Origin of the sequence: Hydrotalea sandarakina (assembly GCF_003254115.1) — a bacterium.
Classification (GTDB): Bacteria; Bacteroidota; Bacteroidia; order Chitinophagales; family Chitinophagaceae; genus Hydrotalea; species Hydrotalea sandarakina.
This window is the reverse complement of sequence record NZ_QKZV01000007.1, coordinates 115,343-173,013: the sequence shown is the minus strand read 5'-3', so window position 1 is coordinate 173,013 and position 57,671 is coordinate 115,343. Positions and strand designations below refer to the sequence as shown.

48 protein-coding genes (2 of these 48 running past the window's edge) are annotated in these 57,671 nt (G+C 36.4%); 18 read left to right on the top strand and 30 right to left on the bottom strand.

The annotated features are described in order from the left end of the window. The 5 genes from lnt to LX80_RS11305 form a co-directional block, all read left to right on the top strand. Positions 1–568: the 3' portion of an apolipoprotein N-acyltransferase gene (gene lnt / locus LX80_RS11325; RefSeq protein WP_146250485.1), read on the top strand. It extends 1,004 nt beyond the left edge of the window; only the last 568 of its 1,572 coding nucleotides appear in the window; the start codon falls outside the window, past its left edge; it ends in the stop codon at positions 566–568. 6 nt (positions 569–574) lie between these two features. Then, a complete protein-coding gene (locus tag LX80_RS11320; protein ID WP_111296510.1) occupies positions 575–1,387 on the top strand; it encodes an alpha/beta fold hydrolase in 813 nt (270 codons plus the stop codon). Positions 1,388–1,406: 19 nt separating this feature from the next. Continuing rightward, positions 1,407–4,061 (top strand): PKD domain-containing protein, encoded by a 2,655-nt coding sequence (locus LX80_RS11315; protein WP_111296508.1) that lies wholly within the window; start codon positions 1,407–1,409, stop codon positions 4,059–4,061. Between the two features lie 87 nt (positions 4,062–4,148). After that, positions 4,149–6,821, top strand: coding sequence for a PKD domain-containing protein (locus LX80_RS11310; protein ID WP_111296506.1), 2,673 nt, complete (start codon positions 4,149–4,151; stop codon positions 6,819–6,821). A 35-nt stretch (positions 6,822–6,856) separates the two neighbouring features. Further along, positions 6,857–7,612: an SDR family NAD(P)-dependent oxidoreductase gene (locus LX80_RS11305; RefSeq protein ID WP_111296504.1), complete on the top strand. Its 756-nt coding sequence runs from the start codon at positions 6,857–6,859 to the stop codon at positions 7,610–7,612. 2 nt (positions 7,613–7,614) lie between these two features. On the opposite strand, the gene LX80_RS11300 is transcribed toward LX80_RS11305, so the two are convergent. The 6 genes from LX80_RS11300 to ruvA all read right to left on the bottom strand — a co-directional run bounded on the left by LX80_RS11300 (position 7,615) and on the right by ruvA (position 22,216). Beyond that, on the bottom strand, positions 7,615–8,745 hold the full coding sequence (locus LX80_RS11300) for an efflux RND transporter periplasmic adaptor subunit (RefSeq protein ID WP_111296502.1): 1,131 nt from the start codon (positions 8,743–8,745) through the stop codon (positions 7,615–7,617). Then, a complete protein-coding gene (locus LX80_RS11295) occupies positions 8,729–12,025 on the bottom strand; it encodes an efflux RND transporter permease subunit (RefSeq protein WP_111296500.1) in 3,297 nt (1,098 codons plus the stop codon). Before LX80_RS11295 ends, LX80_RS11300 begins: the two co-directional genes overlap by 17 nt. Positions 12,026–12,045: 20 nt before the next feature. Continuing rightward, entirely contained in the window at positions 12,046–13,452 is a 1,407-nt protein-coding gene (locus LX80_RS11290) for a TolC family protein (RefSeq protein WP_111296498.1), read from the bottom strand. Positions 13,453–13,481: 29 nt separating this feature from the next. Next, positions 13,482–14,165 carry a FadR/GntR family transcriptional regulator gene (locus LX80_RS11285; protein WP_111296496.1) on the bottom strand — a complete coding sequence of 228 codons (684 nt, stop codon included), beginning with the start codon at positions 14,163–14,165 and terminating at the stop codon, positions 13,482–13,484. 111 nt (positions 14,166–14,276) lie between these two features. Beyond that, positions 14,277–21,590: a T9SS outer membrane translocon Sov/SprA gene (gene sov / locus LX80_RS11280; protein ID WP_111296494.1), complete on the bottom strand. Its 7,314-nt coding sequence runs from the start codon at positions 21,588–21,590 to the stop codon at positions 14,277–14,279. 38 nt (positions 21,591–21,628) lie between these two features. After that, positions 21,629–22,216, bottom strand: a complete 588-nt coding sequence (gene ruvA / locus LX80_RS11275) for a Holliday junction branch migration protein RuvA (protein WP_111296583.1) — start codon at positions 22,214–22,216, stop codon at positions 21,629–21,631. 129 nt (positions 22,217–22,345) lie between these two features. Between ruvA and LX80_RS11270 the strand changes: the two genes are divergently transcribed. After that, positions 22,346–23,335: a beta-ketoacyl-ACP synthase III gene (locus LX80_RS11270; RefSeq protein WP_111296492.1), complete on the top strand. Its 990-nt coding sequence runs from the start codon at positions 22,346–22,348 to the stop codon at positions 23,333–23,335. Between the two features lie 80 nt (positions 23,336–23,415). On the opposite strand, the gene LX80_RS11265 is transcribed toward LX80_RS11270, so the two are convergent. After that, positions 23,416–23,907 (bottom strand): DinB family protein, encoded by a 492-nt coding sequence (locus LX80_RS11265; protein ID WP_111296490.1) that lies wholly within the window; start codon positions 23,905–23,907, stop codon positions 23,416–23,418. Positions 23,908–24,047: 140 nt separating this feature from the next. Between LX80_RS11265 and LX80_RS11260 the strand changes: the two genes are divergently transcribed. Together LX80_RS11260 and LX80_RS11255 are read left to right on the top strand one after the other, a co-directional pair. Continuing rightward, a complete protein-coding gene (locus tag LX80_RS11260; protein ID WP_111296488.1) occupies positions 24,048–25,271 on the top strand; it encodes a trans-sulfuration enzyme family protein in 1,224 nt (407 codons plus the stop codon). A 4-nt stretch (positions 25,272–25,275) separates the two neighbouring features. Continuing rightward, positions 25,276–25,725 (top strand): GNAT family N-acetyltransferase, encoded by a 450-nt coding sequence (locus LX80_RS11255; protein ID WP_111296486.1) that lies wholly within the window; start codon positions 25,276–25,278, stop codon positions 25,723–25,725. A 56-nt stretch (positions 25,726–25,781) separates the two neighbouring features. Here the strand turns inward: LX80_RS11255 and fabD are convergent, their stop codons facing one another. The 3 genes from fabD to LX80_RS11240 all read right to left on the bottom strand — a co-directional run bounded on the left by fabD (position 25,782) and on the right by LX80_RS11240 (position 27,970). Then, positions 25,782–26,672 carry an ACP S-malonyltransferase gene (gene fabD, locus LX80_RS11250; RefSeq protein ID WP_111296484.1) on the bottom strand — a complete coding sequence of 297 codons (891 nt, stop codon included), beginning with the start codon at positions 26,670–26,672 and terminating at the stop codon, positions 25,782–25,784. 196 nt (positions 26,673–26,868) lie between these two features. Then, on the bottom strand, positions 26,869–27,588 hold the full coding sequence (gene folE / locus LX80_RS11245) for a GTP cyclohydrolase I FolE (RefSeq protein WP_111296482.1): 720 nt from the start codon (positions 27,586–27,588) through the stop codon (positions 26,869–26,871). Further along, a complete protein-coding gene (locus tag LX80_RS11240) occupies positions 27,551–27,970 on the bottom strand; it encodes a 6-pyruvoyl trahydropterin synthase family protein (RefSeq protein WP_245898047.1) in 420 nt (139 codons plus the stop codon). Before LX80_RS11240 ends, folE begins: the two co-directional genes overlap by 38 nt. 348 nt (positions 27,971–28,318) lie before the next feature. On the opposite strand from LX80_RS11240, the gene LX80_RS11235 reads away from it, so the two are divergent. The 4 genes from LX80_RS11235 to LX80_RS14500 all read left to right on the top strand — a co-directional run bounded on the left by LX80_RS11235 (position 28,319) and on the right by LX80_RS14500 (position 31,277). Then, the gene (locus LX80_RS11235; protein ID WP_111296480.1) at positions 28,319–29,014 is read left to right on the top strand and encodes a ClpP family protease; all 696 of its coding nucleotides are present in this window, start codon (positions 28,319–28,321) and stop codon (positions 29,012–29,014) included. Positions 29,015–29,056: 42 nt separating this feature from the next. After that, positions 29,057–29,695, top strand: a complete 639-nt coding sequence (locus LX80_RS11230; RefSeq protein WP_111296478.1) for a ClpP family protease — start codon at positions 29,057–29,059, stop codon at positions 29,693–29,695. Between the two features lie 159 nt (positions 29,696–29,854). Then, on the top strand, positions 29,855–31,096 hold the full coding sequence (clpX, locus tag LX80_RS11225; RefSeq protein WP_111296476.1) for an ATP-dependent Clp protease ATP-binding subunit ClpX: 1,242 nt from the start codon (positions 29,855–29,857) through the stop codon (positions 31,094–31,096). A gap of 37 nt (positions 31,097–31,133) precedes the next feature. Next, positions 31,134–31,277, top strand: coding sequence for a hypothetical protein (locus tag LX80_RS14500; RefSeq protein ID WP_170120448.1), 144 nt, complete (start codon positions 31,134–31,136; stop codon positions 31,275–31,277). A 52-nt stretch (positions 31,278–31,329) separates the two neighbouring features. Here the strand turns inward: LX80_RS14500 and LX80_RS11220 are convergent, their stop codons facing one another. The 18 genes from LX80_RS11220 to porX form a co-directional block, all read right to left on the bottom strand. Beyond that, complete coding sequence (locus LX80_RS11220) at positions 31,330–31,701, bottom strand: hypothetical protein (protein WP_111296474.1); 372 nt, start codon at positions 31,699–31,701, stop codon at positions 31,330–31,332. Between the two features lie 10 nt (positions 31,702–31,711). Continuing rightward, on the bottom strand, positions 31,712–33,139 hold the full coding sequence (locus tag LX80_RS11215; RefSeq protein WP_111296472.1) for an NADH-quinone oxidoreductase subunit N: 1,428 nt from the start codon (positions 33,137–33,139) through the stop codon (positions 31,712–31,714). Positions 33,140–33,172: 33 nt separating this feature from the next. Next, a complete protein-coding gene (locus tag LX80_RS11210) occupies positions 33,173–34,642 on the bottom strand; it encodes a complex I subunit 4 family protein (protein ID WP_111296470.1) in 1,470 nt (489 codons plus the stop codon). Positions 34,643–34,681: 39 nt separating this feature from the next. Continuing rightward, positions 34,682–36,592, bottom strand: a complete 1,911-nt coding sequence (gene nuoL / locus LX80_RS11205; RefSeq protein WP_111296468.1) for an NADH-quinone oxidoreductase subunit L — start codon at positions 36,590–36,592, stop codon at positions 34,682–34,684. 53 nt (positions 36,593–36,645) lie between these two features. Then, positions 36,646–36,957, bottom strand: coding sequence for an NADH-quinone oxidoreductase subunit NuoK (gene nuoK, locus LX80_RS11200; RefSeq protein WP_111296466.1), 312 nt, complete (start codon positions 36,955–36,957; stop codon positions 36,646–36,648). A gap of 5 nt (positions 36,958–36,962) precedes the next feature. Further along, positions 36,963–37,475 carry an NADH-quinone oxidoreductase subunit J family protein gene (locus tag LX80_RS11195; protein ID WP_111296464.1) on the bottom strand — a complete coding sequence of 171 codons (513 nt, stop codon included), beginning with the start codon at positions 37,473–37,475 and terminating at the stop codon, positions 36,963–36,965. Between the two features lie 2 nt (positions 37,476–37,477). After that, positions 37,478–37,954: a 4Fe-4S binding protein gene (locus tag LX80_RS11190; RefSeq protein ID WP_111296462.1), complete on the bottom strand. Its 477-nt coding sequence runs from the start codon at positions 37,952–37,954 to the stop codon at positions 37,478–37,480. A gap of 97 nt (positions 37,955–38,051) precedes the next feature. Beyond that, positions 38,052–39,137, bottom strand: coding sequence for an NADH-quinone oxidoreductase subunit NuoH (nuoH, locus tag LX80_RS11185; protein ID WP_211307752.1), 1,086 nt, complete (start codon positions 39,135–39,137; stop codon positions 38,052–38,054). A gap of 7 nt (positions 39,138–39,144) precedes the next feature. Further along, a complete protein-coding gene (locus tag LX80_RS11180) occupies positions 39,145–40,260 on the bottom strand; it encodes an NADH-quinone oxidoreductase subunit D (RefSeq protein WP_111296460.1) in 1,116 nt (371 codons plus the stop codon). A gap of 19 nt (positions 40,261–40,279) precedes the next feature. After that, positions 40,280–40,735 (bottom strand): NADH-quinone oxidoreductase subunit C, encoded by a 456-nt coding sequence (locus LX80_RS11175; protein WP_111296458.1) that lies wholly within the window; start codon positions 40,733–40,735, stop codon positions 40,280–40,282. A 6-nt stretch (positions 40,736–40,741) separates the two neighbouring features. Further along, positions 40,742–41,284: an NADH-quinone oxidoreductase subunit B gene (locus LX80_RS11170; RefSeq protein ID WP_111296456.1), complete on the bottom strand. Its 543-nt coding sequence runs from the start codon at positions 41,282–41,284 to the stop codon at positions 40,742–40,744. Next, positions 41,275–41,625: an NADH-quinone oxidoreductase subunit A gene (locus tag LX80_RS11165; RefSeq protein WP_111296454.1), complete on the bottom strand. Its 351-nt coding sequence runs from the start codon at positions 41,623–41,625 to the stop codon at positions 41,275–41,277. Before LX80_RS11165 ends, LX80_RS11170 begins: the two co-directional genes overlap by 10 nt. Before the next feature lie 231 nt (positions 41,626–41,856). Further along, complete coding sequence (locus LX80_RS11160) at positions 41,857–42,996, bottom strand: acyl-CoA dehydrogenase family protein (protein ID WP_111296452.1); 1,140 nt, start codon at positions 42,994–42,996, stop codon at positions 41,857–41,859. Positions 42,997–43,066: 70 nt separating this feature from the next. Continuing rightward, on the bottom strand, positions 43,067–43,930 hold the full coding sequence (locus tag LX80_RS11155; protein WP_170120447.1) for a helix-hairpin-helix domain-containing protein: 864 nt from the start codon (positions 43,928–43,930) through the stop codon (positions 43,067–43,069). A gap of 79 nt (positions 43,931–44,009) precedes the next feature. Next, positions 44,010–44,792: an MBL fold metallo-hydrolase gene (locus LX80_RS11150; RefSeq protein ID WP_245898045.1), complete on the bottom strand. Its 783-nt coding sequence runs from the start codon at positions 44,790–44,792 to the stop codon at positions 44,010–44,012. 69 nt (positions 44,793–44,861) lie between these two features. Beyond that, a complete protein-coding gene (locus tag LX80_RS11145; protein WP_111296449.1) occupies positions 44,862–45,140 on the bottom strand; it encodes a hypothetical protein in 279 nt (92 codons plus the stop codon). 72 nt (positions 45,141–45,212) lie between these two features. Further along, positions 45,213–47,678: a TonB-dependent receptor gene (locus LX80_RS11140; protein WP_170120446.1), complete on the bottom strand. Its 2,466-nt coding sequence runs from the start codon at positions 47,676–47,678 to the stop codon at positions 45,213–45,215. A gap of 101 nt (positions 47,679–47,779) precedes the next feature. After that, the gene (gene porX, locus LX80_RS11135) at positions 47,780–49,336 is read right to left on the bottom strand and encodes a T9SS response regulator signal transducer PorX (RefSeq protein ID WP_111296445.1); all 1,557 of its coding nucleotides are present in this window, start codon (positions 49,334–49,336) and stop codon (positions 47,780–47,782) included. Positions 49,337–49,476: 140 nt separating this feature from the next. Here porX and LX80_RS11130 point away from each other — a divergent pair, with 140 nt between their 5' ends. The 5 genes from LX80_RS11130 (at position 49,477) to LX80_RS11110 (ending at position 54,854) form a co-directional block, all read left to right on the top strand. Further along, the gene (locus LX80_RS11130; protein ID WP_111296443.1) at positions 49,477–50,688 is read left to right on the top strand and encodes an HD domain-containing protein; all 1,212 of its coding nucleotides are present in this window, start codon (positions 49,477–49,479) and stop codon (positions 50,686–50,688) included. 29 nt (positions 50,689–50,717) lie between these two features. Continuing rightward, positions 50,718–51,770, top strand: a complete 1,053-nt coding sequence (lpxD, locus tag LX80_RS11125) for a UDP-3-O-(3-hydroxymyristoyl)glucosamine N-acyltransferase (protein WP_111296441.1) — start codon at positions 50,718–50,720, stop codon at positions 51,768–51,770. A 113-nt stretch (positions 51,771–51,883) separates the two neighbouring features. Continuing rightward, positions 51,884–53,290, top strand: a complete 1,407-nt coding sequence (locus LX80_RS11120; RefSeq protein ID WP_111296439.1) for a bifunctional UDP-3-O-[3-hydroxymyristoyl] N-acetylglucosamine deacetylase/3-hydroxyacyl-ACP dehydratase — start codon at positions 51,884–51,886, stop codon at positions 53,288–53,290. A gap of 77 nt (positions 53,291–53,367) precedes the next feature. Then, positions 53,368–54,204: an acyl-ACP--UDP-N-acetylglucosamine O-acyltransferase gene (gene lpxA, locus LX80_RS11115; protein WP_245898044.1), complete on the top strand. Its 837-nt coding sequence runs from the start codon at positions 53,368–53,370 to the stop codon at positions 54,202–54,204. Between the two features lie 29 nt (positions 54,205–54,233). Further along, positions 54,234–54,854 (top strand): ABC transporter ATP-binding protein, encoded by a 621-nt coding sequence (locus tag LX80_RS11110; protein WP_111296437.1) that lies wholly within the window; start codon positions 54,234–54,236, stop codon positions 54,852–54,854. Between the two features lie 10 nt (positions 54,855–54,864). Here LX80_RS11110 and LX80_RS11105 read toward each other — a convergent pair whose 3' ends face one another. Together LX80_RS11105 and tsaE are read right to left on the bottom strand one after the other, a co-directional pair. Beyond that, positions 54,865–56,079 (bottom strand): alanine dehydrogenase, encoded by a 1,215-nt coding sequence (locus LX80_RS11105; protein WP_111296435.1) that lies wholly within the window; start codon positions 56,077–56,079, stop codon positions 54,865–54,867. 57 nt (positions 56,080–56,136) lie between these two features. Continuing rightward, positions 56,137–56,571, bottom strand: a complete 435-nt coding sequence (gene tsaE / locus LX80_RS11100; RefSeq protein WP_111296433.1) for a tRNA (adenosine(37)-N6)-threonylcarbamoyltransferase complex ATPase subunit type 1 TsaE — start codon at positions 56,569–56,571, stop codon at positions 56,137–56,139. A gap of 61 nt (positions 56,572–56,632) precedes the next feature. On the opposite strand from tsaE, the gene LX80_RS11095 reads away from it, so the two are divergent. Beyond that, positions 56,633–57,671: the start of a heavy metal translocating P-type ATPase gene (locus tag LX80_RS11095; RefSeq protein ID WP_111296431.1), read on the top strand. It continues 1,085 nt past the right edge of the window; only the first 1,039 of its 2,124 coding nucleotides appear in the window; its start codon is at positions 56,633–56,635; its stop codon lies off the right edge, out of view.

Sequence of the window (57,671 nt, the reverse complement as noted above, 5' to 3'; positions counted from 1 at the left end):
CCAATTTTACAACAAAAGCAAATTGGTACCCGGCGTGGAATCGTTGCCTACTTTTTTAAATTTTATGGCCCCTGTATTTGAGCAATTTGGGGGAACAACCGGCGGATATGGGCGTGATACAGGTGCGGTAGTATTTTCCGAGCCCGATAATCCCTACAAAATGGCACCCATTATTTGTTACGAAAGTATTTATGGAGGATATGTTGCTGATTATGTTCGTAAAGGTGCCAACCTGTTAACCATTATTACTAATGACGGGTGGTGGGGCAATACCCCGGGGCATTTACAACATTTGAATTACGCTCGCTTAAGAGCCATAGAAACCCGAAAATTTATTGCACGAAGTGCTAACACGGGAATTAGTGCCGTAATTAGTCCAACAGGGCAAATCATCACTTCAACAGGGTATAATGAGCCCGCTGTCATTCGTTACAATATTCCTACCGAAGCAACTACCACTTTGTATGTAAAATGGGGCGATTGGTTATACAAAATAACCGGCTTAATTGCCTTATTAGTAATTTTATATCAATTGTATGGATGGTTGGCTTTGCGCCTAAGAAAATAATGCGTTATGGAAAAAGTTTGTAAGTACAAAAATGGAACCATTGCTTATGGTATGGAAGGAAATGGCCCTGTGGTAATGTTAATCCATGGTTTTGGTGAAGATGCATCAATCTGGAATAATCAAGTACAATATTTACAATCGAATTATACTGTCATCACACCCTTTATTCCCGGAACGGGCAAATCAACTTTATTGCAATCGGAAAATAATAATTCAATTGAAATAAAAGATTATGCAATTGCCTTACATGCCATTGTTGAAGCAGAAAATATTACTTCATTAGTAATGCTTGGACACAGTTTAGGAGGCTATATTACATTAGCATTTGCAGAAATATACCCTTCCTTATTAAAAGGTTTTGGTTTAGTGCATTCAACCGCTTTTGCAGATAGCGAAGAAAAAAAAGCGAATCGATTGAAAGGCATTAGAATAATGCAAGACTATGGTGCCTTTGCATTCATTAAAACCACCATTCCCAATTTATTTGGGGCCAATTTTAAAGCAGCATTTCCCGAAAAAGTAGATCTACTAATTGCACAGGCCAATACGTTCAATACCACAGCCTGCCAACAGTATTATGAAGCTATGCGCATAAGACCCGATAGAACAAACGTTTTAAAAAATGCTGCTTGCCCGGTTTTATTTATTATTGGAACGGAAGACATTGCTGCCCCTATGAATGATGTTTTACAACAATCGCATCTACCTGATTGTTCTTATGTACATATTTTAGAAAATGTGGGGCATATGGGTATGTTAGAAGCAACTAACCAAGTAAACGAATATATTCAAGCTTTTTTAAAGTCTGTTTATTACTAAACATTACATTTTTTATTCAATGATTTTTCTTAACAACATAGCATGCAACAAAAAAACTACATTAGTGGTATTAGCTATGTTGTTTGTATTTGCAGCCCATGCAAGGCATGTTGCAGGTGGCGAATTATTTTATAAATATTTAGGCCCCGGTGCTACTCCCGGCACCAATAGCTATCATATAACTTTACGTTTATTTAGAGACTGCGCTTCAACAGGCCCTTTATTACAATCAGAAAATGTAGTAGTAGGCTTTTATGATGGCAATACTTTGGTTAGAACTTTGGGACTACCTTTAACCGGCGGTATTTCAACCATTCAGCTCAATACAGCCCTAATACCCTGTTTAGTGGGGAATGTAAGTGTATGTTATCAGATTGCTTTATTTACCAATACCATTGACTTGCCCATTAATCAAAATGGATATACACTGTCGCGTATGGGTTGTTGCCGTATTGACAATATTTCAAACCTAAGTTCAAACAATGTAGGCAGTAATTATGTAACTTTTTTACCCGGAACCAACACATTACCGGTAGGCAACAACAGTAGTCCTGAGTATAAGATTAAGGATACAACCTTAGTGTGTGCCAGTAAAAAATTCAACTTAGATTTTAGTGCAGTTGATCCTGATAATGATTCTTTAAGTTATTCGTTTTGTGAAGCTTATACAGCACCTAATACCGGCCAAAATCAGGCGCCACCGCAAATACTATCACTTACATCTGTACCCTATGCAGGTGGTTACAGCGGTACAATGCCTTTAGGCCCGGATGTAACTATTGACCCCGTTACAGGCATTATAAGTGGCACGGCACCACCTGCCGGACAATATGTTGTAAATGTTTGCATAGCTGAATTTAGAAATGGCAAGCAAATTGGTTATCACCGTAAAGATTTTATTTTAAAGGTGCAATCTTGCGACATCATTGAAGCAGATCTTCCTTCCAGCATTGTAAACTGCAAAGATTATACAGTTTATTTTGAAAATCAATCTACGTCCTCTTCCATCTTGTCATACAAATGGACAGTTGGCGATCCTGCCAATCCTACCTTTTCAGCAAATACGCCAACCTTGCAATATACTTACCCCGATACCGGCCGATTCGTTGCACATTTAACAGTTACAGGTCCCAATTCATGTGTAGGTACCGATAGCACTATTGTAATGGTTTATCCCGGATACAAAACCGCATTTAGTGTGCAGGGCGATTGTTATTTACGTCCATTTCAATTTACCGACCAAAGCACTGCCAAATATGGTACTGTTTCGAAATGGCAATGGAATTTTGGTGACCCTAATTCAAATGCAGCTACTTCAAAACAACAAAATCCATCTTACACTTATTCGGCACCGGGAACGGTAACAGTAACACTTATTTCGCAAAGTGATAAAGGTTGCATTGATTCTGCCAAACAATCTGTTGTAATTTACAGCAACCCACCACTTAATCTTCCATTTCGCGATACGCTTATTTGCAGTATAGATACCCTTCAATTACAATCAACAAGTAATGGTAGTTATAGTTGGACTCCCAATTATAACATCATTAATGCCAATACAGCCACTCCATTCGTTTTTCCCAAAACCACTACCACCTATCAGGTTACGGTAAATAATAATGGGTGCATTAGTAAAGATACGGTTAGAGTAAGGGTATTGGATTCAATTACGGTTAAAGTAGTACCCGATACAACAGTTTGTTTAACCGACACTTTTCGGTTATATCCTGTAAGTGAAGCATTGGGTTATGAATGGTCACCGGCAACAGGTATGGATAACCCTAAACTAAAAAGCCCATTGTTTAAACCAACTGCCTCAACTAATTATCGCTTAATTGCTAACTTAGGAAAGTGTCGCGATACTGCATATACCCGTATCATTGCCGATCCTTACCCTAATGCAAATGCGGGTGCCGATGTGGGTATTTGTTTTGGGGGCAGAACGCAACTAAATGCATCTACCAATGCCACCATTTTTTCCTGGAGTCCTAACAGCAATATGCTAAATAGTAACACGCTGCAACCAACTGTTGCACCAGGTAACACCACACCTTACCTGTTAACTGTAAGATATGATACCGGATGCATTAAACCTGTTATTGATACAGTTGTGGTAACGGTTTACACACCTGTAAAAGTAAAAGCAGGAAACGATACTGCAGTAGTTGTAAACCAACCTCTGCAATTACACGCAACAAGTAATTATGATGGTGATAGTACGGGCACAACCGTACAATATTTGTGGACGCCTGCCTCTTTTTTAAGTAGTGCTAACATTCCTAACCCCATTGCTACTTTTAATGGATTAAATGATTCCATACAATATACCGTAACTGCAACTACCAGCGCAGGCTGTATAGGTAGTGATAAAGTATGGGTACGAATATTCAAAACAGGTCCCGATATATTTATTCCTTCTGCATTTACCCCCAATAATGATAACAAAAATGACATACTGAAACCCATACCCGTTGGTATAACTTCTTTGCTTTATTTTAACATTTACAATAGATGGGGACAACTTATTTTTACTACACATCAAATTGGTGAAGGTTGGGATGGAACCTATAATGGCACTATGCAACCACCGGGTGCCTATGTTTTTACAGCCGAAGGAATTGACTTTACGGGGAAAAAAGTTTTTAAAAAAGGAACTGTTGTTTTAATACGATAAGCAGCAAATAACAACCTTCAACTATCTATAAATGCAATGGTTTTGTACATTTACTATTCACCTGTATTTGATATTCATTAACTAAGCATGCGAAAATTTTTATTCATTATATTTATTTTAATTTCATGTGTATTTAAAAGCTATGCAGTGCATATAGCAGCAGGTGAATTGAGTTATTTATACCAAGGCCCCGGTGCATCGCCAAATACGGCGCGCTATTTAATTACAATGCGTTTGTTTAGAGAATGCAATGCACCCGCAAATTCTGCACAATTGAATGGTGAAAATGTTACCATTGGTATTTATGATAAAGCAACGGGAAATTATATTTCACAATTAAAACTTGCTCAACAATTTGTAGGCAATCCGCCTACAATACAAAATACTCCTGGTATTAATCCTTGCTTAACCGGTAACCCTATTGCCTGCTATCAGGTAGGCACTTACAGCAGTACCATTGATTTACCCATTACTGCAAATGGATATACCCTTTCATGGGTGCGATACTCAAGAGCCGTAGTACAAAATGTTGCCGGCAATAGCGTAGGTGCTACTTTTACAGCTGAAATTCCCGGCACATTGCAACTGCCGAATGGTACCAATAGCAGTCCGATTTTTACCATTAGCGATACAACCATTGTTTGCAAAAACACCGGTTTTACTTTTAACTACTCGGCATCTGACCCCGATGGTGATTCGTTGGCCTATAAATTTGCACCTGCTTATGATGGCACACCCGGAAACTATGTAGGAACAACTACTCCTGATCCCGACCCATCGCTTATACCTGTTTTGCAACCTGTGTCAGTAAATTATATTGCACCCTATTCCGGTTTACAACCATTAGGAAGTGGTGTAACCATTAACGTAAATACAGGCTTAATTAGTGGGGTTGCACCGCCCGCCGGCAAATACATTGTTTGTGTTGTAGTGGAAGAATGGCGTAACAAAGTTTTATTGGATAGACACCGAAAAGATTTTATATTAACCATTGGTGATTGTTCTGTGAATGGTGCTGACCTGAATCCCAAGTACGTAAATTGTAACAATTTCACCTTTAACTTTTCCAATGAAAGTACCAACCCCAATATTATAGCCTATGCCTGGAAATTTGGCGATACTAAAAATTCAAATTATGACACATCCAGTAAACCAACTCCCACCTACACTTATTCAGATACGGGTACTTATACCATGAAGCTAAAAGTTACAGCCACCGGCGGTTGTACAGATTCTGCAACTGCACAAGTAGCCGTTTTTCCGGGTTTTAAAGCAAACTTTTCTGTGAATGGCAGTTGCATTTTAAACCCATACCAATTTAAAGACTTAAGCGTTGCACAATACGGAGTAATAAATAGCTGGCAATGGAATTTTGGTGATCCGAATACAACTTCTGACACTTCAACACAACAAAACCCCACTTACACCTATGCTTCAACGGGAACCAAAACGGTATTTTTTACCGTAACCAGCACTAAAGGATGCGTTGATACACTTTCTAAAATTATTAACGTGCCTGATAAACCCTATTTATTCTTGCCCTTTCACGACACGCTTATCTGTAGTATTGACACACTTCCTTTAATAGCCAACAGTCCTGGAAGTACCTTTCAATGGACCAGTGTACAATCGCCTAACAGCATTATTAATGCAACCTCGGCTAATCCTTTGGTACACCCTAAAGACACTGCAGTTTATGTAGTTACAGTTAATAACAATGGTTGCTTAAATAAAGATTCCATACAAGTAAATGTACTGCAATTCATTACCGTTAATGCAGGGCCGGATACTAGTATATGCCAAACCGATACAATACAATTTAATACAGTAAGCTATGCGTTAAGTTATCAGTGGAAAGGATCTAACGGTATACCCATTGCACAGGTTAAATATCCAAAGGTGGCACCACTAACCAATACAACGTACTACGTACAGGCTAATTTGGGAAAATGTCCCGCCTATGACACGGTAAACGTAAAGGTTTTTCCCTATCCATCTGTTTCAGCAAGCGGAAATGCCAATATTTGCTTTGGAAATACTACGCAACTGAGTGGCACTACTAATGCAGATAATTTCAGTTGGTCGCCCAACAACACTTTACTAAATGCCAATACACTTAATCCAACAGCCGGACCCAATAAAACCACTTACTATGTTTTAACCGGGAAAAATAATAGTGGATGTATAAAAGCAGTATCAGATAGCGTGTTAGTGAAAGTTATACAACCCATTACCATTGACGTAGGCACGGACACTTCAGTAGTACTTAATCAACCTTTACAACTAAAAGCAATATTGGCAGACAGTAGTAATTTCGCATATAGTTGGACCCCCGTTGAATATTTAAATAATCCATCCATCTCTCATCCAATTGCCATTATTAATACGCCGGTAAACGATGTAACATTCACAGTAAAAGCTACTGAATTATCATCCGGATGTACCGGCCAAAGTAGCATCGTAGTTAAAGTATATAATACAGGTCCTGACATTCTTGTTCCTAAAGCATTTACACCAAACGGAGATGGTAAAAATGATATTATGCGCCCCATTTTATTGGGTATTAGCAGATTAGACTATTTTAGTATATACAATCGTTGGGGGCAACTTATTTATTCAACCTCTCAACCTAATGCAGGATGGGATGGTACAGTAAATGGCACTGCACAACCAAGTGGTGCTTATATTTATACAGCCAAAGGCGTTGATTATTTGGGAAATACCATTACAAAAAATGGAACCATTGTTTTAATCAGGTAAATTTGCTGTTAACAAAACAATCAACTAAGTCTTCTATGGAAAATATTATACTCATAACAGGTGCTACTTCCGGTTTTGGTAAGGCAATTGCACAAACCTTCGCAGCAAACAAATGGAACTTAATTATTACAGGCAGAAGAAAAGATCGTTTGGATGAATTATGTAAAGAAATAGAAGAAATGGGCACAAAAGCCCTACCGTTAGTATTTGATGTGCAAGATAAAAATGCAGTTTTTAATGCCATAGATCACCTACCTGCTGAATGGAAAAAAATTGATATACTGGTAAATAATGCCGGTTTAGCATTAGGCAGAGACCCTTTTGATAAAGCCAATTTAGAAGATTGGGAAATAATGCTCAATACAAACGTTAAAGGTTTAATGTATGTTACCAAAGCAGTATTACCTTATATGATTCCACAAAAGAAAGGTCACATCATAAATATTGGTTCAATTGCAGGGAAAGAAGTTTATTTGAACGGCAATGGTTATTGCGCCAGTAAACATGCAGTAGATGCTTTTAGCAAAGCCATGCGCATGGATTTATTACCACACAAAATAAAAGTTACTGCCATACACCCCGGAGCGGCAGAAACCGAATTTTCAATTGTGCGGTTTAAAGGAAATGAAGCCACTGCCAAATCGGTTTATGAAGGGTATACACCTTTATACGCCAACGATATAGCCAATATTACTTATTACTGTGCCACTTTACCCGAGCATGTTTGTATTAATGAATTAATTGTAACCAGTACCGCACAGGCCAATTCAAACCTGTTTTATAAAGAATAACTTTATTGTTTATTTTTTGAATTGAAAATTAAATGCTGCAAAGTGCTGCCATCTCTGATTTCTTCATTTACCGTTTGCACTAAAGTATCACCGGGTAAAATATTCCCAAATATTTCTACTCGTGTGCTATCTTCATTGCCACGTTGAATTGGCACCCAGTTCACTTTATTATTATGTAGTGCTAAAACAAAAGTTCCCAAAGTAGAGTACAAAACAGCGGATTTTGGTACTACTAAATGGGGCTCTTTTGTAAACAATGGAATATTTACTTCAGCTATCATACCGGGCAATAATCGTTTGTCGGTATTATACACATCCATTTCAATACGTTGTGCACGTAATTTTGAATCTAAAGCACCTGCCATCCTATTAATGGATGCAGTAAAATCAACATCAGGATATGCTTTCACTTTAAAATGAATTTTACTTTCCGGAGTTAAATAACGCGAATATTGTTCGGGAATTAAAACAACCAATCTTAGTCTATCGCGTTGTTGCAAAACAAACATAGGAACATCTTGTCCTTTTCCCGAAGGACCAACATACGCACCGGGATTGACGTTACGAAGTGTAATCATTCCACTAAAAGGTGCCTGAATGGTTAAATATTTTTTGGTATCTAATATTTCTTTGTAAGCGGCTTTAGCTGCTTGCCATTGTGCAAAATCAGATTTCTGTTTGGCCAATGCCAAGTCTAAATCATTGGGCGAAATCGTACCCGGGGTTTTACTTGTATTTAAAAGTCGCTTATATGCAGCATCGCTGGCAATGTAGGTAGCTTCCAACGATTTTAATTTGGATTCAGCAGCAGATAGTTGCGCATTAATTTCAGGTGCTTCCGTAGTTGCCAATAATTGCCCTTGTCGTACCTGACTACCCACATCTACTAAAACATCTTTTACAAAACTGTTTACTTTGGCATAAATATTCACTTCTTGATAAGCTATTAACTCACCGGGTAATTTTAAATTACCTTGCAAATTTTCTTTTTGCACCACAAATACCGGTGTACTAACATTAGTTGCACTATCTGTTATAACTTTTTTGGTATCCTTGGTATTATTACAACTATATACCATTACAAAAAGTGGTACTCCCAAAAAATAAAGCCAGGGTTTAAAGTTCTTTTTCATGTTTAGTATTATCTAATTCAGGTATATAAAATTTACTATGTTTATCGTGTGGATCTAAAGAAACGGATTGTGTGGTAGTATTTTGTTGTACCCAAGAAAAGAGCAAAGGCAAAACTAACAATACTACTATGGTTGATGCAAGCAATCCACCAATTACTGCTCTACCGAGAGGGGCAGCTTGCGCACCGCCCTCACCCAATCCGGCTGCCATGGGCAACATACCCATAACCATAGCGGCTGTAGTCATTAAAATAGGACGCAACCTAATAGCAGCAGCTTCTTTTGCAGAAAGTAATGCATCGCCATTTTTTAATCGTAAAGCTTCAGCATTCGTAATTAACAATACCGTATTAGATATAGATACACCCACCGACATAATAATGCCCATGTATGATTGTAAGTTAAGTGTGGAATGAGTAAGCATTAACATAATTAATGCACCCACCAATACTGCCGGAACCGCAGCTAAAACCACCAAAGAAACCTTGAACGATTGAAAATTAGCAGCCAACATTAAAAAGATTACCACAATGGCAGTAATTAAACCACCTTGCAAACTACTCAATGTTTCTGTAAGCACTTGGCTTAATCCTCTGGTTTCAATAAATAAACCACGAGGCGGTTTACCAATACTTTTTATTGCATTTTCAACATCGTGTGTTGCAGTGCCTAAATCTTTTTTATAAATGTTAGCCGTTACAGATAAGTTGGGAATTGAACCAATATCATCATCTTGACCATAAACAGAATCCTCCTGTATGGTGGCCACATCTCCCAACATGGGACGATTAGTTCCGGGTACTAACGGTATCTGATTGATGTCGGAAACAGATGACATTTTAGCTTCAGGAATTTCTACTTGAACCAAGTAACTTAATTGTGATTTCGGATCAATCCAAACATTTTTTTCCGTAAATCGAGAGGAAGAAGTAGCTGCTACAAATGAACGGGAAATTTCTGCTACATTGGTTCCCAATTGCGCTGCCCTTACCCGATCAATGTTTACATTAACAGCCGGATAATGTATAGCTTCATCAAGCTGCACATCGCGCAAATAAGGTATTTGCTTTAATTTATCAATAACCTTCTGCGCCATTATTTCATTTTGCAACTTATTTTTTCCCATTATTTTCACTTCAATAGGTGTTGGTGAACCTTGACTTAAAATCTTATCGGTTAATTCAATAGGTTCAAACGATAACTTAATGTTAGGTAATACAACGGCCATGCGTTTGCGTATAGCATCTTTTAAGGTATCCATATCCGTTTTATAACCTTCTTTTAAAGCTACTTGTAAAACGGCTTCTTGTGGCCCGGCCATGAATAAATAAATGGGATTGGTTGAAAATTGAGAACCATGAATACCAATCATTGAAGAAGATATGGCTACGTTTTCCTTTCCCACTATGTCATACAAAACATTTAAAGTTTTCAATACATCTTGTTCTGTTTTTTCAATTCTGGTACCATCTGCATCTCTAATACGCAGTTGGAATTGTCCGGCATTTGTTTTAGGTAATACATCCCTGCCAATAATTGAAAATAAAAAAATGGCAACAATAATTGCACCAACTAAATAAATAACGGTAATTGGCTTTTTGTAGGGCACCAACTTATTCAACAATACAATAAACTTATATCGAAAACGGGTAAAACTTCCTGCATTTTTCAAATCATCGGCATTGGTATTCAGCAACATTTCTTTTTGTTGCCAAGTATTTTCTTCAGAATCTGCCGTAATACCACTTTTTGAAAATTGCTCTTGATCAGAAGATGCATGAACTTTCCCCTTTCCATGATTATATTCATTTTTCATTAACCAATTTGCCAACACCGGTACCAATGTTTGCGACATGATGTAAGAGGTAACCATGGAAAAAGTAATGGCCAATGCCAATGGTAAAAATAAAGAACCCGGTATTCCATTCATGGTGAATGCCGGAGCAAAAACTGCGAGTATACAAAATAGAATTAATAACTTTGGAAAAGCAATTTCACTACAAGCATCCCATACAGCCAAAGCTTTTGGCTTTCCCATGCTTAAATGTTGGTGAATATTTTCAATAGTTACCGTTGATTCATCAACCAAAATACCAATAGCCAGTGAAAGGCCACTGAGTGTCATTATATTAATGGTTTGATGAAATAATGAAAGGAATAAAATACCTGAAATAATACAGCTGGGTATGGTAAGAATTACAATTAATGCACCACGTGGATCGCCTAAAAAAATCAACACCATTAATCCTGTTAAAATTGCACCAATGGCGCCTTCACTTATTAAATTTTTAACCGCATTAATCACATAAGTTGACTGATCGAATTCATATGACAGATGAACATCTTCAGGTAACAATGATTGAAAACGAGGAATTGCTTTCTTTAAATTCTGTACAACCTCCCAAGTTGAAGCACTGGCAGATTTTGTTATGGGTAAATACACGGAACGTTTCCCATTCACTAAAACATATCCTACGGTTACATCAGCACCATCTTCTACGGTAGCAACATCTTTTACATATACATTGTTTGCAGAGCCCGTATAAATAGGAATATCTTCAAAGTCTTTTACAGTTCTTATAGTAGCATTAATGGGTGTAAAGTAATTCTTATCGCCAATACGAACGTTCCCCGATGGAATAGACTGATTATTTACACGAAGTGCAGCTACTAATTGATCGGGGGTAATATTATGTGCACGCATTAATGCAGGATCGGCTTTAATAACAACGGTACGGGCATTGCCACCAAAAGGTGCTGGAGATACCAAACCGGGTATAGAACTAAATCCGGAACGAATGTACACGTTTGCCAAATCTTGCAATTCATTATTGTTGCGTGTTTTACTACTTAATACTAGCTGACCTACCGGTAATGTAGATGCATCAAAACGTATAATGAATGGAGGTTGTGTACCCGGTGGAAAAATGGTTTGTGCTCTGTTACTAAATGCCGTTACCTCTGCTGCGGCTTGAGCCATATTGGTTCCCTCATAAAAAGTTAACTTAATTAGTGTTAAGCTTTGAATGTTTTTGGTTTCAATACTCTTTACACCGGACACATACAATAATAAATTCACATAGTTTTTCCCAAAGTATGCCTCCATTTGGTCAGGAGTAAAACCGCCGTAAGGATGTGAGATATAAATAACCGGCAAATCAATGTTTGGAAAAATATCTATTTTAATATTATTGACAGCTCTTATGCCAAAAAAGAACAGGCCGGCAACTAAAACCAGAATTGTTATTGGATTCCTTAATGCAGTTCTAATTAAATTCATTACACTAAATATTAATTCTTTTAGTTAATTTGTTGTATCAATAAATTCCAATCACCTGAAGCTGCAACTTTCAACAACAAAGCTTGCCAAACATTAATGCATGCCAATTTAGCTGAAGTTTCAGCACGGTTTACCAAATACAAAGCTTGTTGCAAATCAACTATGGTAGCCAAGCCATTTTCATATAAAACTTTTTTCTGCAAAAAAGCATCACTGGCTGCCTTTAATTGTACCGGCACTTCCTTGTAGCTTAATAATGTATTTTGAATACGTTGATCAGCTAATACTAAAGTATTTTGCAGCTGCACAGCTGTTTCATCATATTGTTGCTTATAAGCTTCGGTTATTTCCTTTTGAGCCAATACTTGCTGTTTTACCTTAGTAATACTCATAATATTAAATGCAAGCGATAAGCCGGCTACGTAATTTGACCGCAATGGTGTAATACCATCAAAATAACTTTTAGAATAATCGTTTGGGAAAGCAGCACTGTATTGTGTTCCAAAACCGGAGCCGCGAGTTTGAAAAATTCCAAACAGGTTTACACCCGGTAATATGCTTTTTTTAATAGCATCAGCTTGCATTTCACTTTGATGAATTTTATTCTCGAAAAACTTTAATTGCGGATTATCAGCAGTATTTAATGAGGTGGTATAATTGGAAGGAAGATGTGTGGCAAAAAAAGTATCAACTAAAAAACTTTCAGGACTTTGTCTTAGTAGTTGCGCCAATACATTTTCGGCCTGTTGTTTATTAGTAATAGCATCAATTAAAACCAATTTAGCATTAGCATACTCAGAATTGGCAATAGAAGAATCAACGCCCGGATTTAATCCATTTAAAGTTCTAACCAATACTGCATTTCTAAAAGTATCTGCTCGGCTTAAATTAGCCTCCGCCTCTGCCAAAAGTTCACGAGCTGTAATTAAATTAAAATAAGCACCGGCTATTTTTACACCCAGAATAAATTTTTCTTGCTCTACATCTGATGAGTCGGTTTTTACCTGAGCTTGAGCAGCTGCAATAGTTGATTGCTTTCTACCAAACGTAAAGGCCTCCCAGTTAGAAGATATTAAATATAGTGATCCAAACGCGGCATTCCATTGTTGGCTGTTAAAAACAGGGCCGGACGATGAAATTCCCAATGCCCCATATGGTGCACCGGGACCATAAAGACCATTGATACTTCCATAGTTTTGTTGCAAACTTGCTACAACATTTGGCAAATACTCATTCTTAGTATTCTGCAACAAATAATTTGAAGCATTGAGAATATGCTGCTTTGCTTTTATTGTTTGATAATTATTTAATCCGGTCTGTATGGCCTTACTCAATAATAAAGGCTGTTGTGCATTTAATGGACTATAATAAAATGTGAGCAACAGTAAAACAAACAGGGAATAATTTTTAAAAAAAGCAAACTTCATGTTATAAAAAATTAATGAATATCAACTATTTATTCGGATATATTTCCATTGTTTTCATGATAAGTAATTGCTGACACACATTTCCATGCCTTTTTAGCATCTTTTTCAATAATACTTTGTAATAACTGTTCATGCAATTCCTGCTTTTGAAGTAAAAGTTTTGTATCAACAAATACTTCAATGAAATACGTTTTTAACTGAGCAGCAATGGTTTTATACAAGTCACTCAAAATTTTATTATTACAAGCCTCAGCAATTTTTATATGAAAAGCAATATCAGCCTCAACAGCTTTTACAATATTATTTTCATGTGCAGCAGAATTACGATCATGCAAATACTTTTGCATACATTTTATTTGAGCGGGTGTTCTATGAATAGCAGCCTTCTCTGCAATTTTCAACTCCAGCAATTGGCGTACTTCATTCAAATCCTCACCTCGTGCTGATTGTAAGCGTTTATACCAGGGAACAGGCGTTCCATTTTGCAAAGCAACAAAAGTTCCTACACCCTGCTGCACTTTTAATATACCCGAGTAAGATAAAATGCGAATAGCTTCCCGAATGGTAGAGCGCCCTACACCAAAATATTCCATTAATTCAGGTTCAGTAGGTAATTGATCGCCAATTTTAAATTTACCTGATGCAATCAGCTTCTGCAATTTTTCGGCTACCACATCACTCAATGAATTTTTTTTGATAGGCTCAGTAAACATACATCATATCATCTGATGTATAAAAGTAGAGCTAAAAAAGAAATAACCCTGTTTTTCATAAAAAACTGAGCCAATTTTGATGTATTTTAATGAGATTTTAAAGTAAAAACTTTATTGAGCCAGTGAAACGCGAACCAATACTCCAGCTCTTGTTACAATAGTAGGTGCTGAAGTGGAGATATAAGGCGTTACTCTTCTTTGATCAAAGAATAATCGCAAATTAATTCTATTATTATACACATAATCAATAGCAGGTTGAATAATAACCACTCGCTGCCCACCCGTACCATAAGCAGTTGATTGGTCAATTCTGCTATTGCTGGTAGCATCATTTCTAAAAGATAAATCTAACTTAATAGTTAAATCGTTTTGAAGTTTAGCATTTTGCATGCCGGGTAATTTAAATGGCAAACGTAATCCTCGTTTACGCCAATTGAATCCCGTTGTCCATTGAGTACTATTTGTTTCGCTTAACTGATAATCAATTAAACTTAAACTCAACTGTCTGCTCTTTGCATATTCTAATTTTAAACTTAATTGTTTAATTGTTGTAACCTCAACACCTAATAATGGTGCAAATTGTTCCTGCATTGTTATATTAGGAACCAAATAATAAGGAATATAATTGCCACTTAAAGTATCAATAAAGCCGGGCGCACCATACCGTAAAGGGTCTTGATACAACAATGCACTTGCAAAGCTATTCATACTTAATGTGGCAGAATAAGCATGCGTAATATTAATGGCCGTGAATACTTTTGCCAATGCCGGAATTTTGCTTAAACCCGTATAACTTAAGCGCCAGTTGGGCTTAGGTAAAATACCACTAAATGGATTAGAACGAATTCCCGAACCGGATTGCTTCATTAAAGGGAATGAATTTGGATCTTTTTTAGTATATGCTGAAAGGAATGCAGGTATCAATACATCTTGCGAGTAACGTCCATAACCTGTTGCAAAACCATCAGAAGTAAAAGTAGGATTTTGCTTCCAATATGGATTTAAATTAGCGACACGCTTCGATATAATTTGTCGATTATTTTCAAATTGCAGAAATGTTGAAGACAATTCATTAGGATTCGTTTTTCGGAACAATGTACCAAATGCAATGTAAGAAACACTAAATCCACCGGCTGCATAAGGATTTAAGTGTTGCTGCGGCAATCCAAGCCCCGTTGTATCTTTAAATAGCTCACTATAATTTTTTGAAAATGCTTTATTTAAACTTACATCTACCCTAAACTCTCTTACCGGCTCCAACTGTGCAGTAAGTCCTAATTTTTGTTCAAAATTTTGCTGATATAAATAATTGAAAGTACTGTCTCTGGTTAATAAACCCTGTGCAGCTTTTCGGTTTAACCATCCACTATCAGGTTGTTTTCCAAAAACATAATCCAAACCCGGTTGCATGGTTCGCATGTCTTGGCCAAAAGCGGTTGTAGTACCCATCCACCCGGGCACACGACTATTATAATTTTCACTATAGTTTACGGAAACATTTTTTACCATTGTTATTAAATGACCCGCTGCTCTTACGGCACCATTCATTTGCGCAGGTTGATTAGCCTGTTGCAATCGCATGGCAGTGCGGTAATCACGTCGTTGTTGCCGCCATTTGCGCAAAGCAATTCTTTTCTTTTTGCCATGTAAACGATTACCGGCAGTATCGGTAATTGCTTCTTCGCGTGTTGGTAAAGTTATACCTAACGGATTAGGCTTTGCGCCTGATGGACTTTGAACCGGTTTACCGGTTTGATTGTTAAAAAATTGCTTGGGTGGTGGTGGCGGACGATAATCTAAATTGCGTAACCATTTTGATTTGGCATACAGTCTTGTAAAGTCGAACTGCGTATTAATATTATTTTGCTGACTATTCTCTAAAGTATTACCCAATGAAATAGCCAGTAAACTGGCTGCTATCCAATTATAAGTTGTAGCATAACTGTAACGTGCTGCTATCCAATTCGTGAAAGGGAACTTGGCTAAAGGTAAAGTATAAGTAGCAGTAGCTCGTTGTTGGTACAACGTAGTACGCCCACCGCTAATAAAATTCTGCCATACTGAATCTTTTTTAGCTTTGGTATTAATCATGCCATAAGGTTCATCTACGCGTCCGAAACTTGTAGCAGAAAAATCAAGATTTAATGAACGGGCAACATCCCAACGAAAATTATAATACTTATCAAAAGTAAAATATTTATTATACGTTGTATCAACTGTCAACACCTTACTTTGTTGTTGATCCGTATTAATAATCCGTGGAATATACTGTCCGAACTGCCTATTAATGTCAGCTCTAAAACTAAGCAATGAAGGGCGCAGGTTAATATTAAAATCGCGCAAGAATGCCGTCCATTGGCTATTTCCTTTAATAATTTTTTTGAAAGGCTCTTTGTATTTTGGAGGTGCATTATAAGTATAACCTAAACCCGCACGCCATTTTACTAAATTATTCAATAAAGTAGTGGGATTATTTTGCACGGTTTGTGTAAATGAATAACTGACATCAAAATTACTCAAGCTCCATAATCGAATGCGCCCTTTAGGCATTATACGAACATTGGTAAAGTTGATGGTTTTTATGGTTGTTTGATCAATGGCTGCATTCTTAATAGAATCGCGTTTGGCTTTGGTTTGAGCTACACTTAGTTTTTGAGAAAGGGTAATATCCAAATCAAATGGATCGTATTTGGGTGAACTTACGGTTCTATCGAAACTGGCAAATACGGGAATCGATAATCGGGCATTAGAAGGCAATAGTTTGCCTGCATCAATGGCCATAGAGGCATCGAACTGTGTAAAATTATCTAATGCTCGTTGGCCTATGTGTGATTCTAATGAACCCCAGCCGGCGGTATGCATACTTCCCGAAATAGACATTTTACCTAAGTCAGCCAAGCCAATATCTACTCTTCCCGTAGCAGCATAAGCTCCGGTTTCATTAATATTTGATAATCTTAATTCATCAACCCAAACTTCGGCACTTAACGGTGTGGTGTTTGTGATGGCACTCTCAACACCAATTAGGAAAGCATTTACTGCGCCTATATTTGGATTACCCAATACGGAAAAAGTTTTGTTACCAATTACTTGACGGTAAATGGTACTTACCGAAGCGCCGGAATTATTTCTTTGCAGTTTTAAATTAATCAGCGTTTGTATATCAAAGTCAAGATTATTTTGAGTTGGCCAAACAATGGTATCAGAGGCGGGAGAATAATTTCCGGGGGGTGTAACCTTTAAAGGCACTTTTATTTCATAGTAGTTATTCAAATAATCTTGTCCAATTCTAACAACCAAGTTTAACTGATTATCTTGCAATGCAGTATTCGGTGCAGCTTCTACGTGCGCAAACATTAACATTCGTCCATATAAACGCATATCGTAATTTGGCAATGTTTTGAATACAGCCCTTGCATTGCCCGGCGTTAAATGACCTACTTGCAAACTCAACGATTGCTCGTTTTGTAAAATATTAATACCATTATTACTCAATTGTTGTACCCTTTGAATACCCGGAGGAATAACATAGTTTACAGGAGTTCTGCTGCTATTTTCCTCGAGATTTACGGCCAATGTATTAAACGTAATTGTACTGGTATCTATTGGAGTGTATGAACCTGTAGTATCTAAATTATAAGTAAACTGGCGCCATTGATTACGTACCAGCTCTAATTTGGCAAAACGCAATACAACCGAATCTTGAAATCCGGTTAAATACATGCGCATGAATTGAATTGATTTAAAATCGGGAATTTGTCCGGTTTTACTGGCATAATCACTTAATGGAACGCGGAATAAATACCAATTTTCAGTTCCTGTTGTTCCATCGGCATACGTAACAGGTACTACTCTTTTGTCTGAAATATACTTTGTAACACCCACATCCATTCCCGGGGCAAGATTAATTTGATATTCAAAATATTCCTCATCTTCATTTAAAGTATTATCCCTATTCAAATCTTCATTATCTGGGTATAAGGTAGCTGCAGGAGAAAAAGGCGATGTACCCGTTGCAATGGGTGAGTTACCTTGCGGATTATTGAAGTTTTTATAGCGTTCCAAAATACCGGCGCCACTTGCATCGAAACTGGGGTCACGATACCATTTGTAATCATCATTCGAAGGATCTTGAATGGCTCTTTGATAAATGGCGGAAGCAGTTCCAAAGTTGGCAGCTAATTTGGACAAATAATCTGTGCGCTTTCTTCTTTCACCATCATTATCTAATCCATCAAAACCAACATCTTGATATACTCTGTCGCCGGGATTGTTACTAAATGCATTGGTTACTTGTATGGGATTAACCGGTACCCTTCCCCAAGTTGTACTACTATCAATTGCAGCCGGTGAAGTGGGCGTATTCAATCCGTTTTCATAAAAACGTTTGCCATCTTTTAAAATATCTTCACTTACATTACCAAAATCAATCATTAATTGCCCACCAGTGCTATTGGGAATTTTTATGAAAGGATCTTGAATCCAAAACTGAACATATTCAATATTATTGGTTTCAAAATCGGTTTGATCAATAGCCCGCATTAAACCACCCCAACGCTTTTGCGGATTTAATAATTTTCCATCGGCAGTAACTTGTGAAGGATCACTGTCATAATTGTAAGGACCAATTTCAGTGGGATAATAAGCTACATCGAAAGTAGAAGTTTGTGTATTAACAATGTTGGTTGTTAACTGTGGGAATAATTCATTGGTATATACTAACCTTACTCTCGGATCGCTCAATGCAGCCAGATTTCCTCTTAATGGATTGTTGGGGCTGTTCTTGTCTTGTAAATTAGGTTCAATATTATACCATGCAATTTTAGCACGGTTCTTATTGTAATCAATTGAATCCATCAATAAGGCTTCGGGAAAATTTGGATTCCCTGCCGGAGTTGAAGCTAAAGCCCATGCCGTAGATGGGAAACGCAAATCAATATTTGAAGTAGTTCCTTCAAAATCGTCAATATAAATAAGCCCATTATTCCCTGAGCCTATTTGAGGCGGATGGCCGGGTTTAAAATATGCACCTTCACCATATGCGGCAATAGTACTCATTGTTTTAGTTGAGTAAAATGGCAATTTATTTAATGCTCTCGTCAATCCGGGCCAGTTAGAATGGTAACTAAAATCAACCCCATACATGGTATTTCTGATTGGGTCTTCACCATAATTCATTTTAGTGAAAAAGGGACGTTCATTTAAACGTTCAATGGTTGCACCTAATGCTAATTTTTTGCTGGCTGCATAGTCTAACCTTAAACCCAAAAATCCACGTTGCTGAATACCAAATGTGGCGTTGTTTTCATAAGAAACATTTACCGGAATACCCGAATTAATAATGGCCTGATTTAAAATTTTTACTGAACCTAAATTATAATCTATGGTATAGTCAACACCCTCCGTTAAAGTTTGCCCTCCTGCTGTTAACTTAACTGAACCGGGTGGAATGTTATATGCACCCAAATAAATGTCACTACCGCTTGTTCCCTTTGCTTGCCCTTGCATCACAAAGCGGTCTACGTTAGCATAAGTTTGGGCAATGGCTTTGATGGAATCATATAATTGATAATATGCATATTTTTGAATAAGGGCTTGTGATTGACCGGCAAACGCAAGGTTCACCAAATCTTTTCCAAAAGGTTCCAATACCGGAAATATGATTTTACCTTGCTGTGATAGAATAGTGAATCCTTCTAAGTAATCGAATATTCCATCGGGCTGGGGATCGTTTTGATTATTTAACCGGTCTAAATTTAATATGGTTAATAGTGGCTTACCTTCCACCGAAGGTGCAGATTCCGGTAAATATCTTTTCAAACCACCACTGGGTTGATTATATAATACATTTAATTGAAAGCCATCTTTTGAAACACCTGATAAATCAAGTGAGTACACGTTTTTCATCATTAATCCCCAAATAGGCAAATTAGTTCTTGCAGAAGTAGCTTTCAATAATTTTAAATACAATACTTTTTGTACACCTTGTGTAGAATCAACAGCTACATCTTGCGAAAATTCACCCACTTGATATACCCTTCCATTATAAGTATATTGGTAGGCTACTGCTAATACATCATTGGGTTGTAATTGTGCATTCAATGAAATAAAACCCACTTGCGGATTGAAATAAAATTCGGTGGGTGCCAATTTTCGAGCAAATGTTTTTTCATAATCATTTACTTGTGTTAAACCCTTACTTTGCAAAAATGCACCAACGGTTGAGGGGTCTCTATTTTGTACAACATTACTATACAAATTATTGGCACCATTATCAGGTAAAGGGTTTCCCGTTAGTGACTGAATATTCGAATTATAAGGTTGTGATTCGCCTAAATCCATTAAACCTACAATGGCTCTTGTATCGGTAGTAGCTCCGCTTCTATTGGTTACCCAAATCTCTATCCGTTGTATTTGTACCTGACTATTTACAATAGGCAGATTGCTCATGGCATTATTGAAATTATTTCTGAAATATTGAGCTAATAAAAAGTCACGGTTTTCATCATAATCATCTAATTTTTTTTGGAAGTTGGTAATGGCTGCGCCACCTTGCAAAGCTTGTGTTTGGCGTTGCGATTGCTGATTGGCTAATACGGCAGTAACACTTAACTTTCCAAACTGTAGTTGTGTTTTAATACCAAATAAATTTTGGGCACTTGACATTAAAGCACCTTTGGTTTGAAAAGCAATATTTCCGGCTTCAATACTTCTAATAATTTCATCATCCATTCCTTTATAGTTCAACTTTAACTGATTTAAATAATTAAAGTTGGCAAGGGTATTATAATTAATAGGCAGCTTTAATTTGTTACCAATGTTAGCATTAACGTTAAGGTTGGTGTTTAAGTTAAAATCAAATCCACCGGTACGTCTTGCGGCTTCGGGCAAAGTAGGGTTTAAAGTATTTTGCCCATTATATCCCATTTGTATATCAACACTTCCTTGAGGTTTAATGTCCACTTTCAAACCATCGGGGCCTACACCAAAAATGCGGTCGAATAAAGTGTTATAAACACGTACGGGCGGGCGTTGTACTTTCTTATTCAACAAGGTTAAAGCATCAGCTCGTTGTTTAAAATAATCATCTTGCTGTTGCTGTGTTCTTAACTTATAATATTCTTCAAAAGTTAAAGCTGTAGGCTTTCTAAAATACGTGTTGCCTACTTTTTCTAAAATATAATATTGATTGGTTTTGGGATCATATTCCACTTTTTGCTTAATAAAAGAGGTATCATTCAAATCGAAAGGATTGCGATTTCGCCAGGATAGAAAATCTCCCCTACGGTCATGAATGGGAAAGCGCAACGAGTCGTTTGCCTTTCTTAAAGTATCTACGGTTTGGGCAAAAACTTGGCGCACCGGTATCCAGCATACCGAAGCAGTTAGTAATAAAACAGTAAGCAATAAGGTTCCTTTCTTCAAAAAAAGCAGGCTTGATTAGGTAAATTTCTAGGCTATTGTTAAAGATTTTTTAAAGATTGTTTAATAATTTCCTCTAAAGATAATTCAGGATTTGATAATATGTGTTTTTTAACGACATTTTCTGCTATCGGGCGTGCAATTCCCAAGGCCATTAATGCCTGTATGGCATCATCTTCAATAGATACTGTTTTGGGTGAACCGGTTGCACCAACTGTTTCCAAAACTTTTTTTCCCATTTTATCACGTAATTCTAAAATAAGCCGTTCCGCTGTTTTTTTACCAATTCCCTTTACCGTTGATAATAAAGCTGTATTGGCTTGCGTAATGGCCTCGCTGATTTCACGAGGTTTTAACCCGGACAACATCATTCTTGCAGTAGAAGAACCTATTCCTGATACACTTATTAATAACAAAAACATTTCTTTTTCTGCCATATCGGCAAATCCAAAAAATGTTTGTCCGTTTTCGGTAATATGTAAATAAGTGTACAATAGGCCGTTATCTGCATCTTTAATGGCAGAATAAGTATTTAAACTAATTTGCATTTCGTAGCCAATACCATTAGCTTCCATTATGGCTATGGCCGGTGTTTTCACTACAAACTTTCCTTTTATATACGCTATCATAATTAACCGGTTCAAAAATAGGGTTTTCATTCAAATTGAAGGGTACAAATAGGCAAATATGATGGCATTCTAAAATAAAACCAGATATTTGCGGTTATTTTTTACCGAATAAAGAATTCATTTTTTTATATGAGCAAGATTTCAGCCGCAATTACCGCAGTAGGTGGTTATGTACCGGAAACCAAATTAACCAATTTTGATTTAGAAAAAATGGTTGATACCAATGATGAATGGATTAGAACCCGAACCGGAATTGAAGAACGCAGAATATTGAAAGAACCCGGTAAAGCCAGCAGCGATATGGCTGTTCCTGCAATTCAACAAATTTTACAAAAACGTAATTTACAACCTACGGATATTGATTGCATTATTTGTGCTACCGTTACGCCTGATATGGTTTTTCCGGCAACTGCTAATATTATTGCCGATAAAATTGGCGCCACCAATGCATGGGGATTTGATTTAAGTGCCGCCTGCAGCGGCTTTTTATATGCCTTAACAACCGGTACCAGTTTTATTGAAAGCGGACGTTATAAAAAAGTAATTGTTGTTGGGGTTGATAAAATGAGTGCTATTATTGATTATACCGACCGTGCTACCTGCATTATTTTTGGCGATGGCGCCGGTGCCGTTTTATTAGAACCAACTACTGAAGAATTGGGTATTAGAGATAGCATTTTGCGCAGTGATGGTTCAGGTGCTAAATACCTGCATATGAAAGCCGGTGGCTCACTAAAGCCTGCAACTGTTGAAACCGTATTGGCAAAAGAACACTTTGCCTACCAGGAAGGACAAGTCGTTTTTAAATTTGCCGTTAAAGGAATGGCTGATGTGAGTGCCGAAATTATGGAACGAAATAACCTTACTGCCAATGATATTGCTTGGCTGGTTCCACACCAGGCCAACCTTAGAATTATTGATGCAACGGCCAATAGAATGGGGTTAGACAAAGACAAAGTAATGATTAATATACAACGTTATGGCAATACCACTGCCGCTACCATACCCTTGTGTTTATGGGAATGGGAACATAAACTACACAAAGGCGATAACGTAATTTTATCTGCTTTCGGAGGTGGTTTTACCTGGGGTGCCATTTGGTTAAAATGGGCATATTAATACAGACAAAAATTTTATAAAACTGCTTATTTCAAAGCAATTTTAATGGGTAATCAATGAATCATTGGGCATTGATTGCCCTATTTGTTTCTACACCACAATATAAAATCGGTGCCGGGCAGTTGTGTTATACCCAATTGTCGTAACATAGTTACTAACTGCCCTCTATGATAAGTACTATGATTAAACAAATGCATTAATATTTCCCATAAAGGCTGCTCAAAATATTCTTGCTTGGAAGTTTTATAGCCCATCATAGATTGTAATTGTTCGGTTTGCAGGGTGGTTACCCATTCAGCCCACAATTTATCTTGCCGCAAAATGCCATCTAAGATTGCCTCACAGCTTAAGCCTGCATCCTTTAACGTCCATGCGGTTTGTGGTTCATTGTGCATACGTTGCCACCAAATTGTTTCAGCACTCAATACATGCAATAAAGTACTATATACGCTGGGAAAACTGCTGATAATTTCCTTTTGCTGTTGAGAAGCATCTAATGTTTTAACAACCTTCAAAAGAACATCATTGGCCCATTGATTGTATGCAGCATAATCTGCAATCATTGTTTGCATAATCTAGATATTTAATGAATACTAAATTAAACATTACAATACTTTTCAAAAAGTTTGATTAACACGTATTCATCAAAAAAATAGAAACAAGTTATAAATGGTGGTTATTTTTGTTGAATACACCTATAAATAACTTTACAATGAAACCTAATTTCCCATACAGTGGCATCAGCTCATTAGCTTTACATTGCAATGAACATGAAAATGCGGAATTTGCACACATTACTCCTATTTATGCCACTTCAACATTCACTTTTCCCACGGCAGAAGCAGGTATGGAAAGATTTGCAGGCGATGATAAATCAAGAATATATGGTCGTTGGGGTAATCCTACGTTTACTGCCGCTGAGGAAACCATTGCAGCATTGGAAGCATTTGGATTGAATAACAGCAATGGCACACCGTTACAATTAAAAGCATTATTACATGCCAGTGGGCAGGCAGCCATGACAACCTTATTTATGAGTACACTTAAAGCCGGTGATGCTGTTCTTTCGCACTACTCACTATATGGTGGAACGTATGAACTAATGTTGAAAGTGTTACACAATGCCGGCATTGAAACAATTATTGTTGACTTAAGAAATTTACAACAAGTAGAGGAAGTATTAAAAACCAATCCGCACATTAAACTGATTCATATTGAAACACCTGCTAACCCCACCATTCAGTGTGTTGATATTGCCGCTGTTACACAAATAGCCAAACAATACCATAAAAAAATATCAGTTGACAATACTTTTGCAACACCTTATTTGCAGCAACCATTTAAATACGGTGTCGATTTTGTTTTTCATTCAACTACTAAATTTTTAAATGGCCATGGCACTGCCATTGGTGGTGTATTAATTGGGAAAGATATTGAGTTCATGAATACGCAAGCTTGGAAATGGCAAGTATTATTAGGTGGCAATAGCAATCCTTTTGATGCATTTTTATTGATGAATGGATTAAAAACATTAGAACTGAGAATGCAACGCCATTGCAGCAATGCCAAAACAGTTGCTGAATTTTTAGACCAACATCCTGCCATTGAAAAAGTAAATTATGCAGGATTGCCCAGTCATCCGGATTATTCCATTGCCAATAAACAAATGAAACATCCCGGTGCATTAATGAGCTTTGAAGTAAAAGGCGGTTTAGAAGCAGGAAAAAAATTTATTGACAAATTACAAATGTGTGTAAGAGCCATTTCATTGGGAACATTAGATACGCTGCTTTCACATCCGGCCAGTATGAGCCATAGAGGTGTTAGTAAAGAAGAAAGATTAAAATTCGGTATTACCGATGGTTTAATACGTTTAAGTGTTGGCGTTGAAAATGTAGAAGATATTTTAAAAGATTTTGAACAAGCCTTAAGTTAATATTATGAATATATTGATTAGAAAAGCGGAACGTAAAGATTGTGCCAGATTATTAGAACTTATTCAAGAGTTGGCCGAATTTGAAAAAGCACCGCAAGAAGTAACTGTTACATTATCACATTTTGAAGAAAGCGGATTTGGGGAAAAGCCTGTATGGTGGGCTTTCGTAGCCGAAGTAGATGGTGTAGTAGAAGCATTTGCGCTTTACTATATTCGTTATAGCACCTGGAAAGGTCAACGTATGTATTTAGAAGATATTTTAGTTACAGAAAAAATGCGTGGTAAGAACATTGGCACCCTGTTATTTAACAGGCTGATTGAAGAAGCAAAAGAAAAAAAATTACATGGCATGGTATGGCAAGTATTAAACTGGAATAAACCTGCTATTGCGTTTTATAAAAAATACAATGCCGACTTAGATGACGAATGGATTAATTGCTCAATAACTTTTTAAAAAAATGGGCATCCGAAATAAATAACGGATGCCCATTTGTGTTTATTGTTATTTTCTTAACTAATTCCGTCAACTGTTACATTTTTGGCAATTTTTTGAATTAATCCCTGCAAAACCTTTCCGGGTCCCACTTCAGTAAAATGAGTAGCACCGTCGGCTACCATGGCTTCAACACTTTGCGTCCATTTAACAGCGCCGGTTAGTTGTGCAATTAAATTCTGTTTTATGCTGTTAGCATCATTTACCGCTTGTGCTACAACATTTTGATAAATAGGGCAAATGGGCTCATTAAATTGTGTTGTTTGAATAGCTTGCGCCAGCTCCTGACGGGCAGGCTCCATTAAGGGTGAATGAAAAGCACCGCCAACCGGTAATATTAAAGCACGTTTAGCACCGGCTGCTTTCATTCGCTCACAAGCTACCTCCACACCTTTTAAACTGCCACTAATAACCAACTGTCCGGGACAATTATAATTAGCGGCCACTACAACTTCTCCTGTTTCATTTTGCACCTGTGCACAAATAGCTTCTACTTGCTCATCGGGCAATGCCAAAATGGCTGCCATAGTAGATGGCTTTTGTTCGCAAGCTTTTTGCATGGCATTGGCACGAATAGCTACCAATTTTAGTGCATCTTCAAAACTTAAAACCTTGTTAGCAACTAAAGCTGAAAATTCGCCTAAAGAATGGCCTGCTACCATATCGGGATGCGCATCGGTAACTGTAGCATAAGCTATTACTGCATGCAAAAAAACAGCAGGTTGCGTTACATTGGTTTGCTTCAACGCATCATCACTTCCGGTAAACATGATGTCACTGATACGAAAACCCAAAATATCATTGGCATTTTCAAACATTTCTTTTGCTATGGCATGTTGTTCATATAAACTTTTACCCATTCCACTAAACTGAGCGCCTTGGCCGGGAAATACGTAAGCATGTTTCATATTCCTATTTTTTTTTATCGATTTATTATACGTAATGAATGTATTGTACAATTATTGCCACAATGGCAATGCAAGTATAGGTAAATAAATGTAATAAGTTTGTTTTAACGATTTGAAAAGTTGTTTCAATTCATTATCACAAACATAAAAAAGCCGGTTATTACTAACCGGCCAAGTGCATAAGGGCTTTTCTTGCTTAAACCTTCGTGTGTAATTCTAAATATTTTAAGAACTCGGAACGAGTAGCTTCTTCTTTAAACTTGCCTTCATAAAATGAAGTAACAGTGGTTGAGGTGTCGTCTTCAATTCCCCTGCTGGCAACACATAAATGTTTTGCATCAATTACCACAGCAACATCCTGAGTACCTAATATTTTTTGAAGTGCAGTACCAATTTGCATGGTAAGTCTTTCTTGCACCTGTGGACGTTTGGCAAAATAATTTACAATTCTATTAAGCTTGCTTAAACCAATTACTTTCCCATTACTAATATATGCAACATGTGCACGACCAATGATGGGAACAAAATGGTGTTCGCAATTACTGTAAAAAGAAATATTTTTTTCAACCAGCATTTGATTGTAATGGTAACTATTGTTAAACAACGTTACTTTGGGCATATTCTCGGGATTTAAGCCTTTGAATATTTCCTTAACATACATTTTTGCTACGCGTTTGGGTGTACCTTTTAAACTATCATCGTTTAAATCTAAACCCAAAACTTCCATAATAGCCCTAAAATGTTTTTCAATGGCTTTTATTTTATCTTCATCTGATAATACAAATGCATCATTGCGCAATGGTGTATCTACCGAAGTTTGCACGTGGTTGTCGCCCATTTCATCTACCAAAACATCTGTTAAGGCAATGTTTTTGCCATTAAGCTGGATACTCGACATAATTTCGCTCGGTTTCATATAAAAATATTTTTAACTCTAAATTTTCGTCCAGCTTATTACGCAGCAACTGATAAATTACCTTTGCTATGTTTTCGGCTGTAGGATTTAATTCTTTAAAATAAACCGTATCTAAATTCAAATTTTTATGATCAAATCGGTTTAACACTTCTTCTTTAATAATGGTGCTTAACACCTTTGTATCTATAACATAACCCGTATTAGCATCGGGTATGCCCGTTACTTTCACAATTAATTCATAATTATGACCATGGAAATTTTTGTTATTACATAACCCAAAAATTTCAGCATTTTTTTCATCACTCCAATTAGCATTGTGCAAACGGTGTGCTGCATTAAAATGTTCCTTTCTGTAAATGGCCACTTTATTCAAATCCATCATATTCTTTCTTCGTTATACCATTTTCTATCAACACACAACGCAAAAGATTGTACTACAATCGTATGCAACACTTTTAGCATTGATAAAACACTTTAAGAAAATCAATTTATGAGCACTGTATCAGAAGTGTGCTGACCAAGTGGCTCATGATTAAGAAAGCCGGTTTAATTTATTCAATCAAACACCAAAAATAGCTTACTATGCATTACTAACCAATATTTCAGAAAATTGTTTAAAGTTTTTTTATTTTTTTTAAACAGAGCAAACAAACTGTAATTTTGTCGCATTACAGGTTTTGCATGGTATTTGAACTAGGTAAACCCTTATCTTCATTAAAAATATTAGCACATGGACTTACAAAAAGAATTTGAGCAATATGCCATAAAGCACCGAAAAATCAGCAGTGCCACACTCCATAATTTTCGTAATCATTTTAATCCAACAGCATTAACGCCTTACATTATAGAAGAACGTTCATTGAATGTTGCCCAAATGGATGTTTTTAGCCGTTTAATGATGGATAGAATCATTTTCTTGGGTGAACCCATTGATGATTATGTGGCCAATATTGTTACCGCACAATTGTTATTTTTAGACAGCACCGATCGTACCCGCGATATACAAATGTATATTAACAGCCCCGGGGGCAGTGTTTATGCCGGAATGGGCATTTACGATACCATGCAGTTTGTAACACCCGATGTTTCAACTATTTGCACAGGCGTAGCGGCAAGTATGGGAGCTGTATTATTATGTGCAGGGGTAAAAGGAAAACGTACTGCACTTAAACACAGTCGTATTATGTTACATCAACCCAGTGGTTCAATTGGCGGCCAGGCTACCGATATTGAAATTACTGCCCGTGAAATAAAAAAGCTAAAACAGGAATTGTACGAAGTAATTGCAGAACATACCGGCAAAACAGTTGATGTTGTGGCAAAAGATTGCGACCGTGATTTCTGGATGACTGCTCAGGATGCAAAAGATTATGGATTGGTAGATGAAGTACTAATTCGCAATCCCAAAAAAGATAAAAAAGGTTAAGCTTTTCATTTTTCATTTCAAGTTTACAAACATTAAAAAATTATGATTTACAATAAATATTTAATCAATCCTTATTTAAACAACGAAGAGGGCGACGAAGACAACAGCAAGGAAGAAAAGGAACCCATGAGTCCGCAAATGATGAAGAAAATGGAAAAACTGTTTTTTGAAAAAAGAGCAGTTTATTTATGGGGCCCTGTTGATGATAAAAGTGCCAGAGATTTAGTGAGTAAAATTTTGTTATTAGATGCAGATAAACCGGGTGAAGAAATTAAATTGTACATTAATAGTCCCGGTGGTGTTGTAACAAGCGGCATGGTAATTTATGACACCATACAATTAATTCAATCTCCCATCAGCACCATTTGTATGGGCTTAGCAGCAAGCATGGGCTCTATACTTTTAAGTGCAGGAAAAAAAGGAAAACGTTTTATTTATCCGCATGGCGAAGTAATGATACATCAGCCCAGCTTAAGCGGTTATTTTCAAGCTACATCAGCCGATATAGAAATTCAGGCAGAACAAATGAAAAAAACCAAAGACCTGGGTGCTAAAATTTTAGCTGAAAACTGTGGAAAAACTGTAGATCAAATCATGAAAGATTTTGATCGCGATTATTGGATGGATGCCAACGAAGCAGTAGCTTATGGCATTGTTGATGCAGTACTTACTAAAATATAGTTGAACATCCCTAACGAATAAAATAGCAGTTCATCACTTTTAACGAAACGGCTATAAACTATATTGTACCTTTGCTTTTCAATTACAACCCTTGAAAAAGGGTTATATTTTTGTTTTAATAGCGAAAATGAAGCCTTTAAAACAAGTAAACTTTGTATTATGGCTAAACAATCACACTTACATTGTTCATTTTGTGGTAGAAGCAGGGCCGAGGTAAAGATTTTAATTGCCGGCCAGGAAGCGCATATATGTGAAAATTGTATTGAACATGCACAAGAAATTATTGCACAAGAATTAAAAGATAATAACACACCACAAACTTTTAATAGCAATAATAAAATTGCCGTTAAGAAACCAACCGAAATAAAAAAGTTTTTAGATGAATATGTAATTGGCCAGGACGAGGCTAAAAAAGTTTTGAGTGTTGCTGTTTACAATCATTATAAACGCATTACACAAAAAACACAAGCCGATGATATTGAAATTGATAAAAGCAATATCATCATGATTGGCGAAACCGGTACAGGTAAAACATTGCTGGCAAAAACTATTGCTAAAATGCTAAACGTACCTTTTGCCATTGTTGATGCCACTGTATTTACAGAAGCCGGCTATGTAGGTGAAGACGTTGAAAGTATGCTTACCCGATTATTACAAAATTGTAATTATGATGTAAATGCTGCCGAAAAAGGAATTGTATATGTTGATGAAATTGATAAAATTGCCCGTAAAGGTGATAACCCTTCCATTACCCGTGATGTAAGTGGCGAAGGGGTACAACAAGGCTTATTAAAAATGTTAGAAGGAACAGAAGTGCTGGTACCTCCACAAGGCGGAAGAAAGCATCCTGAACAAAAAATGATTAAAATTGATACTAAGAACATTTTATTCATTTGTGGTGGCGCATTTGATGGTATTGATAAAATAATTGCCAGAAGAATTAATACCAATGCCATCGGCTTTAATGTAGATAAGTTAGACCAAGAACAAAAGAAAAATAACTTATTACAATTTGTTAGCGCACAAGATTTAAAAAGTTTTGGATTAATACCTGAACTACTCGGTCGTTTACCGGTTGTAACGCACTTAGATCCTTTGGACAAGGCTACGCTTCGCAACATTTTAACTGAACCGAAAAATGCTTTGGTAAAACAATACAAACGTTTATTTGAATTAGAAAATATAACGCTTACCATTGATGATGAAGTGTATGATTTTATGGTTGAAAAAGCATTGGAATATAAACTCGGTGCCCGGGCATTAAGAAGTATTTGCGAAAGTATATTAACTGATGCCATGTTTGAATTGCCGGGCAGCAAACAAAAGGAATTTCATGTTGATTTAGCTTATGCAAAACAAATGTTTAGCAAAAGCAAACTGGGCATGTTGAAAGTTGCTTAAAAAATATAAAAAATAATTTTAATTAAAATAACCATTTATGAATGAACTGATTGAACGTTTGGTAAAAGAAGCAGGCCTAACACCCGAGCAAGCACAAAAAGCCATCGAAACCATTGCAGGATATGTAAAAGAAAAATTCCCCATGTTGGGCGGTGCTGTTAATAACATTTTTAAGAAATAAAAAATCGGAGTTATACTCCGATTTTTTTTATATGTACTTCAATCAATAATTCTTAACAGTTATTATCAGAAAAATAAGGCACATCATCACGAGCTACCGATTCTTTTTGTTGCCAATACGCTAATGTTACGGTATGCCCATCCGGTGTTTTTAATAATCTGCCAAACACAGCATTAATAACATTAAAGGTTACATCTGTCACACCAATGGTGTATAATGATGGCAGTTGAGAAGTTTCATTTTCCGTAACCCCTTCAGTTGTTTTAGCAGGTGTTGCATTTACTTCAACAACAACAACGGTATAGCCATTGTATTGCAATAAGTTTTTTAAAAATGTTACCCTGTCAACACTAACATTTCTTTCAACAATAGCACATTTGATACCGTTTAAATCTTCAAATTCATGATTTTTATTAATGGCCATTTCAAAAAATTTAAAATGCAGCAGCAGTAAGTGAATAAATGTAATGATAAATCCAACTACCTACTCCCGTAATCAATATGCCAACTATACAAATAATGAAACTAAGTTTTATTGGCTGCGGAATAGCAATCGTTGGCGCATCAAATTCAACATTGTTATCGAAAACTACTATTGCAACCCGTAAATAATAATATAAAGAGATAATAAGATTCACAGCAGCTAATGTTATCCATGGAATATAATTAAGATTTTCACTTCCGGACATTATTAAAAAAAACTTGCCAAAAAAACCGGCTGTTGGTGGAATACCGGCTAAAGAGAACAAACCAATTAAAAGCACCCATGACAAAAATTTGTTCTTTTTATACAACCCTTTAAATTCATTAATATTCTGTTTATCAAAAGCATTTTCAACATAGGTAATTACACCAAAAACAGCCAGATTCGAGAATAAATAAATAACTAAAAAATACACTACAGCAGTAGATGCGTTGTATGCATTACCTAAAAAAGCTACCAGTATAAAACCAACTTGCGTTATAGAAGAAAACGCCATAAATCTCTTAAAATTTTCTTGCCGTAACGCAAATAAGTTGCCAATAACAATGGTTACCAGTAATAATATTAGCATAACAATATGCCACACAGATTGCAAATGGTAAAATACCTTGAATAATAAATTCAATAAAACAAATAGTACAGATGCTTTTGAAACTACCGATAAAAATGCAGTAACTGATATTGGTGCGCCTTCATATACATCAGCAGTCCATAAATGAAAAGGCACTACGGATACTTTAAATAAAACACCCGCTAAAAACAATAAAAAAGCAACTAAAGAAAATGGATTCAATATAAGTTTTGCTGCTACTGCATTAAAATTTAATGAACCAGAAAGTCCATATAAAAATGAAATACCTAATAATAGAATGGCAGATGCAAATGCAGCAGACATTATAAATTTAAAAGCAGCTTCTGATGATTGTTTTTTATTGAGTTGGAAGTTAACCAACAATGCCAACGGAAGTGTTGACAATTCGAGGCCAATGTAAAAAAATAAAAAATTGGTTGATGAAAGCATACAAAACATACCTAATAAAGAAGATAACACCAATACGTAAAACTCGTAGGTATGCTCAAAACGTTGTAACCAATTATAACCTTGCAAAGAAATGATGTATGCAGCAAAAGCTAATACAGATTTTTCAAAAGCATTTAAGGATGTTAGTTGATACATATTGCTAAAAGCTGAATTATAGCCTACCGGCCAGAATCCGGCTAAAACAATAATTAACAACAATAAATTTACCCATTGCAAGGTCCATTCTGTATGCTGCTTACCTCCAAATATTTGTGTAAGTAACAAAATGAATATACCCAGCAATAACAATAATTCCTGTTTAAATGGCAAAAGATTATGTAGTAAGTAATATATCATTGAAGCATATGATTTTGTTAGCCTTAATTAATTTCAACTTTGCCAATAATGAATGGTTGGTGATATTATTTTTAAAATCAAAAATGGTAACACACCCACAATTAAAATACCAATTCCCAACAAAACACCTGCCCATTTTTCATACCAACGGGCGTCTATTGGCGTATCAAAATGATTTGCTTTCGTATTACCCATTAAAATAGTGCCTGCAGCTCTTAATATATACACAGCTGTAACCACTATTGAAGCAGCAGCTATAATTGTGGCTATTCGATATGGCAAAAATGGCAATTGCCATGAGCCAACCAATACAGTTACTTCAGCTACAAATCCACTTAATCCCGGCAATCCCAAAGATGCTAAACCTGCCAAAATAAAAAGTCCGCCAATAAAAGGTAAATAAGTTAATAAGCCACCCATTTCTTTAATAATTCTGGTATGTGTTCTGCAGTAAATCATACCAATTGCAGCAAAAAAAAGTGCTGTCATTAATCCATGGGAAATCATTTGCAGCACTGCACCGGTAATAGCTACAGGGTTTAACATTCCAATACCTAATACAACAAAACCACAATGGCTAACCGATGAATAAGCGTTCATGTATTTTAAATCTTTTTGCACCATAGTAGCAAATGCCCCATATAATATTCCAATAACAGCCAATAAAACGATGTAGGGGGAATAAAACTGTGCAGCTGCAGGCATTAACATAGTTACCAACCGTATAAGTCCATATCCCCCCAACTTCATTGATATACCGGCCAGAAACATTGAACCCGCAGTGGGTGCAGCAGAATGTCCATCGGGCACCCAAGTATGAAAAGGAAATAAAGCAGTGAATACTCCAAAGCCTATAAATAAAAATGGAAAAAATATTAATTGCCAATGATAGACCATGCCCGAATCTTTTAAAGTTAACATATTAAAACTGGGCGATCCATTGGATGAAGCATAATAAATACCCAATATTCCCATAAATAAAATGGCAGAAGCCCCTATTAACATTAGCACCAATTTGGTAGCACTATATGTTTTGTTACCACTACCCCAATTAAGAATTAATAAAAACTTGGGAATAACCGCCAATTCAAGGAAAAAGAACATTAAAAACAAATCGAATGAAATAAAGAATCCATAAGCCCCTAAAGCCAACAATGTTAATAAAACAAAAAACTCTTTTGTTAAGTATTCTTCTTTCCATGAAACTAGAATGGCTGCAATAACTACCAGAGCTGTTAAAAACAACATGACAATAGAAATGCCATCAACTCCAACAGAATAATGAATGTTCAAAGGGGCAAACCACATTACATTAGTTTGTAACATTACATTACCCGTTGTCATGTCCGAATTCAATACATATTGCCACAATACATTAATTACAACTAACAATTGTATAATAGCACCTGTTAAAGCCACTGCCCTAATAACTTGTTGTTTTTGCACAAACAACATTATAAGGATAGTGAGTATTGGCACGATAATTAAAAAATGAACAATCATATAAACATTCTTATTACGTTCAATGTATTTTACCTTCGTTTAAACCAAAAACAAAACAAACAAGCATAATATACCTACAATAAATATTAACAAATACTGCTGCACTTTTCCTGACTGTAATTTTTTTATGGCTATGGAAAACGAAAAAGTTATACCGGCACTTACATTCACCAATTTATCAATAACCTGTTTATCAATCCATGCAGAAGCATTCCCAATTCCATTAAAAATTATTTTATGGGTAATGAACTGGTATAATTCGTCAATATAAAATTTATGTTTAACCGTGCTATACACCAACCCAAACGAATTTTCCAAACTGGCAGGCACATTACTTTCTTTAAAATATAAAATAGCAGCATATACAATCCCTAATAAAGCAAGTAAAACCGGTATCACCGAAAACCCGATATGCATAGGTAACAGTAAAGGTTTACCATTAGCACTTATAAAATTCCCAAATGGAATAAAACCCGTAACAATTACTAAAGCAATCAAAATAAGAAGCGGCAATTTTATAAGCCAGTTACCTTCATGTGTATGTTCATTTTTTACCGGCTTATTCCAAAAAATACTGAAATACAAACGAAACATATAAAATGAAGTAATGAAAGCTGTAACTAATGCAACTGCATATAACCATTTGTGTTGTTGATAAGCGGCAAATAATATTGCTTCTTTACTAAAGAATCCGGAAAATGGTGGAACCCCGGCAATAGCCAAACAACCCACTAAAAAACCAATATGGGTAACGGGTAACAATTTACGTAACCCGCCCATTTCAAGCATATTGTTGGTATGAACAGCATGTATTATAGCACCCGCACACAAGAATAATAACGATTTGAAAAAAGCATGAGTGAATAAATGAAAAAGCGCTGCAGTATATCCTAAATGAGGATTCAAAATGTTATCATCTACTCCAAGTGCCAACATCATATACCCTATTTGCGAAATAGTAGAAAAAGCTAATACTCTTTTTATATCGGTTTGGGTACAGGCAATAATAGCAGCAAAAAAAGCAGTAAATGCACCTACTATACCTACAATGGTTAAAACAGTTCCATCTAACTGAAAGATGGGGAAAAATCGGGCAATTAAAAAAACACCTGCAACAACCATAGTAGCCGCATGTATCAATGCTGAAACAGGCGTAGGACCTTCCATGGCATCGGGTAGCCAAATGTGCAGCGGAAACATAGCCGACTTGCCTGCAGCACCCATAAATAACAATAAGCATGCCCAGGTTAAAGCAGACAAACCAATAAATGAGGTACCTGCACCTTGCGTAAGTGTTTGTTGACTGGTTAAACTACCCACCATTTGAACAATGTCAAATTGATTAGACAAAGAGCCTAACAATAATATGCCTATTAAAAAACCAAAATCGGCAAAACGTGTAACAATAAATGCTTTTTTGGCTGCGGCAACGGCTTCGGGCTTTGTGTAGTAAAATCCAATTAATAAATAAGAAGAAATTCCAACTAACTCCCAAAAAATAAATAATTCAAAAATATTTCCCGAAAGCACTAGGCCCAACATAGCAAACGTAAACAAACCCAAATAAGCATAGTAATATCCATACCGATCTTCTCCCTTCATGTAAGCCAAACTGAATATATGTACCATTAACGATACAATATTTACCACTAATACCATCATTACAGATAAAGCATCCACTAATATGGTGAAATTAATCGATAGGCTATTTGAGAAACTTAACCAGGGTTCATCAATAGGAATAAACAACGCATAAGTACCATTTATCTTTCCGTATTCAAAATAATATTGCCAAGCCAGCACAACCGAAAGAAGAGTTGTAATAATCAGTATTAAAGTAGCCAAATAGCCTGATAACACGGGCCATTTTTTGCCAATAAAAAGCCGATTGACTACAAACGTAACCAATGGTAAAAAAAGTAATAAAATAACCAGTAGTCCTTCATTCATAGCAATGATTTAAAGCATCTAAAAATTCTAATCATACGCTTCATACTTAATACCTAATATTTTAACTCCTCGGTTTCACCCACGTCAATGTTTTTATGATAACGATATAAATGAATAATAATAGCAATGGCAACGGCAGCTTCGGCAGCGGCAATAGTTACAATGAACAAGAAAAAGAATATGCCATCCAATTTTTCCGGATGTAAATACTTATTGAATGCAACGAAATTAATATTCACGCTATTCAACATTAATTCAAGGCTCATTAAAATAGCCAGCATATTACGCCGCGTAAGCATGCCATACACACCAATAAAAAACAGTGCGGTACTCAACCATAATATTTTTTGTAAAACCTCGGGCATATCATTTAATTATTTTTATTTTCTGTTTTATGCTTCATGGCAATTAAAATACTTCCTACCATTGCAGCCAAAAGTAATAAGCTCACCAACTCAAACGGAAGCGCATAGCCGTTGGTAAAACTCATTAACTGAGTACCAATTGCATTTACGCTATCATTCAAAGTTTCACTTCTACCAACAAAATAAAATCGACCAATAATAGATGCAATAAATGCAATACCAAACAAAACTGCAGCCACACTAAAAACGGATTGTTTAGCTGATGTTACAGCCATTTTTTGACCTGCTTGCTGGGTTAAGAAAATAGAAAAGATAATTAGGACAACAATACCACCTACATAGATAATAATTTGTACCGCTGCCACAAAAAACACATTCATCCAAAAATATAAAGCGGCAATACCCATTAACGTAAACAAAAGCCATATGGCAGCACGAAAAATGTGACGGGCCGTTACAGCCAGCAAACCGCTAATAAGTATAAACAATGCAATGCAATAAAAAATGATTGAGTCCATAATTATTCTACTCCGGCTCTTATTTTAGAACCCGGTTTATTTAAAATTTTAGTTAGTTGTTTACGATCATACACACTGTGTTCAAAATTTTGCGCCATCGTAATAGCACCTGTCGGACAAGCTTCAACACATAAATTGCACATAGTACACAATTCCAAATGGTAAACAAATGTGTTTAATGCTTTTTTCTTTTTTCCATCGGGTGTAATATCGAACTGAGTAATAATTTTTATGGTACCATTCGGGCAAGCTAATTCGCAGGCGGTACAACCGGTGCAAGCGTGTTCATTATTCTCATCATGCAACATAACTACTTCGCCCTTAAACCTATCTGCCAATTTTAAAGTAGCTCTATTATCCGGATATTGTTGGGTAATAATTTCTTTTGGATGAAAAAAATAATAACCGGTAACGCGCATGCCTTTTAGTAGCGTTTTAACAGCATTGAAAACATTTTTTATATATTGTTGTATTGACATATTTTTTTGTTATGGGCATTTGAGCTATGGGCAACTTTTGTTGCGTCGCACACTTGTACTGTTGTACGCATAGCAACATCAATTTGCTTTTATGTAATTACAAATACCATTTTAAAACAACAATTATGGTCATCAATAACAAATTAGCCAGGCTTATGGGCAACAAATATTTCCATTCTAAATTTAATAACTGATCAATGCGTAATCTGGGAAAAGTCCATCGAAACCACATGATTAGGAAAATTAAGCAAAAAGTTTTACCCAAAAACCAAATAGACGATGGAATATAATCCATTATATGATTAAAGCCTTCCCAATTGCCGATATGAAAAGGCATCCATCCTCCAAAAAAAAGAATGGCAGCAACCGCACAAACAATAAATACATTGATATACTCTGCTAAAAAAAACAGTGCGAACTTCATTCCTGAATATTCTGTATGAAAGCCTGCTGTTAATTCCGATTCAGCTTCCGCTAAATCAAATGGTGCCCTATTCGTTTCAGCAGTTGCAGCAATCATAAAAATGATAAAAGCAATAATGGCAGGTATATGGCCTTTAAAAATCCACCAACCGTTTTGTTGGGAAAGAATAATATCCTGAATACTTAAACTTTGGGTTAACATTACCATGGTAATAACGGCTACGCCGGCACTTAACTCGTAGCTAATAATTTGTGCGCCACTTCGCATAGCACCTAACAATGCATACTTATTGTTACTTGACCATCCGGCCATTAAAATAGCAATTACTGAAATGGATGCAATAGAAGAAATGTAAAGCACACCAATATTAATATCCCAAATTTGAAAATTGCGTGCAAATGCAATGGGAACCATTATAAGCATTGCAGCAATCATAATTAAAAATGGGGCCAAATTAAATAAAAACTTATCGGCACCATCGGGCGTTAATCCTTCTTTCAACATCAGTTTTAAAGTGTCGGCACTGGTTTGTAACCAACCTTTTGGGCCAACACGATTAGGACCTAACCTTATTTGCATAACGGCGGACACTTTACGTTCCATAAAAACCAATAATAAACCCAATACAGCAAAAAAAACAATAACCAGTAACCCTATTAAAATACATTCGGCTATAAATGCTAAGTGGGGTCCCCAATGCATATTTAACCATTGTTGCACTGCAGTTTTTATGGCTTCAAAACTGATTGTATTCAACATAAGCAAATTATCTATCAATATCAGGAATTACTAAATCTAATGTACCCATGGTTGCAACTAAGTCACCAATTTTACCCCCTTTAGCCATTTCATTCAATGCCGATAAATTAGAAAAACCGGGTGAACGAAATTTAATTCTATAAGGTGTAGTTCCCCCTTCACTTACAATATACACACCCAACTCACCACGTGCTGTTTCAACCCGTTGATAAAATTCTCCTTTGGGTAATTTCAAAACTGCTTTTGTTTTGGCCTGATAATCACCTTCGGGAATATTATCAATTAATTGCTCAATTATTCGTACCGATTGCTCCATTTCCCGAATACGAACTAAATAACGGGCAAATGAATCGCCGGTAGTTTCAATAATTTCATCAAATTGTACTTGAGCATACACATCATAAGGATAACGTTTTCTTACATCGCAAGCAACACCACTGGCTCGGGCAACAGGACCACTGCATCCATACGAGATGGCATCTTCGGTAGATAAATAACCCACCCCCTTCATTCTGTTTTGAAAAATAACATTACCCGTAACCAATTCATTATACTCAGCAATTTTATTTTTATACCCCGCAATAAATTGTTTTACTTTTTGTTGAAATTGCGGATGAATATCGGCCATTACACCACCCGGCACCATATAATTCATGGTTAAACGTGCACCACAGGTTTCTTCCATTATTTCATTAATGGTTTCTCTTTCTCTAAATGCATAAAAAAAGGGGGTAAATGCACCAACATCCATTGCCATAGCACCCCACCATAATTCATGTGAAGCAAGACGAGTTAATTCATCCATGATTACCCTAATGTACTGGGCTCGCATAGGTACTTCAACCTGCAAACCTTTTTCAACACATAAAGCACAGGCATGGTTGTTGATATGAGCCGATAAATAATCCATACGGCTTGTAACGTATATGAATTGACGGTAAGTGAGGCTTTCGCACATTTTTTCAATAGAACGATGTATATAGCCTAAATGTGGTTCAATTTTTAGAATGGTTTCACCGTTTAATGTAATTACCAAATGCAGTACACCATGTGTTGCAGGATGCTGAGGTCCTACATTAATGGTGAAAATCCCTTCGGGTGTTGAACTTAACACTTGGTGCATGCAACTAAATTTATTTTGGTTATAATTTTATCATATTTACAGGATCTTCAAAATCTTTTCGCAAAGGCCACCCTTTAAAATCATCGGTTAAAATCAGTCTTCGTAAATCAGGATGATGCAAAAATTCTACACCAAATAATTCGTAAACTTCCCGCTCCAAAAATTCAGCAGTTTTCCATATATCACAAACAGTTTCAATTTGCGGATTTTCTCTGTTTAAAACCGCCTTCACCACCAGGTTGTGTTGCCATTTTAATGAAGTAAGATGGTACACCATGGTTAAATGTGTTTTCCAATCAACACAGGTTAAACAAAACAAATAATTGAAATACAAATCAGGTTCACCCTGCAAAGTTTTAAGCAAGGGTTTTAATTCGTTATAGGGTACAAAAACATTCACCCACTCACCTCCTTCTTCAAAAGTTAAGTTAGCATTTAAGGGTAATAAAGATGCTTTTAAAGCTTCATTGTCCATAAGCTATTAATTGGTAACGGTACCGGATTGTTGTTCCTTAGTTAAACCACTTTTAATTTTTTCCTGTAATGTTATTAATGCATGCAACAAAGCCTCAGGCCTGGGTGGGCAACCGGCCACATAAACATCAACCGGAATAATATGGTCAGCACCTTTTACAACGGAATAAGTATTGTAGAAAAAGGGGCCACCACTTACTGCACAAGCACCCATAGCAATAACATACTTAGGTTCGGCCATTTGGTCGTACAAACGTTTTAAAACCGGGGCCATTTTATTAACAATTGTTCCGGCAATTATAATTACGTCAGCTTGTCGAGGTGAAGCACGAGCTACTTCAAATCCAAATCTGGAAAAATCGTATTTGGCAGAAGCAGTTGCCATCATTTCAATACCACAGCAACTGGTAGCAAAAGTTAATGGCCATAATGAGTTAGCCCTTGCCCAGTTAATAATATCATCTAACTTACTGGTTACAATGGTTCCGCCCGGTGCCTGATGCACCTGACCGGGAAATACACCGGTTATATTTTCTTCGTTTACATCCATTTTAATGCTCCTTTTTTATGTGCATATAAAAAGCCAATAAACAGAACAACTATAAAAGCAAACATTTCAACCAAAGCACCTACACCAATTTTTTGTACAATTACTGCCCAAGGATACATAAACACTAATTCCACTTCGAACAATAAAAAAACAATGGCATACAAATAATAGCCTATATGAAATTGTGACCAAGGTGTGCCACTGGTTGGTATTCCACATTCGTAGGGTTGCCCTTTTTGAGGATTATAAACAGATTTTGTGAAAAAACGAGAGGCTAATATTCCTCCGGCAGAAAAAACAATGGCAGCAATCGTTAATATAAATAATGCAACGGTACCCATAACTATGGTTTAGGTTGTTAGTATTACACTAGTAAAATTTAAATTACGAACATTTTTTGATAAGTAATTTTTTGAGCGCATTTATTTTATGAATAAAGTATGACGATTTTAAAGATGGAATGCGTTTGCAAACATGTATACAATAGCAAAGCCCCCAAAAATGGGGGCTAAGTTTATGAGCAAGCAACCAAACCTAACGCTCTTATAAAAACTGTAGAAACAGTTCCTCTTTTAATTGAGTATCTCTCGTGCAATTACAATTTTTTGTATTTCAGAAGTGCCTTCGCCAATGGTACATAGCTTGGCATCTCTATAATATTTTTCAACAGGGAAATCTTTTGTATATCCATAACCACCAAATATCTGTACCGCATCATTTGCAATTTTTACCGCTACCTCGCTGGCATAATATTTGGCCATAGCCGCTTCCCTTGTATAATGGGTGCTCGTCATTTTTTTATGACAGGCATTATTAATCAGCATTTCCGAAGCTGCAATTTCAGTTGCCATATCAGCCAACTTAAAACTGATGCCTTGAAAATTAGCAATAGGCTGATTAAACTGATGGCGCTCTTTAGCATATTGAACTGCCGCTTTATAAGCTCCTTTGGCAATACCTAAAGAAAGAGCCGCAATAGAAATACGACCACCATCTAATATTTTTAATGCTTGATGAAAACCGCTTCCTACTTCTCCTAAACGTTGTGCATCAGAAATTCTACAGTTATCAAAAATCATTTCGGCGGTTTCGCTGGCCCGCATACCTAACTTATTTTCTTTTTTTCCTGCACTAAATCCGGGTGTTCCTCTTTCTACAATAAATGCCGTTGCATTGTTTTTTGTTCTTGGTTCACCTGTTCGGCAAACTACTACTGCTACATCGCCCGATTTTCCATGGGTAATCCAACACTTCGTTCCATTAATTATCCAATCATTTCCATCTTTCACGGCAACGGTTTTCATGTTACCCGCATCGCTTCCGGTATTGGGTTCTGTTAAACCCCAAGCACCAATAAAAGAGGCATCTGCTAATTTGGGTAAATATTTTTGCTTTTGTTCCTCATTACCAAAGGTTAAAATATGGTTAGTACACAATGAATTATGTGCCGCCACACTTAAACCTATTGAACCACATACCTGAGCAATTTCCTGTATAATAGCACTGTACTCAAAATATCCTAACCCTGCTCCACCATATTGTTCTGGAACTAAAACGCCCATTAAACCTAATTTCCCCATTTCTTTAAATACCTCAACCGGGAAGTGTTGTTGTTCATCCCACTCCATTACATGCGGTAAAATATATTGACGGGCAAAATCTTTCGCTGTCTGTGCTACTTGCGCTGTTAACTCTGTCTGATTGAATTCCATATCCTATATCTACAATGCTAACTAATGTTAGTTCACAAATGTAGCAGTTTTTTTTATTACAGCAAGAAAATTATTGCACTGTGCAATACTTGTGCATTTGTTCAAAAGTTTCATTGCTTAAGAAAGGTATTTTCTTTAAGTCATTGATGGACTGAAATGGCCCTTCTTTTTGGCGCAGGATAAGAATAGCTTTTGCTACATTTTCAGGAATGAATGGGTGATGTAATAAAGCAAATGAAGAAGCACTATTAAGGTTAAGTTTAGGAATATCGGAATTATTAATACTTACATGTGATGAAAGAAGCTGATACAAAGAATCGGTTACTCCCTGTACCTGTTTTAGTTGCTCCGGAAGTACAAATGCTCCAAGCTTTTCCCGATAGCGCAGAATAGCATACGCAAGGTAGGCAGGCATACCCGGAACTTGTTTTAACTCTTCAATTGTTGCCGTATTTAGCTCAACAGATACAGTATTGTTATTACTCAAATTTTTAAAACCGTTTTTGGTAAGGGTTATTTCAGGAATTTGAATAAAGGGAATTATAGCATTCGCTTCTTCAGTTCGTAAGCCCCATAATTTTTTAAAATCATCCGGTTTGTAAAACTTGCCTCCTTTTTGCCGATAATGTAGTAAGGTCTGAATGAGTTTATTCCGTAAACCCATGTTTACCAATGTAATGGAATCGACAGTATTAGGGTTAAATGCCTGTAACTGTAATGGCGCAGGATTGATGTTATTATTATCGAAAAAAGCCATACTATTTACAGTAGTTGAATCTGGCATTACATCGAGTTTTTCAATAACAACAGCTGCATCAGCACTTTTAAAAAAGTAGGGCAAACAATATAATACAACTATAATAAAAACCCCTACCAATATGCCTTTCACCTGGCGGTTAGAGAAAAAAAGATAGTGTTTATGCGGTTGCATCATATACAAATACAGGTTAGCAAAATGTTTGAAGAAGGACTTGATGTCCATTTCAAAATTCCATATAAAAATAAAATAATTTTTAAATAACCAATTCCAATCCGTCGTATGCGAGGTGCATATGAGAAGGCAATTGTTTACTAACTTGATGGTGAAGTCCTAACTGATGACTGATATGTGTGAAATAAACTTCGGGTATGTTTAATTCTTGTGCCAATGCTATTGCTTCCTGCAAGCTATAATGTGAAATATGCGGTTCAATTCGAAGCGCATTTAATACTAATATGGATGAACCTTTTATTTTTTCTTTTTCTGCATCATCAATTCTATTAGCATCGGTAATATAAGTGAAGGCCCCAATTCTATAGCCCACTACAGGCATTTTTAAATGCCATACCCAAATGGGTTGAATAGATAAATTATTAATAGAAAATGGCGCATGGTTTACCAAATGCAAATCGATGCGCGGAACACCGGGATATGCATTTTCGGCAAAGGCATAATAAAAATCGCGCTGCAAAGCTTCAGCAGTTAAAGTGTTGGCATATACCGGCAGATTGCTGTGTTGAAAATAATTGTATGCACGAACATCATCTAACCCTGCTATGTGGTCTTTGTGCGGATGCGTAAACAGCACAGCATCTAACCGTTTATTTTGTATGCGCAACATTTGGTACCTGAAATCGGGTGTAGTATCAATTACTATTTTAGTACCGTCTGTTAACGATTCAATTAATACACTGCTTCTTAATCGTTTATCTTTTGAATTATGAGAAGTACAAACAGCACAATCGCAGCCAATCATGGGTATACCGGTACTGGTGCCGGTGCCTAAAAAAGTTATTTTTAAATGACTGTTGTGCACAATTCAACAAATTATAGTTTCAAATGAAGAAGGATGCAATTCTATTTTTGCATCCTTCTTTACCCAACCTTAAGCGGGATCAATTAAGTTGGCTTTTTTTATGATGTCATCGTATAACAATTGACTTTCATGCGTTAGCTTGTCAATATCAATTGATACTTGAGGTATTAAATCCAACAAAGTGTTTATTTTCCCTTCCAAATCAAGGTATTTATTCAGTACCACTACTTTTTTTGATTCCAGCAAACACCAGCCACTCTGAAAATTTCCACGTTCATATCGAACAATATAATCAGATTGGCCTAGAATATCGCTTAATTTATCAAGTGTACCTTGTGTTAATTTCATAGCTCAAAAAAAGTTCACATTTGTCACAAAAATACAGTCAAACCGCCATTCTAACTATGCCATTTATCCACATTAAAACCGGTAACTAATGGTGGTGTATAATTGCCTGGGGGCAATTGGGGTAATACTATAGTTATCGTGTACTAAATAATTTAATGTGTTAAAAATGTTAGACAACTTGCATTGAATAGCCATTTTTTTATAAGTATAACCCAATGAAAGGTCAACTGTCGTAAAATCGGACAATGGAATAAGCCTACTTCCGGTAATGGATTGGCCTACCGTATTATTATAACCGCCATAACGAGTACCGGTATAAAAGCCAGAAGCCCCCAATTTTAATCCTTTCAAAACACCTTTACTCAATGTGTAAAACACACTTGCATTGGCAGTATTGCGGGGTGCATTCACCAAAGTTTCTCCCTCTATATTTGAACCTTTAGAACCCGATGTGTGCGTAAACCGAATGTAATTATAGGCAAACCCTGTAATAAAATACAAGTTTTTTGAAATATTACCATTCAAACCCAATTCTACCCCATCGCTGGTAGTTTCACCACTTAAGGTTTTAATATTTGAATTGGTATTGGGGGTTACTCCATCCGCTAAGTAAATAGCTTGTTGTGCCAAATTACTATTTACAATATGATAAACACTAATGGTGGTCATTAATTTTCCGTTAGCAAAAGAATTTTTGGCACCCACTTCATATTGATTGATGATAGATGCTTTCAGCGGATTGCCGTACACATCAACACCAGTATTGGCGGTAAAGTTATTGGCATAACTGGCATAGAACGACAAATTAGCAGCAGGTTGATAAACCAATCCTAATTTAGGTGAAAAAACATTGTAAGTAGCTGTAGCTGCAGAACCTTTTACAGTTATTGGCCCACGATTGTTATTTGCAGCACTGTCAATTGTTGTTTGCACATTTGCCTGATAACTGTATCGCAATCCTGCAAATACTTTAATTTGTTGGGTTAAAGTAATTAAATCTTGTACGTACAAACCGGCTCTATATGAAGGTGAAGTTGTTGTGGCTACCTTTATGGCATTGGGAACATCTGTTCTTTGAACAAACTGAGCAGGGTTCAATAAGTTAATGGTATCATAGGTTTTTAACTGGGTACCATTATTGTTATAAATGGTAAAGGCATCGGTTAAAGTAGTAATGCTAGTATAATCAGCACCCACTAAAAAATGATTGGCAATATTTCGAATTGAAAATTTACCCTCTAAGTTCACCTGTGCAGCATAATCGTTCTCAACACTATGTGCTCTTGAAAGAGGGCGTGCAATAATACCGGTTTTACTGGCAGTATTTAAATTACCTACTCCATAAGCATCTACATCGGTAGTTTGATAAGAGCCCATTGCAGTTAACGTGTACCCATTGCTGAAGTTATGTTTAAACATTGTAGATATGGATCCTTGTTTAACATGATTGTATGCCCATAATACATTTTGGAAACGTGAACGTGGAATTTGATTGCTTAAAACACGTCCACTATCTAATGCACCAATACCGGGATCGGGCGTAATTTGCGCATTAAAATATTCGCTATTTACAAGCAACGATGATTGCTTCCCTATTTTATACAACAATGATGGATTGATATATTGACGAATGGTTTTTACCACATCGCGATAGCTTCTATCATTTTCATAAGTTGCAACCAAACGAAACGCCAAATTTTTAGCTATAGGCCCATACACATCAACAACGGGCTTGTATTGACTATAGCTACCCATTAACATAGATACTTCTCCACCCCATTGAAATTTGGGCTTCTTCGTAATCATATCAATGATTAATCCCCCCGAAGAACTCCCATATAAAAATGCGGAACTTCCTTTAATAATTTCAACACTTTCTAGTGCAGCAGTTTCAGGCATTCCGGCAATGTTATAAGGTAATCCGTTTTTAAAAATACTACCGCCGCCGGCTCCACCGGCAATGCCGATTATATAGCCTCTGGCACCATAAGTTTCATTAACCCCGAAACGAGTTTGTACCAATGAAACACCGGGTACATTTTTTACAACATCGCCCAAACGAATGGCTTGCTGGTCGGCCATAACTTGAGCCGTTACAACTCCGGTTGCTAAAGGTAAATCTTTATCGGGCACTTGTAGTTTTGCAGCAGCCAATCGGGAACGATTGCCCTGTACAACAATTTCCTGTAATTGCTTTTCTGAAATTTTTAATTGAAATAATAATGGCGTATTCCATCCCTCAGCTACTTTTATTTGTTGATGAATATCGGCATATCCTATATATGAAATTATTAATTCATAAGTACCTTTAGCAACATTTCTAAACTCGAAATATCCATTTTCATTGGTAATGGAAGTTCGTTTTTTGTGTTCATGCATTAAATGAACAACTACTCCTTCAGCAGGCAAATTATCCGTGGTATAAATGGTTCCATGAACAACAATACCGGCATTCTCATCATCGGCGCCAAAAACAGAGGAACAAACAATTAGAAAACTGAACAAAAGCAGGATCAACTTATTACAATTTCGCATCATAAACATTCAATTTTTTCAGCAAAATTGTATTGCGGCTATTGCAAAGCACTGCCGCATCGGGAAAATTGATTTATAAAAAAAGGAAAAAAATTGCTTACTGACTACTTACTAACCATTTTAATAATGGGGACAATCATTTCTTCTAAACTTATGCCACCATGCTGAAAAGTATTTTTGTAATAATTGGCGTAATAATTATAATTGTTTGGATAACACAAATACTCATCTTCCTTAGCAAAAATAAAGGCAGAATTTACGGTAGGAACGGGCAGTCCGGCCTGGCGTGGATCTTTAAACGCCAAAACTTCTTTCGGATTATAGTCTAAATTTCTACCATGTTTATAGCGTAAATTGGTGGTAGTTTGTTTATCGCCAATTACTTTACAAGGCGTTTTTACACGTACACTTCCATGGTCGGTAGATAGAATGAGTTTGATATTTTTTCCTGCAATTTTTTTTAGTGCCTGGTTTAAAGCACTATGTTCAAACCAACTGCGTGTAATGCTTCGGTAACTTGCTTCGTCGGCAGCCAATTCTTTCAGCACTTCCATTTCAGTACGGGCATGGCTAAGCATATCAACAAAATTGTAAACAATGATATTCAAATCATTTTGCAACAAATTATGAATATTGTTGACCAATTGTAACCCATCGGCATAGGTTAGAATTTTGTTGTAGCTAACTTTTAAATCATCTTTTTTTAATCGTTTCAATAAGGCATTCAAAAACACTTCTTCATATAAATTTTTACCTCCCTGTTCATCATCATTCTTCCATTGTTCGGGAAATTTTTTTTCAATATCAACAGGAAGTAATCCGCTAAAAATAGCATTGCGACTATATTGTGTAGCGGTTGGAAGGATGGAATAATAGGTTTCATCTTCCAAAATGCGAAAATTTTCTGCAAATAAAGGTTGTATCGCTTTCCATTGGTCAAATCGCAAATTATCAACTAATACAAAAAATAGCGGTGTACCCTTTTCTACATGCGGCAACACTTTAAATTGCATTAAATCGTGACTCATAATGGGTGTATCGGCAGCTGCCGGCTTTACCCATTCTGCATATTTTTTGGTAACGAATTTTGAAAATTCCGTATTGGCTTCCTGCTTTTGTGTAGCTAATATTTCGCGCATTTCAGCGCTATCGGTTTTTTCCATTTCTAATTCCCAATACACTAATTTCTTATATATTTCAGCCCAATCCTTATAATCAGGATTATTATTAAAAGCCATAAACAATTCTCGAAATTGCTGCTGGTAGGCTGTAGTAGTTTTTTCGGAAATCAATCTTTTGTTATCGATAATTTTTTTTAAGCAAAGCAACACCTGATTGGGATTTACCGGCTTTAACAAATAATCGGTTATTTGGCTGCCTATGGCTTCATCCATTAAACTTTCGGTTTCATTTTTTGTAATTAAAACCACCGGAATATTGGGATGGCTTGTTTTCAATTTTGTGAGCGTTTCTAAACCGGTAATGCCGGGCATTGATTCATCTAAAAAAACTACATCAACTGCATTATCATCTACAAATTGTAAAGCTTCAAAACCACTGGCAAAACTTTTTACCTGATAGCCTTTACTTTCTAAAAATAAAATTTGCGATTGTAAACTTTCTATTTCATCATCAGCCCATAATATGGTAATAGGTTCCATTGGTTTTCAAATTTTAAATTTTCTTTATTGGTAAGTGGTTTTCAACTTTACACAGCAATAAACGTGCAAATACTTCAAATATATTGCATACCGCCACAAATAGTACATTTGCAGGCTGCTTTAACAAACCGGCAACAAACATGAAAACAACCCAAAAAATTATTAACGATCCGGTATATGGCTTCATAACCATAAATCATCCTCTTATTTTCGATATTATCAATCATCCCTATTTTCAACGCCTAAGGCGAATTCATCAAATGGCATTGGCCTATTTGGTATATCCAGGTGCTGTGCACACCCGTTTGCATCATGCATTAGGGGCATATCATTTAATGTGTAATGCCATTGCAGAATTAAAAGCCAAACAAATACCTATTACCGAAGAAGAAGAAGTGGCAGTAAAAGCGGCTATTTTATTGCACGATATTGGCCATGGACCTTTTTCACATGCATTAGAAAAATATATTATTAATTCAGTACATCATGAAACTATTGGTATTGCTTTAATGCAAATGATGAACCAAGAACTGGATGGCAGGCTGCAAATGGCCATTGACATATTTACAGGCAAATACCCCAAACCTTTTTTACACCAACTCATTAGCAGCCAATTAGATGTTGACAGAATGGATTATTTAACACGCGATAGTTTTTTTACAGGAGTAAGTGAAGGGGTAATTGGTTATGACAGAATTATAAAAATGCTTACTGTTCACCAAGGTGAATTAATGGTTGAAGAAAAAGGCATTTACAGCATTGAAAAATTTTTAATAGCTAGGCGCCAAATGTATTGGCAAGTTTATTTACATAAAACAGTGCTAAGCGCAGAAAAAATGTTGATACACATATTAGAAAGGGCTCGCCATTTAATAGATACGGGTGATACCCAATGCAAAACCGGTGGCACTTTAGACTTTTTTCTTTATGAAAAACCCTCAAAAATTAGTGAAGAAGTCTTGCAGCAGTTTTGCAAATTAGATGATGTTGACATTTCTTTTGCCATTAAAAAGTGGGCATCGCATCCTGATTTTGTGTTACAAACTTTATGTAATAAATTGTTAAATCGGCAGTTGCTCAAAATTAAATTAGACAGCAAACCGTTTAGCAATGAATTTATAGAAGCGCAAAGAAAAGCGGCCGCACAACAGCTAAACATTAATGAACGACAAGCCGTTCATTTTGTTTTTACCGGCGAAGCTGTTAATACCATGTATAAACCCAATGATGAAAACATTAAAATTTTATTTAAAAATGGGGAAATAAGAGATATTTCGGGCATTGACAACCCATTAATCCATCAAACTATTTCCTCGCCCATTAAAAAATTTTACATTTGCACATTAACCTAGTTTAGGTATACCCAAAAAAGAATTACTTTATGCAATTTACTGCTGCTCAAATAGCGTTGCTAATTAATGGACAAGTAGAGGGAGATGCTACTGTAGCCGTAAGCTCATTTGGCAAAATTGAAGAAGCCAAAGCCGGACAATTATCTTTTTTGGCTAACCCAAAATATGAGGATTTTCTTTATCAAACCCAGGCATCAATCGTAATCATTAACCAAAATCAGGTTTTAAAACAACCCGTACATTCAACTTTAATTAGAGTAGAAGATGCCTATGCTGCTTTTGCCGCTTTATTATCCAAATATCAACAATTGGTAAGCGAACAACTAACCGGTATTGAACAACCATCATACATTGCACCCACTGCTCAATTGGGCGAAAATATTTATATAGCCGCATTTGTATATATTGGCAAGCATGCCAAAATTGGCAATAAGGTAAAATTATTTCCCGGTGTTGTAATTGGTGATAATGTAACTATTGACGATAACACCATTTTACATGCGGGTGTTAAGGTTTACAACAACTGCCAAATTGGTAAAAATGTTACCATACATGCAGGAACAGTAATTGGGGGTGATGGTTTTGGTTTTGCACCACTAAACGATGGTTCTTACAAAAAGGTACCCCAAATGGGTAATGTTATCATTGAAGACAATGTTGAGATTGGATCAAATGCAACCATTGATAGGGCAACAATTGGTTCAACCATTATACATTGCGGTGCCAAACTAGATAATTTAATACAAATAGCCCATAATGTAGAAATTGGTCAACATACTGTAATAGCAGCTCAAGCCGGCGTTAGTGGCAGTACAAAAGTGGGCAACCATGTAATGGTAGGGGGCCAGGCAGGCATAGTTGGGCATTTAACCATTGCCGATGGCAGCAAAATAAACGCACAAAGCGGAGTTAGTAAATCCATTAAACAACCCAATAGTATTGTTACCGGAACTCCGGCCTTTGAATATACTGCAGCTCTGCGTAGCCAGGCAGCATCCAGAAAGTTACCCATTTTAGAAAAAAGAGTAATGGAATTGGAAAAACTGGTACAACAATTACTGGCTGAAAGAGTTACTTCCTAGCAAAAAGCTATCTACATCAAGCATAATCAACTTATTTTTGCAACAAATTAAACGGCATTACCAACTTAAAATTTATACAAGTATTGGTGGCTGAACGAAAAAAATGATGAAGAATGGATCAAAATTTTAATCCGGATAAACAACACACTCTCGGAAAAAATGTAACCATTAATGGCACGGGTTTGCATACCGGCATTTTAGTAGAAATGAATTTAAAACCTGCAAATCCCGGTTTTGGTATTCAATTTCAACGCATAGATTTACCCGGACAACCAATTATAAAAGCCGATTGCGATTTAGTAACCGATACATCAAGAGGCACTACACTGCAGGTTGGCGATGCCAAAGTAAGTACTGTTGAACATATTTTAGCAGCATTGGTTGGAATGGGAATAGACAATGTTCTGATTGAAATTAACGGCCCTGAAATACCTATTATGGATGGCAGCTCTGCTCCTTTCATAAATTATATTGAAGAAGCAGGCATTATTGAACAAGATGCAGCAAAAGCCTGGTATAGCATTGATGAAAATATTTATTTGTACGATGAAAAAAAACGTGTTGAAATGGTTGCTATGCCGGCTATTGATTACCAAATAACCACATTAATTGATTTTAACAGTCCTGTATTAGGTACCCAACATGCCGGATTAAAATCCATAAAAGATTTTAAAAATGAAATTGCGCCTTGCCGCACATTTGTGTTTTTACACGAACTGGAAATGTTGTTAGAAAACAACTTGATTAAAGGCGGTGATATTAATAATGCTATTGTTGTAGTTGATAAGCCTTTGACTGACGCAGAAATGGACCGCTTAGCCAAAACTTTTAAACGCGAAAAAATTGAAGTAAAAAGCGAAGGTTATTTAAACAACTTAGAACTGCGTTTTCCGAATGAACCTGCCCGCCACAAATTATTAGATGTTGTAGGCGATTTGGCTTTGATTGGCTACCCCATTAAAGCTAGAATTATTGCTAACAGACCCGGCCACAGCACTAACGTTGAGTTTGCAAAAAAAATAAAACAATACATAAAGAAAAACAAACATGTAAAAGATGTTCCCGTATATAATCCGGCAACACCTTCCATTTTTAACTTACAACGTATAGAAAAAACTTTACCGCATCGGTTCCCATTCTTGTTGGTTGATAAAATTATTGAACTGACCGATACTTATATTGTTGGAATTAAAAATGTAACCTTTAACGAATGGTTTTTCCAAGGTCATTTCCCCAATAACCCTGTAATGCCCGGTGTTTTACAAGTTGAAGCTTTAGCACAAACCGGTGGTATTTTATGTATTAATTCATTACCGGAAGGCGATTATGATACTTATTTTTTGAAAATTGATAATTGTAAGTTTAAGCAAAAAGTTTTACCGGGCGATACCATGATTTTAAAAATGGAGTTTGTAAGCCCCATTAGAAGAGGTATATGCGAAATGCGGGGAACAGTATATGTGGGTGGCAAAGTTGCTACTGAGGCAAATTTGGTTGCCCAACTGGTAAAACGCAAATAAACCTTAAACTATCCTTAATATTTAATATTTAGTAACGGTCAGTAAACGTTGGCCCATTTTTTAAAGTCTATGTTGCCATGCAGGCAACCATAGAACAAATACCTAAAACAAAGCGGATGACACATCCCTACACTTACATAGATCCAAATGCTAAAATAGCAGCAAATGTAAAAATTGACCCCTTTACCGTTATTCATGGTGATGTACAAATTGGGGAAGGTACCTGGATTGGCAGTAATGTTACCATTATGGATGGAACCAGAATTGGTAAAAATTGCAGAATTTTTCCGGGAGCTGTAATTGGCGCAATTCCGCAAGATTTAAAATATAATGGCGAAAAAACCACTGTTGAAATTGGCGATCATACTACTATTCGGGAATTTGTAACCATTAACAGAGGTACTTCCGATAAATGGAAAACAGTAGTAGGCAACCATTGCCTAATTATGGCATACAGCCATATTGCCCACGATTGTATTATTGGCAATAATTGCATTTTAAGCAATAGTGTTCAAATAGCCGGCCATGTAGTAATGGGCGATTGGGCTTGGATTGCCGGCGTAAGTGCCGTACACCAATTTGTACATATTGGACAGCATGCTTACATTGCAGGTGGCAGTTTGGTTAGTAAAGATGTTCCCCCATACATAAAAGCTGTTCGCAACCCACTTAGCTACGGTGGAGTAAATAGCGTAGGCTTAAAAAGAAGAGGATTTGAACTAGAAAAAATCAATCACATTATTGATATCTATCGCATTATTTTCAATAAAGGTTTTAATACCTCGCAAGCACTTGCATACATTGAAGAGGAGTTACCTGCCAGCGATGAACGCGACGAAATTGTAACTTTTATTAGAGAAAGTGGTCGCGGCATTATAAAAAAATATGCTTCAGGCATTCCCGAAGAAGATTAATTGTTTACTTTTCGGCCATATTTTACCCAATGACCATTGAATTACAACAGGCAGGAAAGAAATTTAATCGCGACTGGATTTTTAGAAACGTCACTTTTACTTTTTCGCCGGCAAAAGCTTATGCTATAACCGGGCCTAATGGCAGCGGCAAAAGCACTTTGCTGCAAGCCATTGCAATGTCTATTCGGGTAAATGAAGGAAAGTGCCTTTGGACACAGGAAAACAACAAATCCATTAATGAAGATGCGGTTCACCAATATTTAGCCATTGTAGCACCTTACCTGGATGTAATTGAAGAAATGACGGTAACAGAATTTTTACAATTCCATGCCCGCTTTAAACCCTTATTACCCAATATTTCCATTGCAGCCATATTAGAAGAAGTGGGCCTAACTGCAGCAGCTAACAAACAAATTCGCTATTACAGCAGTGGAATGTTGCAAAGGGTAAAATTAGCACAAGCTTTTTTTTCAGATGTGCCGGTACTACTACTTGATGAGCCTTGCACCAATTTAGATGCAGAGGGATATGCCCTTTATCATCGCTTAATTGAAAAATATGCCGCCAACAGAACAATTATTGTAAGCAGTAATGATGCAGCAGAAATAGATTTTTGTAAAGAAGTAATTAAACTTACCGACTTTAAATAAGAGCTGGCTATTATCTTCGGCTGGCTATTAACAAATTCAAATCGCTGTATTTTAAATTGAATTTCTGACTCAAATAAAAATCAGTTAAAGCTCCTTTAAACAAGTAAATACCTTCACGCAAGTTAATACTGTGCCAAACCATTTCTTCCATTCCCCCTTCATCACTAATTTCCAGCAAAAGCGGCATCAATACATTGCTGATGGCCTGGCTGGCGGTACGCGCAAATCCACTCGGAATATTAGGTACACAGTAATGTATAACATTATGTTTTACAAATACCGGTTTTTCGTGCGTAGTTAATTCACTGGTTTCAAAACAACCTCCCCTATCAATAGCCACATCAATTACAATACTCCCCGGTCGCATAGAAGCTACCATTTCCTCAGTTACCACCACCGGGGCACGGCCATAATCACTGCTTAAAGCGCCAATTGCCACTTCGCAGGTTTTTAGTTGCTTTGATAAAATACCCGGTTCTAAAACGCTTGTCCATACCCTATGCCCCAAATTATTTTGAAGTTGCTTTAGTCTGTAAACATTATTATCGAACACTTTTACACTGGCACCCAATGCCATAGCATTACGGGTAGCCACCTCACCCACCGTGCCGGCACCAATTATAATTACTTTGGTTGGTGGTATACCACTCACACCTCCTAATAAAACCCCTTTGCCTTTATTAAAACTGCTCAAATATTGTCCGGCAATTAACATTAAGGCACCTCCGGCAATTTCACTCATACTTCTAACTATAGGATAGCTGCCATGTTCATCTTTCAAATTTTCAAAACTTAATGCCGTAATTTTTTTCTCCATCATTTTTTCCAAAATTTCACCTTTTAATGCAGAATGATGAATAGGTGAAATAATGGTTTGATGCATTTGCAACAAAGGCAAATCTTCAACCACAACAGGTGCACTTTTTAAAAGTAATGGTGCTTTAAAAACCGCTTCATGATTGTAAACAATGTTTGCACCTGCATTTACATAATCGGCATCGGTATAATTACTTCCCTCACCGGCTTTATGTTCAACAATTACTTTGTGGCCATTCATTACCATTACCCTAACCGCTTCGGGCGTAAGCGAAATTCTATTTTCCTGAAATGCAGTTTCTTTGGGTAATCCAATTTCAAGTGGAAGTCCTTGCGGCTTTATGTCTAATGTTTCCTCTAAAGTTTCATAGCTAAAAGAAGTGGTAATAATGGGCCGTTTTGAAGACATAATTTTACTTTAAAAAAAAGATAAATAAGAGTTATAAAAATACAATAATTCTTACAATTAAATACCAAGATAAGGTTTCGTAATTATTTCGGTAATCAATCGCCGCGTTTGTGCATCAATTACTGAAATTTCAATAACAAAAGCGGTTTCAGGTAAAATACCCAATGCTTTTTCAGGCCATTCTATCCAACACAAGGCATCCTGTACCAACTCATCAATTCCCGCATTAATGGCTTCCTCTTCATCTTTAAGTCTATACCAATCCATATGGTAAATTAGTTTACCATTGGCTGCTTCATATTCATTTACCAATGCATAAGTAGGGCTGCTAACCGGCTCTATTACACCAAAATATTGTGCCAAAGCATGGATTAAAGTGGTTTTCCCGGCACCCATTTCACCCTTAAATAACCAAGTTAAACTGCTTTCACCTTCTTTTGCCAAAAGAGGAAGAATGTGCGGTAATTCGTGTAATTGGTAGGTAACATCCATAACACAAAGATATTCCTGCTTAAGTTTCTACCATATTCTTAAAGTAAAGTAATTTTGCAACATGGAAAATGTATCGTGGAAAGTAGAAGGAATGAGTTGTACCAACTGCGCCCTAACCATTCACAAATATTTAGAAGAGAAAGGAATGGATAATGTAAAAGTGAATTTTATAGGGGGCGAAGTAAACTTCGATTTAAAAGATACCTCTCAAAAAACCATTTTACTAAAGGGCATTGAAAGCTTGGGATACCATGTAAAAAACGAAAATACCGAGCCTGATTCTTCCTCTAAAAATTTTTTTAAGAAACTCACTTTTCGCAACAACGCACAGCGATTTATATTCTGTGCCATTTTTACCATTCCGTTAATGTTACACATGTTTGTACATATTCATTTTTTAATGAACCCATATGTACAATTAGTCCTTACCATTCCGGTGTATTGGGTAGGAATGCGTTTTTTTGGAAAAAGCGCCTTTAAAAGTTTAAAAGGGGGCATTCCTAACATGAATGTGTTAATTACACTGGGTGCCACTGCTGCTTTTATTTACAGCATTTATGGAATGATGATTAACAAAGCTGCTGATTATATGTTTTTTGAAACTACGGCAGCCATTATTACCCTGGTTTTTTTAGGCAATTGGCTTGAAGATAAATCCGTACAAAGCACACAAAAAACCATTAACAGCCTTGCTGTGAGCCAAAAAACGAAGGCTCACATGATTGCTTTTGATGACCAACACCAAGAACAAATTTTTGATGTAGAAAGTGAAACTTTAAGAGTAGGCGATTTGATATTAATTAAGAGCGGTGAACCGGTTCCAATGGATTGTAAAATTTTGTGGGGTGAAGCAAAAGTAAACGAAGCCATGCTTACCGGCGAATCAATACCGATATATAAATCGCAAAAAGATTTATTAATTGGTGGCAGCACTTTGGAAAGCGGCAGCGTAAAAGCACAAGTAACAGCAGTTGGAAAAGATACAGTGCTAAGTAATATATTACAATTAGTAAAAGAAGCACAGGCAGAAAAACCGCCCATTCAACAATTAGCAGATAGAATTAGTGCCATATTTGTTCCTACTGTAGTTAGCCTTGCTA

Excerpts from the sequence above, each read along its gene's own strand:
- LX80_RS11320 (WP_111296510.1), top strand. The coding sequence starts at position 575 with ATGGAAAAAGTTTGTAAGTACAAAAATGGAACCATTGCTTATGGTATG.
- LX80_RS11315 (WP_111296508.1), top strand. The coding sequence starts at position 1,407 with ATGATTTTTCTTAACAACATAGCATGCAACAAAAAAACTACATTAGTG.
- LX80_RS11310 (WP_111296506.1), top strand. The coding sequence starts at position 4,149 with ATGCGAAAATTTTTATTCATTATATTTATTTTAATTTCATGTGTATTT.
- LX80_RS11305 (WP_111296504.1), top strand. The coding sequence starts at position 6,857 with ATGGAAAATATTATACTCATAACAGGTGCTACTTCCGGTTTTGGTAAG.
- LX80_RS11300 (WP_111296502.1), bottom strand. The coding sequence starts at position 8,745 with ATGAAAAAGAACTTTAAACCCTGGCTTTATTTTTTGGGAGTACCACTT.
- LX80_RS11295 (WP_111296500.1), bottom strand. The coding sequence starts at position 12,025 with ATGAATTTAATTAGAACTGCATTAAGGAATCCAATAACAATTCTGGTT.
- LX80_RS11290 (WP_111296498.1), bottom strand. The coding sequence starts at position 13,452 with ATGAAGTTTGCTTTTTTTAAAAATTATTCCCTGTTTGTTTTACTGTTG.
- LX80_RS11285 (WP_111296496.1), bottom strand. The coding sequence starts at position 14,165 with ATGTTTACTGAGCCTATCAAAAAAAATTCATTGAGTGATGTGGTAGCC.
- ruvA (WP_111296583.1), bottom strand. The coding sequence starts at position 22,216 with ATGATAGCGTATATAAAAGGAAAGTTTGTAGTGAAAACACCGGCCATA.
- LX80_RS11270 (WP_111296492.1), top strand. The coding sequence starts at position 22,346 with ATGAGCAAGATTTCAGCCGCAATTACCGCAGTAGGTGGTTATGTACCG.
- LX80_RS11265 (WP_111296490.1), bottom strand. The coding sequence starts at position 23,907 with ATGCAAACAATGATTGCAGATTATGCTGCATACAATCAATGGGCCAAT.
- LX80_RS11260 (WP_111296488.1), top strand. The coding sequence starts at position 24,048 with ATGAAACCTAATTTCCCATACAGTGGCATCAGCTCATTAGCTTTACAT.
- LX80_RS11255 (WP_111296486.1), top strand. The coding sequence starts at position 25,276 with ATGAATATATTGATTAGAAAAGCGGAACGTAAAGATTGTGCCAGATTA.
- fabD (WP_111296484.1), bottom strand. The coding sequence starts at position 26,672 with ATGAAACATGCTTACGTATTTCCCGGCCAAGGCGCTCAGTTTAGTGGA.
- folE (WP_111296482.1), bottom strand. The coding sequence starts at position 27,588 with ATGAAACCGAGCGAAATTATGTCGAGTATCCAGCTTAATGGCAAAAAC.
- LX80_RS11240 (WP_245898047.1), bottom strand. The coding sequence starts at position 27,970 with ATGATGGATTTGAATAAAGTGGCCATTTACAGAAAGGAACATTTTAAT.
- LX80_RS11235 (WP_111296480.1), top strand. The coding sequence starts at position 28,319 with ATGGACTTACAAAAAGAATTTGAGCAATATGCCATAAAGCACCGAAAA.
- LX80_RS11230 (WP_111296478.1), top strand. The coding sequence starts at position 29,057 with ATGATTTACAATAAATATTTAATCAATCCTTATTTAAACAACGAAGAG.
- clpX (WP_111296476.1), top strand. The coding sequence starts at position 29,855 with ATGGCTAAACAATCACACTTACATTGTTCATTTTGTGGTAGAAGCAGG.
- LX80_RS14500 (WP_170120448.1), top strand. The coding sequence starts at position 31,134 with ATGAATGAACTGATTGAACGTTTGGTAAAAGAAGCAGGCCTAACACCC.
- LX80_RS11220 (WP_111296474.1), bottom strand. The coding sequence starts at position 31,701 with ATGGCCATTAATAAAAATCATGAATTTGAAGATTTAAACGGTATCAAA.
- LX80_RS11215 (WP_111296472.1), bottom strand. The coding sequence starts at position 33,139 with ATGATATATTACTTACTACATAATCTTTTGCCATTTAAACAGGAATTA.
- LX80_RS11210 (WP_111296470.1), bottom strand. The coding sequence starts at position 34,642 with ATGATTGTTCATTTTTTAATTATCGTGCCAATACTCACTATCCTTATA.
- nuoL (WP_111296468.1), bottom strand. The coding sequence starts at position 36,592 with ATGAATGAAGGACTACTGGTTATTTTATTACTTTTTTTACCATTGGTT.
- nuoK (WP_111296466.1), bottom strand. The coding sequence starts at position 36,957 with ATGCCCGAGGTTTTACAAAAAATATTATGGTTGAGTACCGCACTGTTT.
- LX80_RS11195 (WP_111296464.1), bottom strand. The coding sequence starts at position 37,475 with ATGGACTCAATCATTTTTTATTGCATTGCATTGTTTATACTTATTAGC.
- LX80_RS11190 (WP_111296462.1), bottom strand. The coding sequence starts at position 37,954 with ATGTCAATACAACAATATATAAAAAATGTTTTCAATGCTGTTAAAACG.
- nuoH (WP_211307752.1), bottom strand. The coding sequence starts at position 39,137 with ATGTTGAATACAATCAGTTTTGAAGCCATAAAAACTGCAGTGCAACAA.
- LX80_RS11180 (WP_111296460.1), bottom strand. The coding sequence starts at position 40,260 with ATGCACCAAGTGTTAAGTTCAACACCCGAAGGGATTTTCACCATTAAT.
- LX80_RS11175 (WP_111296458.1), bottom strand. The coding sequence starts at position 40,735 with ATGGACAATGAAGCTTTAAAAGCATCTTTATTACCCTTAAATGCTAAC.
- LX80_RS11170 (WP_111296456.1), bottom strand. The coding sequence starts at position 41,284 with ATGGATGTAAACGAAGAAAATATAACCGGTGTATTTCCCGGTCAGGTG.
- LX80_RS11165 (WP_111296454.1), bottom strand. The coding sequence starts at position 41,625 with ATGGGTACCGTTGCATTATTTATATTAACGATTGCTGCCATTGTTTTT.
- LX80_RS11160 (WP_111296452.1), bottom strand. The coding sequence starts at position 42,996 with ATGGAATTCAATCAGACAGAGTTAACAGCGCAAGTAGCACAGACAGCG.
- LX80_RS11155 (WP_170120447.1), bottom strand. The coding sequence starts at position 43,930 with ATGATGCAACCGCATAAACACTATCTTTTTTTCTCTAACCGCCAGGTG.
- LX80_RS11145 (WP_111296449.1), bottom strand. The coding sequence starts at position 45,140 with ATGAAATTAACACAAGGTACACTTGATAAATTAAGCGATATTCTAGGC.
- LX80_RS11140 (WP_170120446.1), bottom strand. The coding sequence starts at position 47,678 with ATGATGCGAAATTGTAATAAGTTGATCCTGCTTTTGTTCAGTTTTCTA.
- porX (WP_111296445.1), bottom strand. The coding sequence starts at position 49,336 with ATGGAACCTATTACCATATTATGGGCTGATGATGAAATAGAAAGTTTA.
- LX80_RS11130 (WP_111296443.1), top strand. The coding sequence starts at position 49,477 with ATGAAAACAACCCAAAAAATTATTAACGATCCGGTATATGGCTTCATA.
- lpxD (WP_111296441.1), top strand. The coding sequence starts at position 50,718 with ATGCAATTTACTGCTGCTCAAATAGCGTTGCTAATTAATGGACAAGTA.
- LX80_RS11120 (WP_111296439.1), top strand. The coding sequence starts at position 51,884 with ATGGATCAAAATTTTAATCCGGATAAACAACACACTCTCGGAAAAAAT.
- lpxA (WP_245898044.1), top strand. The coding sequence starts at position 53,368 with ATGCAGGCAACCATAGAACAAATACCTAAAACAAAGCGGATGACACAT.
- LX80_RS11110 (WP_111296437.1), top strand. The coding sequence starts at position 54,234 with ATGACCATTGAATTACAACAGGCAGGAAAGAAATTTAATCGCGACTGG.
- LX80_RS11105 (WP_111296435.1), bottom strand. The coding sequence starts at position 56,079 with ATGTCTTCAAAACGGCCCATTATTACCACTTCTTTTAGCTATGAAACT.
- tsaE (WP_111296433.1), bottom strand. The coding sequence starts at position 56,571 with ATGGATGTTACCTACCAATTACACGAATTACCGCACATTCTTCCTCTT.